The organism is Pseudomonas sp. DSP3-2-3 (assembly GCF_049898225.1).
Lineage (GTDB): Bacteria > Pseudomonadota > Gammaproteobacteria > Pseudomonadales > Pseudomonadaceae > Aquipseudomonas.
This window is the reverse complement of sequence record NZ_JAFCXH010000025.1, coordinates 55450-98110: the sequence shown is the minus strand read 5'-3', so window position 1 is coordinate 98110 and position 42661 is coordinate 55450. Positions and strand designations below refer to the sequence as shown.

Annotated in this window: 39 protein-coding genes, 2 tRNA genes and 1 pseudogene (1 of these 42 cut by a window edge); 16 read left to right on the top strand and 26 right to left on the bottom strand. The window is 58.2% G+C overall.

Features of this window, described 5'->3' with window-relative positions; all coding sequences use genetic code 11:
* Positions 1–53: 53 nt before the first annotated feature.
* Entirely contained in the window at positions 54–368 is a 315-nt protein-coding gene (locus tag ACP7E4_RS23715) for a DUF6124 family protein (RefSeq protein ID WP_426117956.1), read from the bottom strand.
* A 538-nt stretch (positions 369–906) separates the two neighbouring features.
* Here ACP7E4_RS23715 and ACP7E4_RS23710 point away from each other — a divergent pair.
* Positions 907–1602, top strand: a complete 696-nt coding sequence (locus ACP7E4_RS23710; RefSeq protein WP_426117955.1) for a hypothetical protein — start codon at positions 907–909, stop codon at positions 1600–1602.
* Between the two features lie 249 nt (positions 1603–1851).
* Here ACP7E4_RS23710 and ACP7E4_RS23705 read toward each other — a convergent pair whose 3' ends face one another.
* Positions 1852–2205, bottom strand: coding sequence for a hypothetical protein (locus tag ACP7E4_RS23705; protein WP_426117954.1), 354 nt, complete (start codon positions 2203–2205; stop codon positions 1852–1854).
* A gap of 328 nt (positions 2206–2533) precedes the next feature.
* Here ACP7E4_RS23705 and ACP7E4_RS23700 point away from each other — a divergent pair, with 328 nt between their 5' ends.
* Positions 2534–2992, top strand: a complete 459-nt coding sequence (locus tag ACP7E4_RS23700) for a hypothetical protein (RefSeq protein WP_426117953.1) — start codon at positions 2534–2536, stop codon at positions 2990–2992.
* 352 nt (positions 2993–3344) lie between these two features.
* Here the strand turns inward: ACP7E4_RS23700 and ACP7E4_RS23695 are convergent, their stop codons facing one another.
* On the bottom strand, positions 3345–4208 hold the full coding sequence (locus tag ACP7E4_RS23695; RefSeq protein ID WP_426117952.1) for a LysR family transcriptional regulator: 864 nt from the start codon (positions 4206–4208) through the stop codon (positions 3345–3347).
* Between the two features lie 112 nt (positions 4209–4320).
* Between ACP7E4_RS23695 and ACP7E4_RS23690 the strand changes: the two genes are divergently transcribed.
* On the top strand, positions 4321–4929 hold the full coding sequence (locus ACP7E4_RS23690) for a LysE family translocator (protein WP_426117960.1): 609 nt from the start codon (positions 4321–4323) through the stop codon (positions 4927–4929).
* A 33-nt stretch (positions 4930–4962) separates the two neighbouring features.
* Here the strand turns inward: ACP7E4_RS23690 and ACP7E4_RS23685 are convergent.
* From ACP7E4_RS23685 to ACP7E4_RS23660, 6 genes and pseudogenes are all read right to left on the bottom strand, one after another.
* Positions 4963–5067: pseudogene (locus ACP7E4_RS23685) on the bottom strand (transposase domain-containing protein); the annotation flags it as partial.
* 226 nt (positions 5068–5293) lie between these two features.
* Complete coding sequence (gene tnpB / locus ACP7E4_RS23680; RefSeq protein ID WP_426117951.1) at positions 5294–5629, bottom strand: IS66 family insertion sequence element accessory protein TnpB; 336 nt, start codon at positions 5627–5629, stop codon at positions 5294–5296.
* Between the two features lie 176 nt (positions 5630–5805).
* On the bottom strand, positions 5806–5955 hold the full coding sequence (locus ACP7E4_RS23675; protein ID WP_426117950.1) for a transposase: 150 nt from the start codon (positions 5953–5955) through the stop codon (positions 5806–5808).
* A 72-nt stretch (positions 5956–6027) separates the two neighbouring features.
* Entirely contained in the window at positions 6028–6285 is a 258-nt protein-coding gene (locus tag ACP7E4_RS23670; RefSeq protein WP_426117949.1) for a histidine phosphatase family protein, read from the bottom strand.
* Between the two features lie 440 nt (positions 6286–6725).
* Entirely contained in the window at positions 6726–7781 is a 1056-nt protein-coding gene (locus ACP7E4_RS23665) for an NAD(P)-dependent oxidoreductase (protein WP_426117948.1), read from the bottom strand.
* 791 nt (positions 7782–8572) lie between these two features.
* Positions 8573–9451 carry a LysR family transcriptional regulator gene (locus tag ACP7E4_RS23660; protein ID WP_426117947.1) on the bottom strand — a complete coding sequence of 293 codons (879 nt, stop codon included), beginning with the start codon at positions 9449–9451 and terminating at the stop codon, positions 8573–8575.
* Positions 9452–9581: 130 nt separating this feature from the next.
* Between ACP7E4_RS23660 and ACP7E4_RS23655 the strand changes: the two genes are divergently transcribed.
* From ACP7E4_RS23655 to ACP7E4_RS23610, 10 genes are all read left to right on the top strand, one after another.
* Entirely contained in the window at positions 9582–10448 is an 867-nt protein-coding gene (locus ACP7E4_RS23655; protein WP_426117946.1) for an alpha/beta hydrolase, read from the top strand.
* Positions 10449–10574: 126 nt separating this feature from the next.
* Complete coding sequence (locus ACP7E4_RS23650; RefSeq protein ID WP_426117945.1) at positions 10575–12143, top strand: ABC transporter substrate-binding protein; 1569 nt, start codon at positions 10575–10577, stop codon at positions 12141–12143.
* Positions 12144–12154: 11 nt separating this feature from the next.
* On the top strand, positions 12155–13096 hold the full coding sequence (locus ACP7E4_RS23645) for an ABC transporter permease (RefSeq protein ID WP_321361081.1): 942 nt from the start codon (positions 12155–12157) through the stop codon (positions 13094–13096).
* On the top strand, positions 13093–13962 hold the full coding sequence (locus ACP7E4_RS23640) for an ABC transporter permease (RefSeq protein ID WP_426117944.1): 870 nt from the start codon (positions 13093–13095) through the stop codon (positions 13960–13962). The genes ACP7E4_RS23645 and ACP7E4_RS23640 overlap by 4 nt, the downstream gene beginning before the upstream one ends.
* 2 nt (positions 13963–13964) lie before the next feature.
* The gene (locus ACP7E4_RS23635; RefSeq protein WP_426117943.1) at positions 13965–15596 is read left to right on the top strand and encodes an ABC transporter ATP-binding protein; all 1632 of its coding nucleotides are present in this window, start codon (positions 13965–13967) and stop codon (positions 15594–15596) included.
* 129 nt (positions 15597–15725) lie between these two features.
* On the top strand, positions 15726–17006 hold the full coding sequence (locus tag ACP7E4_RS23630) for an OprD family porin (protein ID WP_426117942.1): 1281 nt from the start codon (positions 15726–15728) through the stop codon (positions 17004–17006).
* 67 nt (positions 17007–17073) lie between these two features.
* On the top strand, positions 17074–18588 hold the full coding sequence (locus ACP7E4_RS23625) for a serine hydrolase domain-containing protein (RefSeq protein ID WP_426117941.1): 1515 nt from the start codon (positions 17074–17076) through the stop codon (positions 18586–18588).
* Positions 18585–19910: an aminotransferase class III-fold pyridoxal phosphate-dependent enzyme gene (locus ACP7E4_RS23620; RefSeq protein WP_426117940.1), complete on the top strand. Its 1326-nt coding sequence runs from the start codon at positions 18585–18587 to the stop codon at positions 19908–19910. The genes ACP7E4_RS23625 and ACP7E4_RS23620 overlap by 4 nt, the downstream gene beginning before the upstream one ends.
* Positions 19911–19924: 14 nt before the next feature.
* On the top strand, positions 19925–21343 hold the full coding sequence (locus ACP7E4_RS23615) for an aldehyde dehydrogenase family protein (RefSeq protein WP_426117939.1): 1419 nt from the start codon (positions 19925–19927) through the stop codon (positions 21341–21343).
* Between the two features lie 449 nt (positions 21344–21792).
* A complete protein-coding gene (locus ACP7E4_RS23610) occupies positions 21793–22251 on the top strand; it encodes a hypothetical protein (protein ID WP_426117938.1) in 459 nt (152 codons plus the stop codon).
* 1278 nt (positions 22252–23529) lie between these two features.
* Here the strand turns inward: ACP7E4_RS23610 and ACP7E4_RS23605 are convergent.
* The 5 genes from ACP7E4_RS23605 to ACP7E4_RS23585 form a co-directional block, all read right to left on the bottom strand.
* On the bottom strand, positions 23530–24582 hold the full coding sequence (locus tag ACP7E4_RS23605; RefSeq protein WP_426117937.1) for an alpha/beta hydrolase family protein: 1053 nt from the start codon (positions 24580–24582) through the stop codon (positions 23530–23532).
* A 202-nt stretch (positions 24583–24784) separates the two neighbouring features.
* A complete protein-coding gene (locus ACP7E4_RS23600; protein WP_426117936.1) occupies positions 24785–25060 on the bottom strand; it encodes a hypothetical protein in 276 nt (91 codons plus the stop codon).
* On the bottom strand, positions 25057–26037 hold the full coding sequence (locus ACP7E4_RS23595) for an integrase domain-containing protein (RefSeq protein ID WP_426117935.1): 981 nt from the start codon (positions 26035–26037) through the stop codon (positions 25057–25059). Before ACP7E4_RS23595 ends, ACP7E4_RS23600 begins: the two co-directional genes overlap by 4 nt.
* A gap of 902 nt (positions 26038–26939) precedes the next feature.
* Entirely contained in the window at positions 26940–28268 is a 1329-nt protein-coding gene (locus tag ACP7E4_RS23590) for a tyrosine-type recombinase/integrase (protein WP_426117934.1), read from the bottom strand.
* Positions 28269–28432: 164 nt separating this feature from the next.
* Positions 28433–28508 (bottom strand) — tRNA-Thr (locus tag ACP7E4_RS23585).
* Between the two features lie 175 nt (positions 28509–28683).
* Between ACP7E4_RS23585 and ACP7E4_RS23580 the strand changes: the two genes are divergently transcribed.
* The gene (locus ACP7E4_RS23580) at positions 28684–29655 is read left to right on the top strand and encodes a J domain-containing protein (RefSeq protein ID WP_426117933.1); all 972 of its coding nucleotides are present in this window, start codon (positions 28684–28686) and stop codon (positions 29653–29655) included.
* Positions 29656–29775: 120 nt separating this feature from the next.
* Here ACP7E4_RS23580 and ACP7E4_RS23575 read toward each other — a convergent pair whose 3' ends face one another.
* The 3 genes from ACP7E4_RS23575 to ACP7E4_RS23565 form a co-directional block, all read right to left on the bottom strand.
* Positions 29776–30294, bottom strand: coding sequence for a Dps family protein (locus ACP7E4_RS23575; RefSeq protein ID WP_426117932.1), 519 nt, complete (start codon positions 30292–30294; stop codon positions 29776–29778).
* A gap of 418 nt (positions 30295–30712) precedes the next feature.
* Positions 30713–31930 (bottom strand): methyltransferase, encoded by a 1218-nt coding sequence (locus ACP7E4_RS23570; RefSeq protein ID WP_426117931.1) that lies wholly within the window; start codon positions 31928–31930, stop codon positions 30713–30715.
* 133 nt (positions 31931–32063) lie between these two features.
* On the bottom strand, positions 32064–32828 hold the full coding sequence (locus tag ACP7E4_RS23565; RefSeq protein ID WP_426117930.1) for a transporter substrate-binding domain-containing protein: 765 nt from the start codon (positions 32826–32828) through the stop codon (positions 32064–32066).
* A gap of 582 nt (positions 32829–33410) precedes the next feature.
* Between ACP7E4_RS23565 and gabP the strand changes: the two genes are divergently transcribed.
* Entirely contained in the window at positions 33411–34802 is a 1392-nt protein-coding gene (gene gabP, locus ACP7E4_RS23560; protein ID WP_426117929.1) for a GABA permease, read from the top strand.
* Between the two features lie 201 nt (positions 34803–35003).
* Here gabP and ACP7E4_RS23555 read toward each other — a convergent pair whose 3' ends face one another.
* The 3 genes from ACP7E4_RS23555 to ACP7E4_RS23545 form a co-directional block, all read right to left on the bottom strand.
* On the bottom strand, positions 35004–35555 hold the full coding sequence (locus ACP7E4_RS23555) for a cytochrome b (RefSeq protein ID WP_426117928.1): 552 nt from the start codon (positions 35553–35555) through the stop codon (positions 35004–35006).
* A gap of 106 nt (positions 35556–35661) precedes the next feature.
* Positions 35662–36147 (bottom strand): hypothetical protein, encoded by a 486-nt coding sequence (locus ACP7E4_RS23550; RefSeq protein WP_426117927.1) that lies wholly within the window; start codon positions 36145–36147, stop codon positions 35662–35664.
* 73 nt (positions 36148–36220) lie between these two features.
* Complete coding sequence (locus ACP7E4_RS23545) at positions 36221–37228, bottom strand: AraC family transcriptional regulator (protein ID WP_426117926.1); 1008 nt, start codon at positions 37226–37228, stop codon at positions 36221–36223.
* Positions 37229–37328: 100 nt separating this feature from the next.
* Between ACP7E4_RS23545 and ACP7E4_RS23540 the strand changes: the two genes are divergently transcribed.
* Positions 37329–38393, top strand: coding sequence for a fatty acid desaturase (locus ACP7E4_RS23540; protein ID WP_426117925.1), 1065 nt, complete (start codon positions 37329–37331; stop codon positions 38391–38393).
* 346 nt (positions 38394–38739) lie between these two features.
* On the opposite strand, the gene ACP7E4_RS23535 is transcribed toward ACP7E4_RS23540, so the two are convergent.
* The 6 genes from ACP7E4_RS23535 to ACP7E4_RS23510 all read right to left on the bottom strand — a co-directional run.
* The gene (locus tag ACP7E4_RS23535) at positions 38740–38982 is read right to left on the bottom strand and encodes a hypothetical protein (protein ID WP_426117924.1); all 243 of its coding nucleotides are present in this window, start codon (positions 38980–38982) and stop codon (positions 38740–38742) included.
* A gap of 207 nt (positions 38983–39189) precedes the next feature.
* A complete protein-coding gene (locus tag ACP7E4_RS23530; RefSeq protein WP_426117923.1) occupies positions 39190–39441 on the bottom strand; it encodes a hypothetical protein in 252 nt (83 codons plus the stop codon).
* 245 nt (positions 39442–39686) lie between these two features.
* Positions 39687–39762: transfer RNA gene (locus tag ACP7E4_RS23525), tRNA-Phe, on the bottom strand.
* Positions 39763–39863: 101 nt separating this feature from the next.
* The gene (locus ACP7E4_RS23520; protein ID WP_122852577.1) at positions 39864–40136 is read right to left on the bottom strand and encodes an oxidative damage protection protein; all 273 of its coding nucleotides are present in this window, start codon (positions 40134–40136) and stop codon (positions 39864–39866) included.
* Positions 40133–41200, bottom strand: coding sequence for an A/G-specific adenine glycosylase (gene mutY / locus ACP7E4_RS23515; RefSeq protein WP_426117922.1), 1068 nt, complete (start codon positions 41198–41200; stop codon positions 40133–40135). Before mutY ends, ACP7E4_RS23520 begins: the two co-directional genes overlap by 4 nt.
* A 180-nt stretch (positions 41201–41380) precedes the next feature.
* A protein-coding gene (locus ACP7E4_RS23510) for an AsmA family protein (protein ID WP_426117921.1) crosses the window boundary here: on the bottom strand, positions 41381–42661 show its 3' portion. The gene runs 939 nt beyond the window's last position; 1281 of the gene's 2220 nt are visible here — the last part of the coding sequence; its start codon lies beyond the right edge, outside the window; its stop codon occupies positions 41381–41383.

The following is a 42661-nucleotide window of genomic DNA, read 5'->3' as shown; positions in this document are numbered from 1 at the left end:
GGCCTCAAGCTTGAACTCGAGGGTGTATTTAACGCGGTCTGTCTTGGACTTAGTCATGTCGTATCCTTGCGGCTATTGAGACACCTGGCAAGGGATACGTTTTTCAGGGGCAAGGTCACCAGCGCGCGAGCTGCTTCTATCTGATGCAACACCGAACGAGCCAGTGGCCGGAATTCCAGCGTGATGTTGTCGGCTGTTTCATATGCGGTAGCAGCTGCGCAGCACAGGTATTCGGACGCCAGAACCAACGCATCTTTAACCTTGATGTCGGGCCTGACCGCGAACACGCTGAGGTTACCAAGATTGGTATTGGTCAACGGGTCTGGAGTGATGGGTGTTTGAGGCGGATGAGGCGTCGATCTGATCATGGTGAATCTCCCTGATTGGTTGAGCCGACGCCCTCTGCTGTCAATCAGAATGGGCGGCGGCTGCACGCGGGTTGACAGACCAGGAATCAAGGAACCCGGCGCACACGAATGTGCCCCACGACAGCCGCCATAGCACAGCCTGCGGATACAAGATCCGCTGACTGCTTGGCGAGTGTTGCGCCTCGATTGATACGGTCTGTCAAAACCGGTCGCTGTGATCAGCGACCCGACGAGCGTATTCCGCAGTCATACGAGGCACAAGACGGTGCAGAGGATATTCGAAAATTTCAGAAGAGTCTTACAGGCCGGTAGGTTTGTTGCTGAAGGATGTTTCTGATGGTTCGTTGCTAGAGAGTGGGGTTTCGGGGGCATGGACGCGGTCGGGAGGGGCTGTATTGCGGGTAGGTGAGTTAATCTCAGACTTTGCTGTGGTGCCAACATTCCTTCCCATTTATAGATCAAGGAAGTCTGCGGTGAACGACGCGCCCAGCTATGAATTTGATGGATACCTCTGCACGCCCGGTGGTGAAAAACATCTGTGCGACATAAAAGTCTGGTTACCCAATGGACCAGACGCGGACGGATCAATAAATGTCGTCGTTATGAATCAGATGGCGCACGCCTCGCACCTACGGGGGGGCGCAATCCTCTACAGCGGCAGCGGGCAACTACTGAGGAAGAGGCCGCAGGGCCTTTAATTGCAGCTAAAGATCTAGAGCGGTACTTTGCACACATCTCTCCGTGGTGGCTTAACTTAGATGATATAAATAAAGACACGGTGCGGCTGGCCATTTTTTCCTTAAATCCTTCGACAGATACAACCATTGAGTCTGATTTTATTTCTAGATTCTCGGCTTTAGAAGGGCTGGTAAAGCGCTGGACACCCATCAAAGCTAAATTCTTCAAGCAGAAGGCTGAAGCATTGCTGCATGCGTTCCCTCCGCGAGTTATTGGTTTATGGCCCCTTGTAGATAACTCCTCAGGAAAGTCGCTTTACTGGATAAGAAACGAATTGGCACATGGGCGTGACGTGATGCAATTTACTAATGGAGCGCTTGCGCTTGCTAATGACCATCTTCAGCTTTGGCTTGAGTATATATTACTTACCATAGCGGATTATCCTCACGAAAGTCATTGGAAGGATTGGCTCAGCAACGAAGTTATTTCACAACGGGAAATGGTGCGAGAAATATCAGCCAAGCTTGAAGGGCAGGCGAATGGCAAACAGATCTGATCCGACCTTCTGAGTACCTCTGAAGAGATCAGCGAACAGAGGTGGCATAACTTGATACTACGACGCGAGCTCCCACGACGCGTGAAGGCTGCAATGAGGCAACCAGGGCATGCCTGACTGTGTCAGTCAGGCGCAGTCTATTTCGTCCACTGCGGCAGCATCATGGACATCGCTGCAGCAGGTGATGTCGGTGTTAGGTACACCAACACCACGAGGTAGCACATTGGTTGGAGCCGACTGAGTTAATGCTCATTCGGCATCCGCAACCTCGAGGTAGTCTTGGCGCAGATGAGGCGGACGGCCGGCCTCCTTTTTCAGGCGTTCGTGCTCACGAATGACCAGTGGGTAAAGTTTGTGCTCTAGTGTCTTCGCCAATTTTGTCGCGGTTTTCTCGTCCATGCCTCTAACTGTGCCGCATCTGCCAGAAGCACAGCTTACTTGGCTTTCGCTGATATCCAGAGCGTGCAGCGCACCGTCGATGAATGCAGTCAGCACCTCATTATTCCGATGCAGTGCTTCGCTTTCTGGTGTTTCTTGATAGTCCCATTGGACCTCGTAAAATTTTCCTCTTTTGAATATCTCTATTTTTGGTAATGCCGGCATATGGCGTTCTCCTGATCTGCGGGATGTAGGTACGCGCGAAGATACCCCAGAAAGGAAGTCATGACTTTCGGAAAAATGCTCGAATCATTTGAAGATCAAGGACCTACTCGCATACGAAACTTGCCTTCAAAATGATCTGCCTTTTCTTACACGGTCGGCTCTTTAAGTCCTTCAGCACGTAAAGCTGAAGTGAAGCCCTTACATATTTCGTAAAAAAAAACGATTAGGCAGAGACAATTCTTCCCGCTGTTCTTCGGCAGGCCATTTCGAGTGCATGACACAATACGTGCCCTGCCAACTGCAGCTCGTCCCGGTTCTGGATCGTCTTTTGTCCGATTTCTTCAACCTAAAAGAAAACGTTTTAATCCCCCATCCATCCGGGGTGCTCAGCTTCGGCACCATTCCCGAAATGCCAAAATTCTCTCTCCCCGGCGGTGAAATCTTCCTGCGAGTAGGCGTGCACAAAGGCGATAACAAAGGGTATGGCGTTAGGCATGTTTGGGAGGCGCATCGGAAAGATCTTTCCAAATTTGGCTGTACGGAAATCGCAGGTGTGCCCGCTCATATTGCACGGATGATCGTACCGGGGGCTCCGATCTATTGTGAGTTTCGCGAACTGAGGGGGAATCATCGCTTGGCGGTGATGAAAACGCCGACGGGTTCTCTGGTGCTGGACCCGAGATACGAGCGTCGTGGATTTGGCTATTACGTGGTTACCTGGTACCCAAAACGTAGGTTGGACGGCACTTTGGTCGGGCGTGTGGCGAGGCCTTTGAGCACGCAATAAAAAAGGCGCTCCAAGGAGCGCCTTTTAAAATATATGAGGAGTAGTCGCAGCGATTCTTTAGCTCCGGGCCATCACTGGCCGTGGGTTCAGGATCCGGCAGGCTAGCCTGTCGTCACTACTTCAGAGAGTGCCAGTATCTCTGCTGCCAAATTCTGGGGGGGCGTTACTGGAGCCCATGCCTAGAGATGCGCAATTGCAGTCCTCGGGCGGCATTTTCAATTGAAGTGGGCGTGAGTGTCAACGACACAAACATTTCAAAGCCCTGAACGGCATCAGGGTGTTTAGCCGATGGCGAAAGACTTAATGCACCCCACCTCATCCTCCATCCTGTTACCGCCCCAAAACCAGATGACTACGCCTGAAGTCTTAGCGCGCTGATGATAAAAGCATGAAGGCTATTGACCGCTTTAGACCCGCGAGAGGCTCGGCTACGTAAAATCGAAACTTCCATAGGTTCAATGTTTCCTAAGCCGTGCTCGCTACTTAAGACGTGAAGCGAGGCCTGCACGCTGCACTGAGTGATTGCGGCAATAGCGAGCCCACCCTCAACTGCGGCCACCTGGCCAGCAAGGCTGGAGCTGTTGTATACCACCTTGAATTCGCGTCCCTGTTGGGTCAGTGAGTTCACTGCATAACGCCGAGCCAGGCTTTCACTTTCGTAGACTGCGATAGGCACCGGGTCTCGCCTCCACAGTTCGAACTGGGGTGAGCCAACCCAAACCATGGGTTCTTTGAAGAGAAATGTACCGCTTTGAGGCGAGTCCCTGGACACCAGCGCAAGATCAAGATCGCCGCTTCGCACACGCGGGATAAGCGTGGTCGACTGTTCACAGGTCAGTTCTATTTCCACGCCTGCGTAACGCGGCGAAAAGCGCTTCAGAACCGGAGTGAGATACTTTGCCGCGTAGTCCTCCGCGACGCCAAGGCGGATTCGTCCGGTTAGCTCTTCACTATGAAAAGCCGCTTGGGTCTCAGCGTGCAGTGCGAGCATGCGACGGGCGTAGCTCAGCAGTGTCTGGCCGTCAGCGGTCAGTTGAAAGTGCCTCGGGCCACGACTCAACAACTGCCGTCCAAGCGCGGCCTCCAGTTTCTTCATCTGCATGCTGACGGCGGACTGCGATCTGTTTACCTCGTGGGCTGCGCCAGATAGCGAACCTGCATCCACCACTGCCACGAAGCACTTGAGCCAATCGATCTGCAAATCACTGGCAGGCATCGCTGTTACCTCTATTCGTTAATCGAATGGCTACGACGTGAATTATGCGCTTTTTATGATGACTGCTCACCCGCAAGATGCTGGTCTGAATCAACACATACTGGATCTGATCATGCCATTTGAGACCTGGTTGCTCTATCTGTTTACCTGCTGCGGCATAGCGGTAGTACCAGGGCCCAATGCGTTATTGGTGCTGACCCATGGAGCTATTCACGGGAGTCGGAAAACGCTTTTTACTATCACCGGTGGCGTGCTCGGCTTTGCAGTCGTGCTTTCGCTTTGCGCATTGGGATTGGGCGCACTGATCCAGGCGTCGGCCACCTGGTTCACAGCCTTGAAGGTTGTCGGCGGGCTCTATCTGATCTGGTTGGGCTTCGGGCTGTGGCGGGCTGCACCCGTCAGCCTTGATTCGACCGGCACAACAACCTTGCGACGTTGGTCACTGTTCCGCCAAGGGCTGGTATCAGCCATTTCAAACCCTAAGGCACTGCTGCTATTCACGGCGTTTATCCCACCATTCCTGAATCCCCACAGAAGCATCATCGCGCAGACGGCCGCCATCGCGCTGACTTACGCCGTCGTGGAGTTCGTCGTTGAGTATCTAGTGGCCAGCGCTGCGCACCGGGTCAGGCCTTGGTTAGCTCGAACCGGGCGCCGATTCAATAAAGTCTGTGGTGGGTTTTTTGTACTTTTCGGGTTGGCCCTGCCCATCCATACCTGAAGGCACGGCTTCCCGTATCAGACGGGATTCTGACCACAAATGTGGTAACAGTTGATGTACGCAGGTTGCGCATTGCGTCGGTAGTCTCGTCAGCACATCTTTCAGATAATCGTACGGATCATGCCCATTTATGCGCGCCGGCGCCGTAAATCCGGCTCCAGGTCGCGTACTTCGCTCTCGATTTCGTAAAGCAACTGGATATAGTGCAGGGCTTGCCATGGTGTCGACTTGCGACTGCAACTGCGCTGCCAAGGCACGCAGTTGGTCGGGGGACATTTGGTCGAGATTGGGCGAAGAAGTCATGCCCCGGATTTTGCCAGAACGGGCAGTTCGCGGCGATAAATCGATAGGCTAATGGCAGCCTTTAAAGCAGTGTGATCGCGCCGCCGAAACACGCGCGTTGCCATGGCAGGCCCAACACCAGGGCATGAAGTTGCTCGGTATCCAACTGCATTTCAGAACCATGACGAATGCTTGGCCAGTGGTACTTACCTTGGTTCAACCGGCGAGCTGCCAGCCAGATACCGAAACCGTCGTGCACTAGAACTTTCATGCGTGTGCCACGCCGATTGGCGAACAGATAAGCACAGTGCGGCTTCGCCGCACCGAACACTGCGATCACCCTGGCCAACGCCGTCTCGGTGCCAGCACGCATGTCCATTGGCTCGGTGGCGAGCCAAATGGAGTCGATGCGAATCATCGCAGCAGGTCTCGAAGAAAAGTCACGCAGGCAGCAGCACTTTCAGTTGGCCAGTTCACTTTGACGGTGCCGCGCGGGTGCTGGATCTCAACGCAGATATTCGACGATGCAGCTTGCGAATTTGCTCCAACCAGCTGCATGGGTAACGGAATAAATGCAGGTTGCATTGCCGTGCTTTACTGCGCTTGCCGAATCCATTTGTGGACGGGGTTTGCGTTGAGGCTGTGGCTGAGGGCAATGCTGGCAATCGAAGCGCCAGGCTGAGCACACTCTTGAATGACCTGGGCCTTGAAAGCCTTGGAATAGGAACGGCGTGTTGGCTGCATGAAATACCCGCTTAAAAGGCTAGAACTGGTGCCCACTTAAAATTGATCTGACCCCCAAAAATTGGACGCTTTCTATGCCCGCCGTGCTTGAGTCCTGTATTCCACTGGACTCAGATCACCTAGCTTCAGCCCTTGGTTAAGGATCCTCGCAGTCTCTGTGGCCCTTATGCGAGGGGATACGACGAGTGCATCAAGATTCTTGGGCAAGTATTCGCCAAGCGCTTCAGCTTGCCGCCGCCCCAGTTCGGTCAGCCCTGGATCAAGTGAACCGAGGTAGCGCTGTTCGGCATTGGCCCAGGTTTCCCCGTGCCGTACGACGTATAAATGCATGAAATCCATCTCAATGAGTTAAACCGGGCACCTTACCAACTGAAGCCGCTCGGGCTGTTGTGACGAATCGGGTATAGGATGCTTACACTTGAACAGCAAGCTCGTTGGGCATTCACCATCTGATGCATTTCAGCCTATTTCAATGTGCTTTCTCGTGATGGTTTGATGATTTGCCACGACTTCTTCTATAGCGGCTCTGAAGACTTTTTGAGTTGGCTCGATACTAACCCCGTAACGTGCAGCTAGGACGGAGTACCTTTCGGCTTGCGGGGCTTCGCGAGAAGGATCGACCGCCATCCAGCTCGTTACAGGATGGCATTCTCTTTTTCCTCGTTCCTTAGCCCGCACCGCCTTGGGCAGCTTTTGTTAGCCGCTTTGCCTGACGGGAGCAATACGTGATTTCCACGTTCCACTTACAGAAGTTCGTCGGGTTAGGTGCCTTACCGTGATTTCGCAGCGGTGCTGAATGCGTGGATCTTGTCGACGATTTGACGTGAAGCCGTCCTGATCGCCCTTGCGGTGTTGCCCGCGATATGCGGCGTCAGTTGCGCGTTGGCGATGCTTCTCAGCGGCGAGTTGAAGCAGTCCTTTTCTTGGGCAAAGGTATCGATGGCGACCGCTTTGATATGCTCGGGAAAGCGGGTCATGAAGGTTGCCAACTGGTCCTCGTCGACGATGCCACCGCGAGCGGTATTGATCAAGATCGAGCCCTGGCGCATCTGGCTGAACGCCGTACTGCCGAACAGGCCCCGGGTGATCGCTGTGAGCGGCGTGTGGATCGAGACAACGTTGGCTTCGCTCAGCAACTGCTCGAGGGTTTGTCTTCGCTCCAGCCCAAGGTCCCGTGCGACCTGATCCGTAAAACGTTCTGAACCGGTGACGATGACCTTTATCCCCAGAGCCCGAGCCTTGTGAGCCACCTGTTGGGCGATGCCACCAGTGCCCACCAGCCCCAGCGTCAGCTCGGAGAACTCCTGGCCGGGAGCCACACTGCCCTTGGACCAATGGCCTTTGTGGGTTTCGGCGTTGTAGTGGCTGAGGTCCCTGGATAAAAACAACGCCTGGGCCACCACATATTCAGCGACGGCGCTGGCGTTGGAGCCTGGTGTGTTCAGTATCGTCACGCCAGCGCGCTCAGCCTCTTGGCGGTCGATATGGTTAAGCCCTACACCTGCCTGGGCGATGGCGCGCAATGGTGTTGTCAGTGCGGGCGAGGCGGCGGCGCTGATTAGTTCGCCGTCGAGTGGGATGTTCAAGCGCGTCTTTAACACGCTGTAGCCGCCGGCTTGGGTCACCGCAGCGATGAAGGCGGGCTTGTCGTGGCAATTGATCTCGGCATATTGAATGCGCTCGTCGTAGTGGCGCTTGATGGTGTGCTTGTCGGTGAAATAGTGAAGATTCAGGGTGACGGGCAGGCCCAGTTCAAGGAATCGGTCGACTTCCTCAAATAGCAGCGGTGGGCCGGGAGCGTCCAGTATCAGGGTGGTGAATGCCATGCGCGTGGTCCTTTTGAGGAGTACCTGCACCTACCGCTATCCAGTTTACCGCCGGGTAGCGGTAGGTGATTTACCAAGTAAAGTGACTCGTACTCACGGAATCGACCAGGCCTGCGTCAATACTGACTGCTGCCGGGCGGCCTCCAGTAACCGATGATGTTTCTCGGGGGGCAAGCATATGGGAACGTCTAACGTCGGTATAAGATTTGTTACGCATAACCTTAGGAACAATCGGGCCCAAGTAACTTCGCCGGACGGGACACACCCAAACAAAAAAGGCCCACCTTTCGGTGAGCCTTCTTCGGTGTTGCGTATGGTGCGGGCACCAGACGAACGGTATGTTTCGGCGAGACTAGGGTTTTCGGGCATCTGGAGTTCGCTGGAAAAATTCTGCGTCCCCCAACTAGTAACTATAAAAAATCAGCTAGTTATGGCGTTCGGTGGAATCGAATTCGGGATTTTTTAGATGTCAGCACGTTGTCGGTCTGCAAGTAATTTAGAGCCGCATACGGAATGGTAAGCCTCTTGAATTCGAACGTTGTCGATCATCCCTTCCATAGAGAATAGGCAGGAATTAGACAAAAACTGCCGTGCCGTGGCGACAGGCCGCAGACTGCCAATTGCGGCCTGTTGCGAACGGCCGCATTGGCCCTGAATGGCCAGTAGTCAACGGCATTTCGGGGGCGAAAAGTGCTTGCTCCGCAAGTGCGGGAAGTTCTTCCAGAGAGACAGGGGCGCAGTTCACGGCTTTTCCCGATGACAGACACTAATGGACCACGCTAAGGGAAGGATTACCTTGCCACAGCCGACATCAGCAACTTGCGAATTTCCCCGGTAATCGCACTTTTGGTGCCTTGTTCCAATATCCCCACCCGGCGTACTGCCAGGTCGCCCGGCAACGGCAGCACCCGCAGGCTTGGGTCTTTGTGCCAGTCGAAATTTTTCAGCAGCGGCACAATCGCCACCCCGACTTGCTGGCGCACCAGGTCGGCGATTCCGATGATCGAGTTCAGTTCCAGGATCTCCAGCGGTTCGACCGATTCACTCTTGATGATCGACTGCACCTTGCGACCCACTGCCGTGGACCTGTCGTAGCGAATAAACGGCTGGGTTCTCAGCAACTCCACTGCGTCGTTGATGCCGGCGGTCTGTGTGGCATTGGCGAGCATGACGATCGGTTCGTTGTAGAGCAGGGTCCAACTCAAACCATTGAAGTTTTGCCGCGCCGTCTCGATCAGCAAGGCGGCGTCTAGCTTGGCGGCGTGTATCAGGTTGACCACTTCCTCGGAGCGGGCGGTCATCAGGTTCACCGATATGCGGGGGTGCAGTTTTTTCAGTTGCACCAGGCAATTGGCGAGCAGGCCCATGCCTGAGGTAATGCCGCCGATCGACACTTCGCCCTCCATGGCTTCGCCGTCGAGGGCTTCGGCGATCATTTGCTCGTAGTCCGCCAGCAGACGCTTGGCCTTGGGGAGCAATAACACACCATCGCGGCTCAGCTTGACCTGCCGCTGGCTTCGGTCGAACAGCGGGCGGCGCATTTCCTCTTCGAGTGCGCGCATTTGTTGGCCGACGGCGGCGTTGGTCAGTGCCACGCGGTCGGCAGCGGCGGCAAAGCTGCCGTACTCGGCGACGGCGATAAACGTCTTGAAAAAACGAATGTTGCTCATGGGTGGCTCGCAGCCATGGGTAGAGCTTAATCGTAAAGGTTTTGTTTGCCCTGGATAAAGTTTAATTAGTTTTTCTTTTTATAGCGCCCGACCAATACTCAAGTCCGAACTGACTCGGCGAACTTTCCACATGAGCAATCCAGATACCAATCCCATCGACGCGGCCTTGCGTGCGGCCAAAAACGTGTATCACCTCGGCGCTACCACGGTGTACTCACACCACGAGGACAGCCGTTTTGCCTACACCCTCTATGTGCCCGAAACTATCGAAGACAGCTCCCGGCCAGTAGACCTGGTGGTGTCGCTGCATGGCTCAACCCGTGCGATGGAGATTTATCGCAATGGCTTTGCGGAATTTGGCCGCTGGAACGATTGTGTGATCCTGTCGCCACTGTTCCCGGTCGGCGTGCTGGGTGACAGCAACGGCGATGGCTACAAGCAGCTGGTCGAGGGCGATATCCGTTACGACCAAGTGTTGCTCGACATGATCGCCAGCGTCGGCAAGCGCTACGGTCGTCTCTTCGATACCTTTGCGCTGTTCGGCTATTCCGGCGGCGGGCAATTCACCCACCGGTTCTGCTACCTGCACCCCGAGAAACTTTGGGCGGCGTCCATCGGTGCGCCGGGCTCGGTGACCTTGCTGGATTCCGAGCAGGACTGGTGGGTCGGCGTGCGGGACTTCGCGACGCGCTTTGGCAAACCGTTGAACCTGCAAGCCTTGCAGCAACTGCCGGTGCACATGGTGGTCGGCGATTCAGACCTCGAAACCTGGGAAATCACCCACCGCGAAGGGGGCAAACACTATATGGCCGGTGCCAACGCTGCCGGACGCACGCGCCCGGAGCGCCTGGCCAGCTTGAAGGCGAGTTTCGAAGCCGCCGGCGTGCACGTGCACTTCGACCTGTTGCCCAACGTCGCGCACCAGGGCATCAAGGCCATGCCGGCTGCCCAGGACTTCTTCGCCAAGGTGTTGCGCCGCAAGCGCAGCCTTGGCTGATACACCGCTGGTAGATGTACTCAGAACAGGCCGTATAACAATAACCAAGGATTCACTCATTCTGATGCCGGTCCTGCCTTGGCCCTCGCCACTGACCGGAAAATTTCTTCAAGGAGTCTTTCTCCCGTGAATAGTTACGTAAAGACGGCACTGGCCGTCGCGATGTCGGCGTGCACTTTTTCCATGGCCGTCGCGCAAGACAAGGTCATCAGCGTTGGTCTCAATGGTGATATCCGCAGCACCGACCCGGGCGTCAACCGTGACGACAATACTGATGCGGTGATGATGCATATCGTCGAAGGGCTGGTGGCGTATCGCGAAGACACCAGCATCGCGCCGATGCTGGCCAGTGCCGTCGCTGTCTCGCCGGACGGCCTGCGCTACACCTTCAGCCTGCGAGACGGCGTGCACTTCCAGAATGGCCAGCTGTTGACGGCCAAGGATGTGCAATGGACCTGGCTGCGCTACCTGGACCCCAAGACCCAGTGGCGTTGTCTGGCGGAGTTCGACGGGCGTGGCGCAGCCAAGATTGTCGATGTCGCCACCCGTGACCCGAAAACCGTGGTGTTCACGCTGGACCAGGCCAACGGCTTGTTCCTCGCCGCGATGGCTCGCCCGGATTGTGCCGGCAGCGGCATCCTGCACCCGGACTCCCTGGCCGCCGATGGCAGTTGGCGTGCACCGATTGGCACCGGGCCGTTCATCCTGGGCAAATGGCAGAAGGGCCAGTATGTCGAACTGGATCGCTTCAAGGAATACACGCCGCGTGCCGAGGCCGAGGCGGACGGGTACACCGGCAACAAGCAGGCGTTTGTCGACAAGGTGCGTTTCGAGGTGATCCCCGATTCGGCCTCGGCCAAGGCCGCGCTGCTCTCGGGTGGCGTCGACCTGCTGCCGGACGTGACGGCGATGGACGCCGCACAACTCAAGCAGGTCAAGAATCTGCAGATCCAGGTCAGCCCGATCATGACCATCAGCGGCCTGCTGTTCCAGACCCGTGACCCGTTGCTCAGGGACGTGCGCATTCGTCGCGCGGTGGCGCTGTCCCTGGATTACGCACAGATGGTGGCGGCCTTGTCCGATGGCTTGTCGGTAGTCAACAACTCGGTCATCCCCACCGCCAGCCCGTACTACGACGACACCGCGCACCAGGGCTACACCTACAACCTCGACGAGGCCCGGCGCCTGTTGAAAGAAGCCGGTTACGGCGGCGAAAAAATTCGCATGCTGGTCAACAAACGGTACCCGCAGATGTTCGACATGGGGTTGCTCAGCCAGGCGATGACTCAGGCGGCGGGGCTGAATATCGAGATGGAAACCCTGGAGTGGGGCACGCAGCTGGAGCGCTACCAGACCGGCAGCTACCAGATGATGTCGTTCTCTTATTCGGGGCGTTTCGATGCGGCGCAGAGCTACGAATCAGTGATCGGCGACAAACAGAAGGAGCCGCGCAAGGTCTGGGACAACACCGAAGCCTTGGCGATATTGCGCGAGGCCCAGCGTGAGGTTGACCCCGCCAAGCGCCAGCCGCTGTTCGACAAGCTACACACCTTGATGCTCAAGGATGTACCGATGGTGGTCATCTACAACGGTACCGCCATCGGCGCCATGGGCAAGCGTGTTGAAGGTTATCGCTCCTGGCCCGTTGCCAAACCGCGCCTGTGGGGCGTGAAGCTGGCCGACACTTCCAAGTAAGGCGTACCGCTATGTTTCGATTCATATTGCACAGGCTCGGCATGGCGGTGCCGACCCTGCTGTTGATCTCGGTGATTGTATTTGCCTTGATTCGCCTGATCCCCGGCGACCCGGCGTTGCTGATGCTGGGCGACATGGCCGACCCGCAAAGCCTTGCCGACATGCGCAGCAGCCTGGGGTTGGACCACTCGGTGGTGACCCAGTACCTGATCTGGATCAAGTCGGTGCTCAGTGGCGATCTCGGGATGTCCATCAGCAGCCGCCAGCCGGTATTGGAGTTGCTGATCGAACGATTCAGCGTTAGCGCCACAGTGGTGCTCGTCGCGGTGTTACTGGCGACCCTGCTCGCGGTGCCGGTGGGTTTGCTCGCGGCCTGGAAGCAAAACAGTGCGCTGGACTTGGGCCTGGTGGCTACGGCGACGTTGCTGCTGTCGGTGCCGAGTTTCTGGTTGGGCTTGTTGTTGCTCTATGTGTTTGGCATTCAGCTCGGCTGGTTGCCGGTGATCGGTTACGTCGGCTTTGCCAGCGACCCGATGAAAGCGGTGACCTATGTGGTGCTGCCGATCATCACCCTGACCCTGGTGGAGTTCGGCGCCATTGCCCGGATGGCGCGGGCCAGCACCATCGAAGTGTTGCGCCTGGAGTACATCGCCCATGCGCGGGCCAAAGGGTTGTCGGAGGGGGCGGTGCTGTGGAAACACGCTCTGCGCAATGCGTTTGCGCCCACCTGGACCTTGATTGGCCTGATTCTCGGCAATTTGCTCGGCGGCATTGCGGTACTGGAAACCGTGTTCACCTTGCCCGGTATTGGCCGCTTGATGGTCGATGCGATCTTCTCCCGTGACTACCCGGTGCTGCAGGGTTGCCTGCTGCTGGTCACCTGCATCTATGTGTTGGTCAACCTGTTGGTGGATCTGTTGTATCCGCTGTTCGATCCAAGGGTGAAGCTATGAACCTCAAGACTCCTGCCTTGCCGACAGGGCTGGATACCCAGCCTCGACGTGCCCGGCGTTACCCGCCGTTGAATGCGTTGATTGGCGGCAGCCTACTCGCGGCACTGGTATTGCTGGCGTTGCTCGGCTTGGTGTGGACACCTTATGACCCGCTCAAGCTGGACCTGTTGTCGCGCCTGCACGCGCCAAATGCTGTGCACTGGCTGGGCACCGACGAATTCGGCCGTGACGTGTTCAGTCGATTGATCATTGGTGCACGCACCAGCCTGTGGATCAGTCTGCTCTCGGTGAGCGTGGCGGTTATCTGCGGCACGGTAATCGGTATGCTTGCCGGTTATCTGCGCGGCTGGACCGACCGCGTGCTGATGATGCTCAACGATGCTCTGCTGGCGTTTCCGGGCATTCTGATGGCCCTGGGCATCATGGCAATCATTGGTGCCAGCCAGTACGGCATCGTGCTCGCCCTGGGCATTGCCTATACCCCGTCAGTGGTGCGGGTAGTGCGGGGCAGTGTGTTGTCGTTGCGTGAGCTGGAGTTCATCGAGGCGTCTCGGGTGATCGGCAACTCCGAGCTATACACCATGTTCCGCCATATCACCCCCAACTGCCTGGCGCCGCTGTGTGTGCTGGGCACCAGCATGTTCGGCTGGGCGTTGCTCTCGGAGAGTGCGCTGAGCTTCCTTGGCCTGGGCGTACCGCCGCCGGCCGCGACCTGGGGCAGCATGCTCTCGGCGAGCCGCACCTACATCTCGACGGCGCCGTGGCTGGGGATCTTCCCGGGCATTTTTATCAGCCTGACGTTGCTGGCTATCAATCTGTTCGGCGATGCCTTGCGTGATCGTCTCGACCCGCGCATGAGGAAATGAGCATGAACGTTCCAGTGCCATTACTGGCCGTTGAAAATCTACAGATTCGCGTCGGTGCAGACGGTCCGCTGGCCGTCGATGATTTCAGCTTCACCATGGCGCCTGGCGAGATCGTCGCACTGGTAGGCGAATCGGGCAGCGGCAAGACCATGGCCGCACGCGCTGCCATTGGCTTGCTGCCGGCACCGATGCAGGTGTGTGGTGGACGCATCACCTTCCAGGGCGAACCGCTGGACAGTGGCAATGCCAAGGCGATGCGTGAAGTGCGCGGTGCGCGGATCGGCATGGTGTTCCAGGAACCAATGGTCTCGCTCAACCCCGCGCTGACGATTGGCCAGCAGATGAGCGAGGCGCTCAAACTGCATACCGCGCTGGATGCGGCGACGATCCGCGAGTGCTGCAGCGCCATGCTGCAACGCATCGGTATCAAGGATGCCGAGAAATGCCTGGGGTCCTACCCGCACCAGTTCTCCGGCGGCATGCGCCAACGCATCATGCTGGCCTCGGTGATGCTGCTGCGTCCGGCGCTGCTGATCGCTGACGAGCCAACCACGGCGCTCGATTGCCTGGCACAACTGGACGTGATCGAGTTGATGCTGGAGCTGACGCGCGAGCAAGGCACCGCGATTTTGTTCATCAGCCACGACCTGTCCCTGGTGGCGCGTTATGCCCACAAGGTGGTGGTGATGCGTGCGGGCAAGGCGGTGGAGCAGGGCCGTATCGAAGACATCCTGTTCGCGCCGAAGGCCGACTACACCCGGCAGTTGCTTGAAGCGCTGCCACGGCGCGGCGAGCTGGTGCCACTACCGGTCGCCGACAACGCGTTGTTGCAGGTCCGGGATGTGTGCATCGAACACCCGGGGCCGCGCAGTTTCTGGGGGCGCAGCGTACCCAAGCGCGTGGTGCATTCGGTGAACCTGAGCATCGCACAGGGTGAGACCTTGGCCTTGGTCGGTGGCAGCGGTTCGGGCAAAACCACCCTCGGGCGTGCAGTGGTCGGGTTGGTCACCCCATGCGCCGGGGCCATCCTGTTCCAGGGCGTGGATATACTCAAGGCAGCCAACCGTGCACACCGCCTGCAATGCCAGATGATTTTCCAGGACCCGTATTCTTCCCTCGATCCGCGCATGACTGTCGGCCAGATCATTGCCGAGCCGCTGCGCCATGAGCCGGGGCTGACGGCCGCGCAAAAACGCCAGCGGGTCACCGAGACCCTGGTTGACATCGGCTTGCCAGATCAGTTCTGTGAGCGCTTTGCCCATCAACTCTCCGGTGGCCAGCGCCAGCGCGTGGCGATTGGCCGGGCGCTGGTCAGGCGGCCCAAGCTGGTGATTGCCGACGAGCCGATTTCGGCGTTGGACATGACCATTCAAAAGCAGATTCTTGAGTTGTTCGAGCGCTTGCAACGCCAATACGGGTTCGCCTGCCTGTTCATCTCCCACGACCTGTCGGCAGTGGAGCGCATCGCTCATCGCGTGGCGGTGATGAATCAGGGCGAAGTGGTTGAAATGGGGCCGCGCGACTCCATTTTCGACACCCCACAACATCCCTATACCCGTCGGCTGCTCGCAGCGGCCAGTCCCTTGGAGAAACGTGCGGATGGCAGTTACCGCCTCCGTGCCGGTGTGATTTAGGTACTGCTGCACCCCAGGCCATGTTTTGAACCCCAACCCTTCGTCAATCGGTGATTGGCGAAGCGGGCGAAGCCATGGCCGAAGAAAACAAAAACAACCCCACTCAACCTGTCTGCCAGGAACCTCCACATGAATAACCGCATCAACAAAGTTGTCACCAGTGCCAGCGTCATGGGCGTCGGTTTCTTGCCCTTGTTTGCCCAGGCCGACTTTGTCGCCGACAGCAAGGCCTCGTTTGAATTGAAGAACTATTACTTCAACCGCGACTACCGCGAGTCCAGCGGGCAGAACAAGCGCGCCGAATGGGCGCAGGGGTTTATCCTCAAGCTCGAATCGGGCTTTACCGACGGTACGGTAGGCTTTGGCCTGGACGCGGTCAGCATGCTGGGCGTGAAGCTTGATTCGAGTCCGGACAACTCGGGCACCGGGCTGCTGGCGCGCTCAAGCGTAGCCGAGCCGGGCGCTCCCAGCTACGCACGCCGTGCTCATGACAACTACTCCAAACTCGGCATCACCGGCAAGGCGCGCATGGCCCAAAGCGAGCTGCGCGTGGGCTACATGGTGCCTGACTTACCCACCCTGCAACCAAACCTCAGCCGTCTGTTCCCGCAGAGCTTCAGTGGCACAGCGCTCACCTCCAAGGACATCGATAAGCTGACCCTGACCGTGGGCCAACTGGACCAGGTCAAGCAACGCGAATCGACCCACTACGAGGACATGGGCCTTACCAGCCAGTACGGTGCCTACAAAAGCAGCGCCAAAAGTGATGAGTTCCGCTACGCCGGTGGCGAGTACAAGCTCACGCCAACCACGTTCGTTACCTATCAGTACGCGCAACTCGAAAGCCTCTACCAACAGCACTACCTGGGTTTGAAAAATAGCTTCAAGTGGGGCCCCGGTACGTTCAAGACCGACATCCGTTACTTCAACGCCAGTGAAGACGGTGCGGCCCTGGCCGGCAAGGTGGATAACCGTGCGTTAAGTACCCGTATCGGTTACGGCCTCTACGGTCACAACCTCAGCGGCGGTTACCAGGCGCAATACGGCTCGACGCCGTTCACTTATGTGGACGGTACCAATACCTACCTGTTCACCGAGTATCAACTGGCCAACTTCTCCCAGACCGGCGAGCGCGTGTGGCATGCCCGCTATGACTATGACTTCGCCTCGCTGGGCATTCCGGGCCTGCTGTTCTCGACGCGTTATGCCAAGGGCGACAACGCTAAGGTCATCGGCTTCAACGGCGAAGGGCGCGAGTGGGAGAGGGACTTGAGTCTCGGCTACGTGGTGCAGAGCGGTACGTTCAAGGATGTGTCGCTGCGTTGGCAGAACGCCAGCGCCACCAGCAACTTCGCCCGTGACACCAATGAAAACCGAGTGATCCTGGGTTACACCGTGGCGCTCTGGTAGCAGTAACGGCGTGCAACAGGGTCAGCCTGTTGCACGCTAAGGCAGTGGAAATGAGGGGATAGATCAGATGACGAGTTTGCCGTTGCGGCGGGCACTGCCCAGCCAACAACGCGTATCGGCGCGTGGCGTAAGTGATTTCATTGATGCGGTGAACGCTGCGGGCCTGGAGTTGCACAGTTTCATGCTGTACCGCGACGGTGCAGTGGTGGCCGAAGCGTTTTGGGCGCCTTATCGCGCCGAGCGGTTGCATGTTCAGCATTCGGTCACCAAAAGCTGGGTATCCATGGCCATCGGGCTGTTGGTGGATGACGGCGTGCTGTCGCTGGACGCCAAGGTGGTGGACTTTTTTGCCGCAGATTGCCCGGTACCTATCAGCGCAAACCTGGCAGCCATGACCGTGCGCGATTTGCTGACCATGCGCACCGGCCATCGCCAGGGCATTTCCGGCGGGGCCTGGCGTGGGCGCAGTGAAAGCTGGGTCAAGCTGTTCCTCGATGAACCGGTTGAAGACCCGCCAGGGCAGAAGTTTATCTACAGCAGCGCCTCGAGTTTCATGCTCTCGGCGATTGTCAGCGTGGTCAGCGGTCAGACGGCCTTTGAGTTGTGCAACGCACGTATCTTCCAACCCATGGCCATGGGTGCCATCGAGTGGGACCTTGCACCTGGTGGCTTCAACACTGGCGGCAATGGCCTGAGTTGCAGCACCGAGGACTTGCTCAAGTTCGGTGTGCTGCACTTGCAACAAGGCAACTGGGAAGGACAGCAGTTGCTGTCCCGGGAATGGGTGGCCGAAGCCACCCGTGGGCATGTCGATGATGTATGGATGGGTGCCTTCGACGGCAAGCGCTACCAGGGCCGCGACTCGAGCGACGCAGGGGTCACGCGCCGCGAAGGATACGGCTATCAGTGGTGGATGACCCTGCACGGTGGCTACTACGCCTCCGGGGTATTTGGCCAGCAGTGCATCGTCTTGCCACGCCATAACACGGTGATTGCGTTTACCGCCGGGCTGCCCTTGGGCGAGCGGCGTTTGCACAGCCTGCTCTGGGAACATCTGTTGCCGACGCTGGGTGTGCCCGCCGACGGCGCGGCGGATGCCGAGTTGGCGGTGCTGTTGGCAAGCCAGCGGCGGCCGTCCCTCTCAGGGGCGTCGACTTCGCCGCGTCACGCCGAGTTCAGCGGCACGTTTGTGGTGGAGGCCAACGAAGATCAAGTCAGCGAAATACGTTTGGCGCTGGGCACTGACCATTGCGACTTCTACCTCACCGACCCCCGTGGCACCCACTGCATTCGCGCCGGGCTGACCAACGACATCGAAAGCCAGACCAGCATGACCGGCCATTATCTGCATCACCAATACCAGCCGGAACTCACCCCTGTGGTGGCGCAGGCGCGCTGGACCGACGACGGGGTATTAAGCATGACCTGGCAGTTTGTCGAGATGGCGTTTTGTGACCGTGTCAGCTGCCGTATTGAACGCGGCATGTTGTATGTGGACCGCAGCGTCAACGTTAACGCAGGCCCGTTGCAGCGCCCGACGCTGACCGGCCATCCAAGAACAGCTTTGCAGGAGTCGCTATGAACGATATTTCCAACCCGAGAGGTTCCGAGTGTGGCGCGTTCTGGGCACCGTTTACCCCGATGCGCCCGTTCCAGCAGCAACCGATGATGTTTGCCAGTGCTGACGGCATGTACTACACCACCACCGATGGGCGTCGTGTACTCGATGCAATGGCGGGGCTCTGGTGCGTCAATGCCGGGCATGGCCAGCCGAAAATTGTCGAGGCCATTCGCGAGGCGGCGGGGCGCCTGGACTTTGTCTCGTCATTCAAGATGAGCCACCCCCACGCCCTGGAGATGGCCGAGCGCCTGATCGACATCAGCCCGGCCGGCATGGAACAGGTGTTCTTTACCAACTCAGGTTCCGAGGCCGTCGACACCGCGTTGAAGATTGCCCGGGCGTATCACCAGGCCCGCGGCGACAGCCGCCGTACCAAGTTTATCGGGCGTGCCAAGGGCTATCACGGTATGGGTTTCGGTGGGCTGTCGGTGTCGGGTATCGGCCGGCAGAAGCGTGACTTCGGTCCGTTGTTGGGCGAGGTGTCACACCTGCCGCTGCCTTACGACGTGGGTATGCGTTTCAGCGCCGGGCAACCGCAGCAGGGCGCATGTTACGCCGACGCGCTGACACAACTGTTGGACATTCAGGATCCGAGCACTGTGGCCGCGGTGATCGTGGAGCCGGTGACGGGGTCCGGCGGGGTGTACCCGCCGCCACAGGGCTATCTGCAACGCTTGCGCGAGATCTGCACCCGGCACGGTGTGCTGCTGATTTTCGACGAAGTGATCACCGGTTTTGGCCGCGTCGGCGCCAGCTTCGCCGCGCAGGCGTTCGGCGTAACGCCAGACCTGATCACCACCGCCAAAGGCCTGACCAACGGCGCCGTGCCCATGGGCGGCGTGCTGGTCAGCGGTGCGGTGTACGAAGCGTTCATGGCCGGGCCGGCGAACGTCATCGAGCTGATGCACGGCTACACCTATTCGGCGCATCCGCTGGCGTGTGCGGCCGGGTTGGCGACCATCGAGGTGCATCGCGAACTGGGCATCAATCAACACGTCAACGCGGTCAGCGGGACCTGGCAGTCGGCCGCGCTGGCGCAGCGGGGTGTGGGTCCGGTGCTGGACGTACGCACCATCGGTTTGCTTTGCGCCGTCGAACTCGAGCCGCGCCCCGGTGCCGCCGGCGCGCGTGGCAGTGAAGTTGCGCAGTGGTGCTTTGAGCACGGCGTACTGGTGCGCGGTTCGGGCGACACCATCGTGATTTCACCGCCGTTGGTGATCAGCCAGCAGGAGATCGCCCAGGTGTTCGACACCTTGACGGGTGCCTTGAATCAGGTTGCCTGAAGGGAGTCGATGGCATGTACGATTTGTTTGAGTTCTACATTGACGGCGCCTGGGTCAAACCTCACGGCGAAACCGTCGAGACAGTGGTCAATCCGTCCACCGAGCAGGGGGTTGCGCGCATCATCCTGGGCGACGCTTACGATGTAGACCGTGCGCTCGGCGCGGCCCGGCAGGCTTTTCCGGAGTTCGCCGCGAGTTCGCTCGAGGCACGTATCGACTTGCTGCAGCGCATCATCGAAGCCTACAAACGCCACAGCGAGGCGTTGATCGAGGCGGTTCATCTGGAGATGGGCGCGCCGCTTTCCCTGGCCCGAAGCGCTCATGTCCCGGCAGGCCTGGGCCATCTGGCGCAGGCGCTGGAAGTGCTGCGCGAGTACCGCTTCGAACGGCGCCTGGGCCAGACGCTGGTGGTGCGTGAGCCTATCGGCGTGTGCGCCCTGATCACCCCCTGGAACTGGCCACTCAATCAACTCACCTGCAAGCTCGCACCCGCCCTGGCGGTGGGCTGCACCGTCGTACTCAAGCCAAGTGAGTGCGCGCCGTTGTCGGCATATATCGTCGCGCAAATCCTGCATGAGGCTGGGGTGCCGAAGGGGGTGTTCAACCTGGTCAACGGTAATGGGCCAGGGGTTGGCGCTGCGCTGGCCAGCCATGCCGAGGTGGATATGGTGTCGTTTACCGGTTCGACCCGCGCCGGCATCGCAGTGGCCAAGGCGGCGGCCGATACAGTGAAGCGTGTTTCCCAGGAGCTGGGCGGCAAATCCGCGAATATCCTGCTCGACGACGCCTACCTGCCTAGCGCGGTGCGCCACGGGGTACAGGCGTGCATCCGTAACAGCGGCCAGTCGTGCAATGCGCCGACGCGCCTGCTAGTACCGCGCGCGCAACAACAGGCGGTGATTGATATCGTCCGGGAAGTGCTGGCGCAGGTGTGCTTCGACGACAGTAACCCGACCTCCGCCATCGGCCCCGTGGCGAATGCCCTGCAATTCGAACGGGTACAGGCCATGATCGCCCAAGCCATCGCCGAGGGTTCGCGATTGATCGCCGGAGGGCTGGGACGACCACAAGGGACTGAGCGCGGCTACTACGTGCAACCTACAGTATTTGCCGACGTCACCCCGGACATGCTGGTGGCGCGGGAAGAAATCTTCGGCCCGGTTCTGGCGATCATGCCGTACGACAGCGAAGCCGAGGCGATAGCCATCGCGAACGATAGCCCTTACGGCTTGTCAGGTTACGTCACCTCAACCAGCCTCGAACGCAGCCGCAGGGTTGCGCGGCAATTGCGCACCGGCATGGTCCATCTCAATGGCGCCCGGGCCGACCAGGCCGCGCCGTTTGGTGGCTATAAGCAGTCGGGTAATGGGCGTGAGTGGGGGGAGTTGGGGTTTGAAGAATATCTGGAGAGCAAGTCGCTGTTTGGGTATTAACGGCTTCAGACGTGCGCGCCGGGGCGACAGATAAATCATCGGCCCCTTTGCGCGCTGGTTGGCGCTCATACGCGAAGAAAGCCGACCGCTGTTGGTTTGTCATGATAGATCCCCGGATAGTGAGCAGTAGCGAAGGTCAAAAGCCTGTCAAGACAAGGCCTCAGGCTTACCCCTGCGATCAAACAGAATTGCAGTCTTAATGATGAATGGATCGGATATTATCGGTTCGACGTGGTCACGAAAATTACTAAGCGTGAGGCAGGCAATGGTGGCCGAATTTTCCTGTACGCATTGGAGAGTGGTCGGCTGCTGCATGAAGGGCCTGTAGAGGATTTATCGACAGGCAGCGTTGAGGTTGTTCTGTATCCTCGCAAAATGTGCGAACTGTGAATTGCATCCGCCTAAATCTTTCATGGTGCGCGAGGGCACCGCGCGCCTCTCTGAAGTGTTTGCAGTCCAGTTCTTCTGAAAACTCACTAATCTTCAATACCCCACTGACTAGCAGCAGTTGGAAAGACGCTTTAGCCACAGATTTAAAGGCTGTGATGATTCTTCGATCTTCCAAGGGTGAGCATGGATACGCCCACATTCGTTTTTACGAGCTGGATGAAGAACATAAGATGCGAGCTGTTGATGAGCTTGAGACTACAAACAGCGCTTTAATTGACTGTCTGCGCAGTGGGATCGATCCGAGATGTAAAAAACTGGAATCCGTTCAAGCGATTGAGGAGATCATGATGACCGATAAGAAAGGATCTTCCCTTACCAGTCTTGCTAAGAAATATGAGCTTTCTATTAATGCAGCCAGCATCACTACGGCCCTGAAAAAAATCCATATTCTTAAAGATGAAGAATATTTATCTACTACCGGTTCAGGAGAAATCAAAGTATTTGTAAAGCGTCGTTGACGCTAACTTTGGAATTAACGAAAAATCAAAGATGCATGAGTTTAAAACGGAGCCGAGATTTTTATGAGGATACTTTTCCTGAGCTCGTTGAGCTTGCCACCAACCAAATGATGATAGAAGCGCAGGGGATGAGTGTGAGAGGCTTATGAGTCCTTAATTATGTACGCGCCTTGTGCTACATGACTTTGCTTCTGGCAAACAGCCGGTAGCCATCTGATGGATTAAAAATGTCTACCCCGAAGCCTGATATGAAAGAGATCTGGCGTTTGCTGGCTATGCGGGACCAGTACGAACGCCCGGAAACCTCCCTTCTAGATAAGCCGACAGACGCAGTGCGAGCTGCTTTTGGTGAGGGGTACATAACAATCCAGGGTGCTTACGAACCCTTTGTTTGGAGATGTCTATCAAGGCCTCTTTGACACTGTCCCAAAGGATGCCTCGCTCGTCGATAGCTTGGTGGCCCTTACGGGTAAGTTCATTTCTGGTACGCGAACGACGTGTTGGGACCGAATTCGTATTCTTGGCGGTGTTCCGGCAGAAACCGGTTGGTTCTTGGACTACCTGTTTGTTTCAAATGAGCACGTTGCAGATCGGGCCCTTCCATCGACGCTGGTTGCTGGGCTCATTACGCGCGCGAACGTGGGCAAACTCAAAATTTTACGCGAGGCTGACTGGGATCAGTTGACCACGACAGCTTTAGGATAAGCAGGCTGATGTTGCCGAAGTTGACGTTTGGGTCAGGAGTGGCCTTTCTGCTATTCGCATAACAGATGGCACCCGAATGGCTGGTGCATGTGTGACAGCGAAAACGCCACCGGGAGCAAGCGCTGTCCCGCGGTGAGCGACCTTTCCAAGACGCAAACAAAAAAGGCCCACCTTTCGGTGGGCCTTCTTCGGTGTTGCGTATGGTGCGGCACCAGACGAACGGTATGTTTCGGCGAGAGTAGGTTTTTCGGGCATCTGGAGTTCGCTGGAAAACTCGGCGTACCCCAACTAGTAACTATAAACAAATCAGCTAGTTATGGCGTTCGGTGGAATCGAGCTCGGGAGTTTTTAGATGTCAGCACGTTGTCGGTCTGCAAGTAATTCAGAGCCGCATACGGAATGGTAAACCTCCTGAATTCGAACGTTGTTGATCATCCCCTCCGTTGAGAATAGGCAGGAATCCGCCGAGGCTGCGTAAAAACGTTTTTGATCGTAATAGGTGGCTGGATTCGACACAAAAATTGCGCTCCTACGCAAATTTCAGGTCTGCTGAGTTGCCGAGTGCCAGCAATCCTAGAGGTCCACTTTGTTGTTCGCGGACTGCGTCAAAAACTCGCTGATCAGTGACGTAACCTGCTGTTGGATTACCTCGCGCGGGCGAGCATTGTCGCCATCCTCGCAAATGATGCCATCGCCAGGAATGTCCTCTTCGAGCAATGCCACTGCACCTGGTTTGCAAATCGGCAAGAAGCTGAAATGGCTGGCGTCACTGATCTCGACATAGCGGCTGGACGCTTGGGGCAGGCGTGTGGCCAGGTTGGCGGACTCCAACTGAGCAGGCAGTTCCACCGACGGTGCGCCGGCAGCGATAACTAGCACCGGCACCGGCAGTGCCGCAAGGCTCTCATCGGTCATCCCGCGCGAGAGTCCCAGGTCCAAAGAAACCACAGCGGTGACGCGTTGATCGCGCAAATCGCCGGCCAGACCAGCCTTTAATGCCGGAGTACTCTCAGGGTTGATCTTTTGATAATTGGTGCAACTGGATAACTGCGGATGGAGTTTGCAGTCACGGGCAAACAGGGCCGGGTCGAAACGAGCACCGGCGATCTCCATTGCAGTCCAGCCGCCGAGTGAATGGCCCACTACAGCAATTTGACGCTTTGCGACCACGCCAAATTTTTCAGGTTGAGTGGTGACCGCCTCAATGGCCCGATGCAGGTCAATGGGCCGCTGCCATAACTGCGCCGCCGCTTGCGGGCTGCGATCATGGGTCGTGGTGCCGGGGTGGTTGACCGCTGCGACAATGTAACCCTTATGGGCCAATGCACTCGCCAACCAGTTCTGATTGTTCCAATTGCCTCTGAATCCATGGGAGAGCACCACCAATGGGTGCTCGCCAGCAGAGGGTGGCGCGTTGCGAACCGCAGAAGCACCGACAAACACCACATCGTCGCCGATCAACTGTGGGGTGACGGTCGTTGTACTGGGATACCAGACGACCATCTCCAGCGGACGCTCATTGTGTGGGTCCAGCAGGGTGGAGGATTGGAAGCCGACAGAGTTGACGTCAGCGAGAGCGCTGGTCGTCAGACAGGTTAAAAGCAGGGCGCCGAGAGCTGGTTTCAATGGGGTTGTCTTCCTTGATTTAGATAGGGGTTCAGAACCTGAAACCCACCGATAGCGTGCATCACATCTCGCAAATTATAGAAATCCAGCGCCGTGAGCAGGTGAATCTGCATCGACATTAAAGCCGATACTCCGAATGACATGCATAGTTTTCGTTATCTGCATCGACGGGTTGAATCCACAGCCGTTTTCTGACCTTCGTCTAGCGGTTGAACTGCCAGGGTTTTCCTAAGCGATGAGTGAGTAATTGCATGGTCAGCAAATAGTAATAGCGCGTCGATTCAGTGTGCTGGTTTAGGTGGTGATTCAAAAACCACGCAAGGTGTTTTCTCTGCCAAGTCCATGGATTGTCGCGTTGCCAGCGCTCAGCGATCGCTGTTTGGATAGCCTTCGCCTGACGCAGGTGGCGTTGGCGGGTGGTGTGCGATCCGGTCAGGACGCCCGCCAGGAACAGCTCCATATCGAATGGCTTGCTCATGCTCGGCCACCGATGTACGCCGATACCACGTCGATACGGCCGTGTCCGAGCTCATAGCTGATTTGTAAGCGTGCCTCTCGATCAAGACGTGGATTGAGGCGCCTGCACCTGCCACCGTTGATGGGCGCGAGATGATGGGTGATTTGCTCATAGCGTTCGCAAGCATAGGCTGCCCGCAATTCGTGGAAGCCTTTGAGATTGTGCGTATGGAGGATATCTCGGGCGGGGCGGACGATCCCCTGCAAGAAATCGAGGTAGCTTTCGTTCGGTGCCAGCAGGTTGCGGCCACCATCGGGCGAAACCTGTTCGGCAAACCTCAGAGCTTCTCGAATATGATCATCTACCGTAATCCAGCGAGGTGCTGACGCACCGGATCGGCCGCCTTTGGTGCCGTCCTGGATGTTGATCTTGTCGTAGTGTTCGGCTTCACACTTGAGTCGCGGTAGGTCGGCCAGAATCGCTTCGCGCAGACGCATGCCAGTGGCTCGCGCTAACTTAGCGATGGCCGCGGCGCGCGGCTGCTGATGTTTGCAAAGTACCTCTACGATCCGCTTCACGTGTTCGCGGTCTTGGCCTTGCGGCACCGAGCAACGAACGCTGGTGCGCCGCATTCCCAGCGCCTTGCTCGGACTCGGCACTTTCACATACTGATCACCGCGAAGCGCTGCGAGGGTCCGGTTCACGCTGGACAACCGGTTTAGCGCGGTGGCGATGGCGAGCTCGCCTTGTTCAACTTGTTGGCGCAGATGTCCGGCGTAGTCCAGTAAGGTCTGCCAATTAATTTGCCGCGCATCGTTAAACCCCGGCCCTTCCTCCGACCGACACCAGCGTACAAACGCTTGCCACCGCTCACTGTGCGCCTTGACCGTGCCGTAATGCCCGCCGCCAAACAGGTCTTTCAGTGCCTGCGATCCGGCATAGCTCAGCTGCCGACCATAGCCAAAATTGCGCCCATCCCGTCTACCGACCAATACCATGATCGAACTCCTCTCGAAGCCAAAACTTTAAAACCTTCCCCACGTCATCCCGCCATGAATGCTGAGTGTTATCAGGGATCAAGGCCCCTGCGACCTGTGAGGGTTGTCCACTAACGCGGGACTGGCGGCTCTTTACGACCGGGAGCTTGGGCATCTCATGATCTGGCCTCCTGAACACTTCCGAAGACGTGGGCGGGTGGAGGTTGCGCTGGCTGACGAGACCAATGCCGCGAGATCCTGAGTCGGGTGAAGGCAGCGATGCGATGACCGGGGCATGCCTGACTGTCAGTCAGGTGCAGTCAATTCCTTGGGCTGCGGCACCATCATCTGCATCGCTGTTGCAGGTGACTTCGGTGTTTGTCACGCCGATTGTCACGAGAGGGAATGCCGCAAAGCCTTGTACGGGGTGGGCTGCAGCAGTGGTAGGAGCGCCCGTCTCTTTCCGGGAGAAAGAGACGGGCGCAGGTTGGCGCACGGGAATGGCCAAGCGGATAGGTTGCTGCAGGGCAGCTATGAAAGGGATGAGTTGCCGCAGTGGGAACACTGGTAAAAGTAGGCATCCATCACATCGCTGTGACCGTGCGAGCCGCCGGACGCTAATCGCACTTTGGGAGAACCACCACGGTGTGGCGTAGCCTCAAAGGTTCTGGCTACCTGGGTGCTGTCAACAACAGCGCTTTGCCCGATCTTTTCTACGCCTGTGGATAATTCGGGTCAAGGCTCGAATTTTCGGGAGTTCTGCGGCTGTGGATGAAATTATCCACCGGTGGAAATCTGTGGTTTTCCACAGACAGTTTGCGTGGGCTTTAGATTTTTTAAGTGAGGTCCATCCAAGCGGGGCGGCTTTGCAGCCCCGCTTGGATGGACCCGCGTGGAAGGGCGGACTGCGGTGATCTCATTGCTTACCCACGTTTGGATGCGCCGCGTTTATTTTGTAGGGCGGTAATGTTGTCGCCGACCGGGTGAGAGAATTCGTGAGGCGTTACATGACCGCTGCGGTTGGCATCAATGTAGTTGCTCCACCACGCCATGATCAGCCGGCGCTGTTCGAGGAATTCGGCCTTGTGGATATACGCGGCACGCACGCGGTTGCGTTCCTTGTGGCTCATTTGCCGTTCGATGGCTGCGTCGGTCCATAACCCGGACTCTAATAGGGCGCTACAGGCCATGGTCCTGAAGCCGTGGCCGCACACTTCCTTGCTGGTGTCATAGCCGACGTTGCGGAGCATGGTGTTCACCGTGTTCTCGGACATGGGCTTCCAGTACTTGTGGTCGCCCGGTAGCACCAACTCTGAAAAGCGACTGAGGCTGCGCAGGCGCTCCAGTATTTCGATAACCTGCGGCGATAGCGGCACCATTTGAATGTCGCCATTCATCTTGGTCCCGCGCGTGGAGTTGCGTACCCCTTCAATCGGTGCGCGTGTATCGGGGATTTCCCACATGGCGCGTTGGAGGTCGAACTCACTCCATCGAGCGAAGCGCAGTTCGCTGGAGCGGACGAATACATGCAACGTCAACAGGACGGCGAGGCGCGTCAGTTCGCGGCCGTTGTAGTTGTCGATACGGTGTAGCAGTTCGGGTAGGCGGTTGAGGGAGAGGGCCGGGTGATGGACTGTGCGCGGCGCGTGGATCGAGCCTGCCAGATCCAGCGCGGGATTCATGGTGATCTGCCGAGCCCTTTTGGCCCCGCGCATGATGGTGGATAAGTAGTTCTGTACCCGTAACGCCACATCCATGGTGCCGCGTTCCTTGATGCGCTGGGTGATCTCTAGCAGGTCATGGGTATCGAGTTCAGCGATGGGTCGTTGGCCGATCAGCGGGAAGACGTGGGTACGCAGTCGGCTCATCACGGTTTTTGCGTGTCCTTCGGTCCAGCGGCGAGACATATCGGCGTGCCACTCCAAGGCAACGGTTTCGAAAAGCAGTGCCGCCCGCTGGGCTACGATCTTGGCCTTCTTCTTTTCTTCCATTGGGTCGAGGTTGTCGAGCAGCAACGCCTTGGCTTCGTCTCGCTTATGTCGTGCGACGGAAAGGGTAACGATGGGGTAATTGCCGATGATGAGCGTACCTTCCTTGCCGTTGGGCTTGGTGTACTTCAAGCGCCAGGTCTTCACGCCATTGGGTTTGACGAAAAGGTACATGCCTCCGCCGTCGAACAGTTTGTAGGCGCGTTCGCGGGTTTTGGCGGTGCGGCATTGCAGGTCGCTGAGGGGGATCGCAAGACGTGGCATAGGGGTACGCGCTCCTGACCGGGAAATCGCAGTACCCCTAACATACCCTTGGGGAAGGGGGATTTTGTTGGATCCCGACAGAGGGCCCTGGAACGAAAAAACCCGCCAAAGGGCGGGTTTTCGGGGCTTCCAGAGCATTCGGTGGAATGCAATGGCGCCTAATGTGGTGCCGGCACCAGGAGTCGAACCCGGGACCTACTGATTACAAGTCAGTTGCTCTACCAACTGAGCTATACCGGCGTGATGGGCGCAGAGTATATAGAGGTTTTCGGGCGTGTAAAGCCTAGCTGCCTGATTCGGTTGAAAAATATTTTCCTACGGGGTTTTTGTGCGCTGGGTAGCGCGGTTGCGTTGTGTGCGGGTTTCGCTGGGGAAAGCTTGTTAAGATGGCCCGTCGCCATGGATTGCAAGCTGAATGCCCAAAACACGCACTTATTATGACGAGCTCAATGTCGCGCGGGATGCTTCTGCGGAGGAGATCAAGCTCGCCTTCAGGAAGCTCGCGCAACAGTTGCACCCGGATCGGAATCCGGCGGCGAACGCGTCGGATCTGATGGCGTTGCTCAATGCCGCTCACGATGTGTTGGCGGACCCGGCCAAGCGTGCGGAGTACGACGCGACATTGATTCGTCAGGCACAGCAGGCGCGGGGTGCGGCGGCTCAGCGCAGGCAGGCGCAGGCGGGCAGGGCGCCTGTTACGCCGTCGGCGGCCACCGGAGCTAAACCTTCGCGTCCAGCGGCGCAGGCCAAGACTTCCAGGCCGCTGCGACGTGGCAGCCGGTTGCGCTGGGCGGCGCTGTTTATCGTGTTTTGTGCGGGCGGTGCGTGGATGGGGTATGACCCGGATGCGGGCAAGCCTTTCGTGCCGCCGCCGGTCATCGAAACGGTTGCGGCTGTCGCGCCGGTCGAGTCCAGGCCTGAGGCGGCCGCTGTGCCGATTGGTACTCCGATCAAGTTGGTCGACCCGGCCCAGCCGCAATGCATCGCGCCGCCGGTTGATCCCCTGGGCGCGCCGTGGCCGGTTACTGCAGGATATATCAGCGGTATGCCGGTGATTCGGGATGGCGGATGGTCGGAAATTACTGTGGATAACAGCGCGGGCAATGAGCCGGTGTACGCCAAGGTGACCGACGCCGGCGGGCGCCACGCGTATCGACATGCGTTTATTCCGGCGCACAGTTCTTTTACCTTTGCGCGCATGGACGTCGGCTATTACCTGTTGAAGTACAAGATGCTCGACACCGGTTGTGCGTATGCGTCCAGCCGGATTCGTCTGGAAGAAACGGCGGTGAATAATCGGGTCAAGTCGACGGTGTACAAGCTCACACTGCGCAAATTGGAGAACCGCAATTCGCAGTTTTCCAATGTGCGCAGTGATGAGTTTTGAGGTCTGGCTGCGGTTGTGCAGGGCTTTTCGCGAGCAAGCTCGCTCCCACAGGTTGTGGCTATCGGTAGGGCCGGCGTCTGCACCAGCTTATTCGGGGACAAGTCCCCTCCTACCTAACAGTTAAGACGTACGACCCGACTCAAACAGGAACCAGATGCGGCGTTCGGCTTCGTCGATCCAGTTTTCCAGCAGGCTGGCGGTGGCGACGTCGTTGTGTTCGTCGCACAGCGCGTGGGTTTCGCGCATGTAGTTGGCCAGTTGCATGTTGTCTTCGCGCAGTTCGGCGAGCATGTCGGCCGGGGTGACGAAATCGGCGTCGTTATCGCTAATGCGTTGCAGGCGTTTGATGTGGCCGGTTGAGCGCAGGGTCGTGCCACCCAGTTTGCGCACGCGTTCGGCGATGGCGTCGGTGGTGGCGAAGATCTGGTCAGCCTGATCGTCGAGCAGCAAGTGGTAGTCGCGGAAATACGGGCCGGACATGTGCCAGTGGAAGTTCTTGGTCTTCATGTAGATGCCGAATGTGTCGGCCAGCAGGGCGTTGAGTTCGCCGGACAAGTCGCGGCGTGCATCTTCGCCCAGGCTGTTTGGAGTATGCAGGTCGGCCTTGCGATGTTCTTTGGCGGCTTCGAGATTGCTCATGGACGTTTCCTTCCTGATTGATCAATAGACGGAACGGGATGACAAAAAGGTCGCGCCGACTGCGTGCAGGCACCTGAGACGGCGGGCCTGGCGGGCGAACCTTTATCCTGGGACGAATACGCCTGTTTGGACAATGCCAATGTGACGGATGTCAGTGTTTGGCATTCCAACAGCCTCGGCTGCGGCTTTCTTTACTGCGCGTGCTCAAATCTTATGCACAGGCTCTGAACCACGCGAACCAATTTGGCGGATGTTTCTGGAACCGTTCTCATTTTCCGGCGAACCACTGTTTACAGGGGCTTTGCGCACTGTCGAAAAAAACGGCGCACGAATTCATTAGCTAGCGAGCTAAGTTTTCAGGGCACTCTGCCTATTTTAATCAACAGAGTTATCCACAGGTTTTGGAACGTTTGGGCGGTCAGTCGAGTTGAGCGATCAGTAACAGATTGCGCGGGGTGAGATGGCTGTCGCAGAAGGTCCCGACGCGCACCTTGTAGTGGCGTTCCTGTAGATACAATGCCCGGTCCAGCACCAGCCAAAGCTCCAGCGGGCGACGGAACAGGTTGCGCACCAGCTCCAGATTGCGCACTTGGGCCAGACGCTTCCAGCCAGCGGCTTCCAGCGCGGACCAGTCTTGCTCGGGGATCGTCCGCAGATCCTTCAAGGCTCCCAGGTCGCGACAGTAATCGGCGAAAGACTTGTCCAGCCAGGCAACCGGCAGGGAAGGCGTAGGCAGGTAGTCGTCGCAATGGCGCAACTGGCGCTGCAGCAGATCAAAGCCCAGGCGGCGCGCCATCGAGGTATCGCGCTGACGTCGCACGCGAGCGCCGGCGGTGACGGTTTCACTGAGGGGCAAGCCCAGATCGTCTTTGGAGAGTTTCAGCGCGGAGGCCTGGGCTTCGATGGACAGCGGCTGATACTGCTCGGTGTCGATGCGGTTGTAGCAGCAGGGTGCGATTGCCACTTGCGAACAGCGGACCCGGCTGGCGATGCGCATCAGTTGCACATGCAAGTCGCCGCAAGCGTGCAGGGCAACCGGAGTGTGATGGGCATGCAGACGACGCCAGGCATCGTCGGCCATGACGTCTTGCTGCACATGCGTGGCGTTAATGTTCAGCCGGTCGCTGAGCTGATCCCCGGCCTGCACCAGTTTCGGATCGCGTTCCAGGCAGGTCAGCGACTGGTCTTGATGGGTCAGGCGGCGACCGAGGTGGCCTTTGCCCGCGCACCAATCCAGCCAGTGTTCGGGGGTTCTGGTGAATTCCAGGCAACTGGCGAAGGCTTCGATCTGCTGCCATTTTCGCCCCGGTACATCCACGCTCATACGCGGCGCCACGGGCGTCAGGTTGAATGCAGGAAGCGCCGCAATACGGCTCAATTCAACGGCTTCGGCTGCCAGTTGCGGAAATGGAAACGGCGCGTCGAGTTGTTCGGGGCGGTTATGCGCGACCTCGGCTTCGCTCAGTGAACGTTGCCGCAGCCAGCCGGCCAGCTCCGGGTAGCGACCTTCCCACGGCAGTTGCAGATGGGTAAACGGCCGGGGGCGCCACAGCGATTGATAGGCGAACAGAAAACTGTCCAGCGCGCGAAAGCGGCTGCGCAGGTCTTCGTCTGGTGCAACGGATTCGTGGGCCATGGTCGGCTGCTGTCTGGGTGCGAAAAAGGCTGGTCCGGAAACCAGCCCTCTTCATAGCAGCACGTTTGGTGCGCGTCTAGGCAAAATGCAGGTGCGACCGGCGATTAATGCCGACGATCGCGACACAATCGGCTTAAAGAATGCTGAACGGGAAGTACTTGTCGTTGATTTTCTTGTAGCTGCCGTCTTCGATGATTTCTTTTATTGCCAGGTTGAGTCTGGCGCGCAGCGGGTCGTTCAGGCGCACGGCGATGCCGATCTTGTCATTGTCATAGACCGGGTTGCCCTTGAATTCGAAGCTCATGCCCGCTTCGCTTTTCAGCCATTCATAGCTCGGGTATTTGTCGGCCAGGATGGCGTCCAGATGCCCGGCAGCGAGGTCGGCGTAGGCGCTGGCCTGAGTGTCGTAAAGCTTGATCGTGACGTCTTCGCCCAGATTTTGTTGCAGCCAGGTCGCGGAAACGGTGTCGTTCTGCGTGCCGATGGTTTTGCCACGCAACGAATCTTTGATCGACGCGGTGTCGGTCTTGATGTCGCTGGTCTTGGGGGCGATGAATTGCAGCTTGTTGGAGTAGTAGGGGGTGGTGAAGTCCACCAGCGCGCTGCGTTCCGGCGTGATGGACATGGACGACATGATGAAGTCGTAGTTGCCTACGACCAGCGACGGAATCATCTCATTCCAACCCGTGACTACCACTTCACATTCGACTTTCATCTTCGCGCACAGAGCGTTGCCAATCTCGACGTCAAAGCCAACGGCCTGGCCGCTGGCATCCAGGCTATTGAACGGCGGGTAAGCGCCTTCGACGCCCATCTTCAACTTGTCCACAGCAAAAGCGCCGGTCGTGAAAGCCAGGGTGGCCACTGCGACCAGCAGGCATTTTCTGTACATCTGCATGGGTGTTGCTCCGTTTGCGGTTGCTGGACATGAATGATTTGCGCCGTGCCGGCAGGTCGTTGGAACGGTCTGGTGCGGCGATTCAGCTCTTCGACCCTGGCACGCGGTAAAAGCTCAATGCCCGAGGGCGCCGAATGAAGTTTATTTCATGCAGGAGCGGGCGTGTGGGATGGTTTCAGCTCGTTGGAGATTCTATGTTCGCGGGCAAGCCTCGCTCCAACAAATCCAACGTTCCAGCATGATGGCAGCTTCCATGATTACTTTTACGACGTGCGTGCGCTTGTTTTTCCGCACATCCAGACAATACGCACCGCTGCGGTGCATAGAAATCCTTTGTGTGTAGTTTCGGTGCGCTCACGTGTCGCTCCTTGGGGCGGCAGGTAACAAATCCTACAAAAATGGCTAAACGCCATTGCAATCAATACGTTGTCGTACATCTCCTCAAACCCTCTATTCCAGGGGCGACGTCGTTTTTGAAACATTTTGGCGTAATTCTTGCGTCAATAATAAAAAACAGCACCGTTGCTTTCTTTTTACGAAGACGTCCGGTGCGGATCGCTCCCCCTCGCAAAGGTAGGTTCAATGAGCAGTACCCCGATTTCTTCCGAGCTCGATCAGGGGCTCAAGCCGCGGCACATTACGATGCTGTCGATTGCTGGTGTGATTGGCGCCGGTTTGTTCGTCGGCTCCGGACATGCAATCGCCGAAGCCGGTCCTGCCGTTCTGCTGGCTTATGCTGCTGCGGGAACATTGGTGGTGCTGGTGATGCGAATGCTGGCCGAGATGGCGGTTGCGTCGCCCGATACCGGTTCGTTCTCCACTTACGCCGACCGCGCGATCGGGCACTGGGCCGGTTTCACCATCGGCTGGTTGTACTGGTGGTTCTGGGTGCTGGTGATTCCGCTGGAGGCCAACGCCGCCGCGACCATCCTGCATGCCTGGTTTCCGAATGTGGCGATCTGGGCTTTCACGCTGGTCATCACCTTGCTGCTCACGGTCACCAACCTGTTCAGCGTGAAGAACTACGGTGAATTCGAGTTCTGGTTTGCGCTGATCAAAGTCGTGGCGATCATCGGTTTTGTCGTGCTGGGCGTTGCGGCGATTTTCGGTTTGCTGCCCAACAGCCAGGTCAGCGGCGTCAGTCATCTGTACGACACCCAAGGCTTCCTGCCCAATGGCATGGGCGCGGTGCTGGCCGCGATGTTGACCACGATGTTCTCGTTCATGGGCACCGAGATCGTGACCATCGCTGCTGCCGAATCCAAGGACCCTGAGAAGCAGATCACCAAGGCCACCAATTCGGTGATCTGGCGGATCTCGTTGTTCTATCTGCTGTCGATTTTCCTCGTCGTGGCGCTGGTGCCGTGGAATCACAGCGGCCTGGCTGAAGTCGGTTCCTACCAGACCGTGCTGGACATGATGGGCATCCCGAACGCCAAGATGATTGTCGATATCGTGGTGTTGATCGCCGTGACCAGCTGCCTCAACTCGGCGCTGTACACCGCCTCGCGGATGTTGTTTTCCCTGGGCAAGCGCGGCGATGCACCGGCTGTTGCCAAGCGCACAACGCAAAGCGGCACACCATATTGGGCGGTGATGTTGTCCACAGGGGCGGCGTTCCTGGCAGTTTTCGCCAACTACGTCGCCCCGGCAGCGGTGTTCGACTTCCTGCTCGCCAGTTCCGGTGCCATCGCGCTGTTGGTGTACCTGGTGATCGCTGTTTCGCAACTGCGCATGCGCCAGAAGAGCATCGCGGCAGGCGAAACCGTGGCCTTCCAGATGTGGCTGTTCCCTTGGCTGACCTGGGCGGTGATTGTGTTCATAGTCGCGGTACTGGGCATCATGCTGATCCAGGAATCCCATCGCGTGGAAATCCTCGCTACCGGTCTGCTCAGCCTGCTGGTCGTCGCCGTCGGTCTGTTCGTCGCCCGCCGCCGCAAGATGGAAAGGGCTGGCAAGGTTGTGTTGGGCTGACAGTGCGCCACACAGCCCTTTGAACATAGGACCGGCTTTAGCCGGGAGGAGGTCGGTACGTTCGCAGCGGTTGTGTCGTCAGACCTTGCGTCCTCCCGGCTGAAGCCGGTCCTGCGGATCCTGTGTGCGGGCTGACATCGCGGTGTAAGCGATACGGTGAAATCCTCTGTTGCTCTCGCGTCAGTTTTGGCTCCTGCAGGATTACCGCATCCGATACAGCACCGAGCGCCCCGTCATTTGATGTTTGATCACGGCCAGCAAATGCAGGATCACCAGTACGGCAAGCAGCGCACAGAGAACGTGATGCACGCTGTGCAACTCGGCCAGGGCGGGCGTTGAGTGGATCAGCTGCGGCATTGGAATCAGCGTCAGCAGGATGACCGGGTGAGTCATCATCAAAACCCCAGTGATCAGCACGCCAGCAATCAACAGATACAGCGCGATGTGGGTCACTCGCGCCAGTGTCGCTTGAGTTGTTTTGACTCTGGTCGCAGGCACGGGCGCCTTGAGGTGCAGCCAGAAGCGCCAGGCGAAGAAGGGGATGAACAGCGTAGACACCTGCGGATTGAGCGCTTCAACCCATTGGCGTAGCGCATCGCCCTTGGGCAGCAGCGCCACGCCAAAGCCGCTGACAGTCGCCCAGATGATGATCAAGGCGGACAACCAATGCAGGAAAACCCGAACACTTGAGTAAGGCTTGGCTCGGCCTTCTGTAGGATCAGCGGTTGAGGTATGGCTGTTTATCGCGTTCAACGTCGGGCTCGCTGTTGAGAAACAGAGTCATTCTCTTTAAGCGGCGTAAACTATGCCCTGCAGTGCGCGATGTAAATTAAATAACAGCATTAAAGATTGATCTGGCTCAGCGGGCCGGCTTCTCGTTGCGCTTGAGCAGCAGGCGCGAGGCTTCGTTGTAGTCGGTCTGGAACGAAGTGCTGCCGATCCACTCAATCGCCGCGTCTTCATCTTCCTCGTAGAACATCGCCCGGTAAGTGATCAGCAGGCCCATCATGAAATCGGTGGCTGGCTCTTCGTCTTCTTCGGCGATGACCAGTTCCAGCACCGGGTATTGCAGGAACACCACGCACATCGCCAGCTGGCTGATGCTGTGCGCGGCTTTCATGGTCTGGAACAGGTCGTCGAAGTCGGCAGGGTCGAAGCCGTTTTCTTCGATGTCCTTGAAGTCGAAGGTACTCAGGTCGATTTCGACGTCATCGAATGGCTGGTTGATCAGCGGCGAGGCGAAAACCGGATGCACAACGTTTTGCACCGGCTTGCTGGAGCGGTTCTGCTTTGCCTTGGCTTTCGCTCGTTGGGCGCGTTTGTGCTGCTTGTCTGGCGAGGCCATGGGCTTGGGTCCTGTTGCGGTCGAAGGTTCACAGGCCGCTATTGAAACGCAGACAGTTCGATTTACCAAGGCGCTATTTACCCACGCCTTCGCGATATTGACCTGGCGACTGTCCCGTCCAGCGTCTGAATGCGCGGCTGAAGCTGCTGGTGTCGGCAAATCCAAGCAGATAGGCAACCTCACTCAATGAATTGCGCGGATCGCTCAGATGCTGCAACGCGAGGTTCTGTCGCACCTCGTTCAGCAGCAGATCGTAACGGCAACCCTCATCCGCCAGATGCCGCTGCAAACTGCGCAGGCTGACGTGCACGACCTGGGCAATCCGCTCAGCGGAGGGTTCGCCCTCGGGCAGCTGTGCTTCGATGATGGCGCGCACGCGACGTTCCCAGGTCAGCGGCTGGAGCTGTTCAAGGGTGCGGTTGAGGACTGTTTCGTTGTGTTGCGCCAGTTCCGGGTTGCCGTCGTCCAGATGGCTGTCGAAATCGGCACAGTCGAACTCCAGCAGATTCTCCTCGGCGGCAAAGAATATCGGTGCCCGGAATACGTGGTGCCAGGGCGCAGGGTCCGCCGGTTCCGGGCGTTGCAGGTATACCGCCAGCGGCGCATAGGTTCTTCCCAGGCGGTTGCGGCAGGTGCGCACATAAATCGCGGCAAACGCGTCCAGCGCCTCATGAGCTGGCGCGGGGCTATCGACAGGCACGCGGAAACGAAACCGGTAACGGTCTCCGGCGCGTTGCAGGTCCAGTTCGAGCGCATCGCTGACCACGGGGTGGTAACGCACGATGCGCTCGAACACCTCGCGCAACGACCCGCTGGCGACCAGCGCATAACCCAATGCATGGAAGGTGGTCGGACTCACAAACCGGGACACCCGCAAGCCAATGGCCGGATCGCCGCTGGCCTGGACCGCCAGCTGCCACAGGCGCGTGGTGTCGCTCACCCGATAACGGGCGTTGGGATCGTCCATCAATTGCGGGTCCAGCCCTGCCGCCCGACACAGCGCAGCGCTGTCCAGGCCCGAAGCATCGAGCTGCTTGCGCAAGGCGCGGGTCCAGCTGGCAAGGATGCTTGGTTCGTGCATACAGATTGGCGCTTCCGGTCAACAGGTTGGCGTGAAGGGGCGCGCGGTGTTCCGCAAGTCCGCGCACAGTGCTCTTACTTCATACCTAGAGGATGGAAGCATGTACGACACCTCTGCAAGTCCCGCCAGACTGAATGCGCAGCAGCGATCGGCACATATTCGCGCCGTGGTGATGGAGCGCGGTGCAGAACTACGCACGCGCTATCCGATTCTCCGTCATCAGGACGCGATTGGCGTCGGCATCTTGCTGTTTGCGCTGACTGGCATGATCGCCAGCGCGGCCTTGTACATCGGTGGCTATGTGGCGTGGTGGGTTTGCCTGCTGCTCAACGGGTTTTTCGCGTCCCTGACCCACGAGCTGGAACACGACCTGATCCACAGCATGTATTTCCGCAAGCAGCGCTTCCCGCACAACCTGATGCTGGCGCTGGTCTGGCTGGCGCGACCCAGTACCATCAATCCGTGGATCCGTCGTCATCTGCACCTCAACCACCACAAGGTTTCCGGCACCGAGGCCGACCTGGAAGAGCGCGCCATCACCAATGGCGAGCCGTGGGGCCTGGCGCGGCTGCTGATGGTCGGCGACAACGTGATGTCCGCGCTGATCCGCATGCTGCGGGCGAAAACTCCTGCGCACAAACTGAGCATTCTCAAACGCACACTCAAAGTCTATTTCCCGCTGGCCTTGCTCAACTGGGGCTGCTGGTACGTGTTTCTCGGCTTTCACGCAGCCAACGGCGTCGCCAGCTTGCTCGGCTCACCCATTGTCTGGTCGGCCAACACGATGGCGGTCATGCACGTGATCGACATCGCGGTCGTGGTGCTGGTCGGTCCCAACGTGTTGCGCACGTTCTGCCTGCACTTCGTCAGCTCGAACATGCACTACTACGGCGACGTCGAGCCCGGCAACGTGCTGCAGCAGACCCAGGTCATGAACCCGTGGTGGATGTGGCCGATGCAAGCGTTCTGCTTCAACTTCGGCAGCACCCATGGCATCCACCATTTCGTGGTCAAGGAGCCGTTCTACATCCGCCAGATGACCAGCAAAGTGGCGCACAAAGTCATGGCTGAAATGGGCGTGCGCTTCAACGACTTCGGCACGTTTGCCAGGGCGAACCGATTTGAGCGGGAGGAGGGGCGGGTGCAGGAAGAGGTGCGGGCTTGACAGGCATTTCAGTGGACGAGCGGACTTCGGTAGGACCGGACTTGTCCGGGAAGGCGTCGGCTCAGGCCCTGAAGGTAGGGCAGGTGGATTGAGGTTGGCTGGCCATTTCGGGGACAAGTCCCCTCTCATCAAACAACACATATCCATCTGGCCTGACGAGGATCCGTGGGACCGGATTTATCCGGGAAAGCGGCATTCCTGACGAGGAAAATGCAGTGGATGTACCGACCTCTTCCCGGATGAATCCGGTCCCACTGGACTGTTTGCTGCGCGACAGCGCGGCGTCTGGACGACGGGGGATCTCCTACCGGGTTTGCGTATGGCTGTAATGCAGCTCCACGCCCGATCAATCTTCGGGGTCTTTGGGCTCTTCAGGTTTCCAGCGCTGAATAAGCTCCGCCATGCCAGCGACGATTGTGTCGGAATTGCTCTCCAGGACCGCCAGATAGCTACGGATGCTGTCGGATGTCGCTTGGTCACCTTGGCGCTCGATCCACATACGAACCTCACTCACGGCCAGGGCGATGGCGTTGATGTTCTGATTAAAGCGCGCGAGCAGGATAGGGGTGGGGTCATCGGGTAGTGACATGGTGTTTCCTCCGTATAGAGAGGAAAGCGTAGGGCATGGGCATGAGCCAGGAGCGCAGGCTGACGAATTGCAGGCCAGGAAAAGCCCGCGATGGGAATCAGCGGGCTTAAGCTATTGCGCTGGGATAAAGAAGTCGCCAGACATCTGGATATCAGATCCAGATACCGGGAAATTTCCGGTAACTCCTTGCCAGCATTGCCGCTTCGATCATAACCAGGACTCGGCGATGCGGCGGTCCAGCTCCTCCCAATCAGCCATGCCTATTACCCTTGTGGTATTGAGGCCGCGCAGATATCCCCGGAGCTGATTCGCCGATGTGCTCAGGTCTTCAGAGCTGGCATTGTCGTTGTGCAAAACTTCCTCGTAGAGACACAAATACTCAGCCACACGCTCGCGGAACTCCGGCAGCACTGCTTCGCGGATCAGGTCAAAAGTTCGCAGCTTCTGGATGGCGTTCACGATGTCACCCTGGATGATGTTGTTCTGGTTTTTGGATCAGACTTCAATGTACATCATGAGCCGTCGCCTACGGATGCATTTCCCGAGTCTGCCGCGTTAGCTCCTGGCCTGGGGCGCGTACACGCCAGGCGTAGCCTGCACGCAACTGATGAAGGGAAGGGGGAAATCGCAGGCAACAAAAAACCCGCATAAGGCGGGTTTTTTGGGTTTCAGATGATTGTGTAGCACCACCTGAATCTAATTAGTGGTGCCCAGAGACGGAATCGAACCGCCGACACGGGGATTTTCAATCCCCTGCTCTACCGACTGAGCTATCTGGGCAACGGGGCGCATTAGACGTTTTTTTCAGGGGGTCGTCAACGTGTTTTTTAAAAAAATTTGAATTATTACCGTCGCTTACGACCCGCACTGCTGCAAACGCTTTATTTTTCGGGGGGAACGTAGCCGTCGGCCTTGGCGTATTCCTCGCCCGAAAGGTACTTGTCCATCTCGGTTTGCAGGAATTTACGGTCTTCGGCGTTCATCATGTTCAGGCGACGTTCGTTAATCAGCAGGGTCTGGTGTTTCTGCCAGTCGGCCCAGGCTTTCTGCGAGACGTGGTTGAAAATGTCTTCGCCCTTGGCGCCTGGGTAAGGGGCGCGTTCCAGGCCGGGCAGTTCTTCTTTGTATTTGCGGCACATTACGGTGCGGGTCATGACGACTCTCCTGCATTCAATACGTCGGCTGCGTGTTTCAGCAGCTTCTTCACCGGGGCGGCAAGGCCCAGGCGCGGCGGGGTGGCGAGGTTATACCAGAGCCAGTCGGCCTCGGCCACGTGGTGAGCGGACTCCTCGACCTGGACCAGCCAGGGTTCGATGCTCAGGCGAAAGTGGCTGAAGGTGTGGATCAGCCCCGGCAGTTCTTGGTGTTTGCCCAGCTCCAGCGAGTGTTGCAGGGCCAGGTGTTGCAGATCGGCGAAATCATCCAGTTCGGGAAGGCTCCACAATCCGCCCCACAAACCCGTGGAAGGTCGGCGATAGAGCAGAATCGCGCCATCGCGGTTGGCGAGCATCGGCATCAGCGTGCGCTTCTGCGGGACGTCCTTGCGCGGTTTGGGGATTGGGTAGCGGGCTTCCAGGCCCAGCAGATGCGCTTCGCAGCCACTTTCCAGCGGACACAGCAGGCAAGTAGGTTTGCTGCGGGTACACAACGTTGCGCCCAGATCCATCATCGCCTGAGTGTAGTTATTGACCCGCGTGTGGGGCGTGAAACGCTCGGCAGTGGCCCAGAGCTGTTTGGCGACCTTCGGCTCGCCGGGGTAACCCTCTTGCGCCGTGTAGCGCGCCAGAACGCGTTTGACGTTGCCGTCGAGGATCGGCGCCCGCAGGCCCATGCTCAGGCTGGCGATGGCGCCCGCCGTGGACAGGCCGATGCCGGGCAACAGGATGAGTTGTTCCACATCACGGGGGAACTCGCCGCCGTGCTCGGCGACGACGATTTTTGCGGTCTTTTGCAGATTGCGCGCGCGGGTGTAGTAACCCAGGCCGGTCCACAGGTGCAGCACTTCGTCTTCCGGCGCTTCGGCCAGGGCCTGCACGGTGGGCAGCGCCTCCATGAAGCGGTCGAAGTAGTTGAGCACGGTGCTGACCTGGGTTTGCTGCAACATGATTTCCGAAACCCACACCCGATATGGCGTGATGCCTTGCTGCCAAGGCAAGTCGTGGCGACCGTAGCGGTCGTACCAGTCCAGTACAGCGGTGGAAAATTGCTCGGGTTGCATTGCTTGGTCCGGGTTGGAGAGGGTGGAGCGGGATTTATCCCACAGTGTTGCATGGGTACTTGTGGGACCGGCTTTAGCCGGGAAGCGGCCGCTACATCCGATGCAAGGTCTGCGTCTGGCATAGAGCCTTCCCGGCTGAAGCCGGTGCCACAATTAGTCCAGCCATGTTTATGGCATGGCCTAGCGCTTGAACAACCCGCGCAACGCGTCCTTGAGTTCCGGGCTGACTTTGTCGCCGAGTTTCTCTTCGATCTTGTCACCCAGTTTGTCGCCCGCCAGTTTCGCGGCGACCTGGCCAAGGCCTTCCTTGTCCAGACGGCACGCCTTGGCGCCCAGTTCCAGCGGGCCACGGCAGCGCACTGGCCATTCGATGCCGACATAGCGCGGATTCACTTCGCACGCCGGATCAGGCATCTCGGTCTTGTCGCCTTCGATGACGATGCCCACGCGATAGTTCATGCCCAGCACGCGCAGGTCCACGTCGCCATCGCCGTTCACGGTCAGGCCGGGAATCCGCACCTTGAGGTCAGGGTTGCTGGCCACACCGTTACGGAACACCAGATTGCCGTTGAGCTGCTGGAAAGGCGTGTCCTTGCCGCGCGGTTCGCCGCTGAGGGTTTTGCGGTTGAGCAGGGAAATACCCTGGCACAGCTGTTGTTCAAGGTTGGCGTTGACCAACACGCCATTGTTGAGCACGAAGCTGGCGGTGCCGTTGAGGCTGTCGATCAAGGCTTTTTCGCTGTTGCCCTTGCCGTTCAGGTCACTGTTGAGGGTGAGCAGACCTCTGACGGGCGGGGTTTGGCCCTGGCTTTGCAGAACGCTTTCGATGGGCACTTTGGCGACGCGAGTCTGAACGCTCACCAGCGGCACGTCCGGGCGTACGTCGAGGTTGCCTTTGACTTCGAAATTGCCGTTGTACAGATCGCCGCGCAGGCTTTCGAGGTTGACCACGCCGTTGAGGGCCTGGGTTTTGAGGGCTGCATTCTGAATCGGCAGCTTGTCCAGCGTCAGCATGCCGAAGCTCAGGTCGGCATCCACATCCAGTTTGCGCATGCGCTCCAGCGGCAGCAGTTTGCTGGTGCTCCAGGCCGCTTTGGTCGGTTGCTCCGGCAGCGGCGTCGTACCAGCGCCGGCGATGGCTGCCGCCTCGCCACTCTGAACTTCGGTTTTGCGCGCGGCTTTTGCCCCTTTGGTTTCTTCGCTTTCGGCCGGGCGATAGCGGTCGGCGTTGAAAGTGTCGCCCTTGAGTTGCAGGCGCAGCGCCTGTCTGGCGAAGTCATCCACGGCGATGCGCCCGGTGAAGGCGCTGTTATCGACCTTCAGGTTCAAGTCTTCCAGCGCCACGCTGGTTGGCGTGCCAGTCAGGCGGGTGACCATTTCGACCTTGCTCAGGCTGCCTTCAGCCATGGCCGGCAGCGTCTGGCCAACGCTGTCGAGGAAGGTGCGCAGGTCGAACTGGGC

What these genes read in the sequence shown, in the direction of transcription:
- ACP7E4_RS23550 (WP_426117927.1), bottom strand. Translation starts at nt 36,147, where the DNA reads ATGGCCTCGCCAGACAAGCAGCACAAACGCGCCCAACGAGCGAAAGCC.
- ACP7E4_RS23580 (WP_426117933.1), top strand. Translation starts at nt 28,684, where the DNA reads ATGCCCAAAACACGCACTTATTATGACGAGCTCAATGTCGCGCGGGAT.
- ACP7E4_RS23620 (WP_426117940.1), top strand. Translation starts at nt 18,585, where the DNA reads ATGAACGATATTTCCAACCCGAGAGGTTCCGAGTGTGGCGCGTTCTGG.
- ACP7E4_RS23645 (WP_321361081.1), top strand. Translation starts at nt 12,155, where the DNA reads ATGTTTCGATTCATATTGCACAGGCTCGGCATGGCGGTGCCGACCCTG.
- ACP7E4_RS23595 (WP_426117935.1), bottom strand. Translation starts at nt 26,037, where the DNA reads ATGGTATTGGTCGGTAGACGGGATGGGCGCAATTTTGGCTATGGTCGG.
- ACP7E4_RS23695 (WP_426117952.1), bottom strand. Translation starts at nt 4,208, where the DNA reads ATGCCTGCCAGTGATTTGCAGATCGATTGGCTCAAGTGCTTCGTGGCA.
- ACP7E4_RS23660 (WP_426117947.1), bottom strand. Translation starts at nt 9,451, where the DNA reads ATGAGCAACATTCGTTTTTTCAAGACGTTTATCGCCGTCGCCGAGTAC.
- ACP7E4_RS23675 (WP_426117950.1), bottom strand. Translation starts at nt 5,955, where the DNA reads ATGCAGCCAACACGCCGTTCCTATTCCAAGGCTTTCAAGGCCCAGGTC.
- ACP7E4_RS23705 (WP_426117954.1), bottom strand. Translation starts at nt 2,205, where the DNA reads ATGCCGGCATTACCAAAAATAGAGATATTCAAAAGAGGAAAATTTTAC.
- ACP7E4_RS23545 (WP_426117926.1), bottom strand. Translation starts at nt 37,228, where the DNA reads ATGCACGAACCAAGCATCCTTGCCAGCTGGACCCGCGCCTTGCGCAAG.
- tnpB (WP_426117951.1), bottom strand. Translation starts at nt 5,629, where the DNA reads ATGATTCGCATCGACTCCATTTGGCTCGCCACCGAGCCAATGGACATG.
- ACP7E4_RS23540 (WP_426117925.1), top strand. Translation starts at nt 37,329, where the DNA reads ATGTACGACACCTCTGCAAGTCCCGCCAGACTGAATGCGCAGCAGCGA.
- ACP7E4_RS23670 (WP_426117949.1), bottom strand. Translation starts at nt 6,285, where the DNA reads ATGCATTTATACGTCGTACGGCACGGGGAAACCTGGGCCAATGCCGAA.
- ACP7E4_RS23635 (WP_426117943.1), top strand. Translation starts at nt 13,965, where the DNA reads ATGAACGTTCCAGTGCCATTACTGGCCGTTGAAAATCTACAGATTCGC.
- ACP7E4_RS23625 (WP_426117941.1), top strand. Translation starts at nt 17,074, where the DNA reads ATGACGAGTTTGCCGTTGCGGCGGGCACTGCCCAGCCAACAACGCGTA.
- ACP7E4_RS23570 (WP_426117931.1), bottom strand. Translation starts at nt 31,930, where the DNA reads ATGGCCCACGAATCCGTTGCACCAGACGAAGACCTGCGCAGCCGCTTT.
- ACP7E4_RS23715 (WP_426117956.1), bottom strand. Translation starts at nt 368, where the DNA reads ATGATCAGATCGACGCCTCATCCGCCTCAAACACCCATCACTCCAGAC.
- ACP7E4_RS23535 (WP_426117924.1), bottom strand. Translation starts at nt 38,982, where the DNA reads ATGTCACTACCCGATGACCCCACCCCTATCCTGCTCGCGCGCTTTAAT.
- ACP7E4_RS23575 (WP_426117932.1), bottom strand. Translation starts at nt 30,294, where the DNA reads ATGAGCAATCTCGAAGCCGCCAAAGAACATCGCAAGGCCGACCTGCAT.
- ACP7E4_RS23520 (WP_122852577.1), bottom strand. Translation starts at nt 40,136, where the DNA reads ATGACCCGCACCGTAATGTGCCGCAAATACAAAGAAGAACTGCCCGGC.
- ACP7E4_RS23690 (WP_426117960.1), top strand. Translation starts at nt 4,321, where the DNA reads ATGCCATTTGAGACCTGGTTGCTCTATCTGTTTACCTGCTGCGGCATA.
- ACP7E4_RS23630 (WP_426117942.1), top strand. Translation starts at nt 15,726, where the DNA reads ATGAATAACCGCATCAACAAAGTTGTCACCAGTGCCAGCGTCATGGGC.
- ACP7E4_RS23655 (WP_426117946.1), top strand. Translation starts at nt 9,582, where the DNA reads ATGAGCAATCCAGATACCAATCCCATCGACGCGGCCTTGCGTGCGGCC.
- ACP7E4_RS23615 (WP_426117939.1), top strand. Translation starts at nt 19,925, where the DNA reads ATGTACGATTTGTTTGAGTTCTACATTGACGGCGCCTGGGTCAAACCT.
- ACP7E4_RS23590 (WP_426117934.1), bottom strand. Translation starts at nt 28,268, where the DNA reads ATGCCACGTCTTGCGATCCCCCTCAGCGACCTGCAATGCCGCACCGCC.
- ACP7E4_RS23565 (WP_426117930.1), bottom strand. Translation starts at nt 32,828, where the DNA reads ATGCAGATGTACAGAAAATGCCTGCTGGTCGCAGTGGCCACCCTGGCT.
- ACP7E4_RS23600 (WP_426117936.1), bottom strand. Translation starts at nt 25,060, where the DNA reads ATGAGCAAGCCATTCGATATGGAGCTGTTCCTGGCGGGCGTCCTGACC.
- ACP7E4_RS23665 (WP_426117948.1), bottom strand. Translation starts at nt 7,781, where the DNA reads ATGGCATTCACCACCCTGATACTGGACGCTCCCGGCCCACCGCTGCTA.
- gabP (WP_426117929.1), top strand. Translation starts at nt 33,411, where the DNA reads ATGAGCAGTACCCCGATTTCTTCCGAGCTCGATCAGGGGCTCAAGCCG.
- ACP7E4_RS23640 (WP_426117944.1), top strand. Translation starts at nt 13,093, where the DNA reads ATGAACCTCAAGACTCCTGCCTTGCCGACAGGGCTGGATACCCAGCCT.
- mutY (WP_426117922.1), bottom strand. Translation starts at nt 41,200, where the DNA reads ATGCAACCCGAGCAATTTTCCACCGCTGTACTGGACTGGTACGACCGC.